This window comes from Actinomadura logoneensis (assembly GCF_003428695.1).
Classification (GTDB): domain Bacteria; phylum Actinomycetota; class Actinomycetes; order Streptosporangiales; family Streptosporangiaceae; genus Spirillospora; species Spirillospora logoneensis.
Window position 1 is genome coordinate 1 of record NZ_QURH01000114.1, and the last position, 47,444, is coordinate 47,444.

Annotated in this window: 50 protein-coding genes; 28 read left to right on the forward strand and 22 right to left on the reverse strand. The window is 72.9% G+C overall.

From position 1 onward, the window contains the following. Nucleotides 1-139: 139 nt before the first annotated feature. Both DZF91_RS05955 and DZF91_RS05960 read left to right on the forward strand, forming a co-directional pair. A complete protein-coding gene (locus tag DZF91_RS05955) occupies nt 140-499 on the forward strand; it encodes a DUF2516 family protein (RefSeq protein ID WP_235834110.1) in 360 nt (119 codons plus the stop codon). Nucleotides 500-723: 224 nt separating this feature from the next. Next, nucleotides 724-1,596: an oxygenase MpaB family protein gene (locus tag DZF91_RS05960; RefSeq protein ID WP_117356484.1), complete on the forward strand. Its 873-nt coding sequence runs from the start codon at nt 724-726 to the stop codon at nt 1,594-1,596. Between the two features lie 9 nt (nt 1,597-1,605). Here the strand turns inward: DZF91_RS05960 and DZF91_RS05965 are convergent, their stop codons facing one another. Further along, nucleotides 1,606-2,547 (reverse strand): cytochrome d ubiquinol oxidase subunit II, encoded by a 942-nt coding sequence (locus DZF91_RS05965; RefSeq protein ID WP_117356485.1) that lies wholly within the window; start codon nt 2,545-2,547, stop codon nt 1,606-1,608. Between the two features lie 221 nt (nt 2,548-2,768). On the opposite strand from DZF91_RS05965, the gene DZF91_RS05970 reads away from it, so the two are divergent. Further along, on the forward strand, nt 2,769-3,149 hold the full coding sequence (locus DZF91_RS05970) for a BlaI/MecI/CopY family transcriptional regulator (RefSeq protein WP_117356486.1): 381 nt from the start codon (nt 2,769-2,771) through the stop codon (nt 3,147-3,149). Beyond that, nucleotides 3,146-4,057, forward strand: a complete 912-nt coding sequence (locus tag DZF91_RS05975) for a M56 family metallopeptidase (protein WP_117356487.1) — start codon at nt 3,146-3,148, stop codon at nt 4,055-4,057. The genes DZF91_RS05970 and DZF91_RS05975 overlap by 4 nt, the downstream gene beginning before the upstream one ends. Here the strand turns inward: DZF91_RS05975 and DZF91_RS39490 are convergent. Beyond that, nucleotides 4,054-4,218 (reverse strand): hypothetical protein, encoded by a 165-nt coding sequence (locus DZF91_RS39490; RefSeq protein ID WP_158587861.1) that lies wholly within the window; start codon nt 4,216-4,218, stop codon nt 4,054-4,056. The two genes, DZF91_RS05975 and DZF91_RS39490, sit on opposite strands and share 4 nt — an antisense overlap. Here DZF91_RS39490 and DZF91_RS05980 point away from each other — a divergent pair. Continuing rightward, entirely contained in the window at nt 4,211-5,371 is a 1,161-nt protein-coding gene (locus tag DZF91_RS05980; RefSeq protein ID WP_117356488.1) for a type III PLP-dependent enzyme, read from the forward strand. The two genes, DZF91_RS39490 and DZF91_RS05980, sit on opposite strands and share 8 nt — an antisense overlap. On the opposite strand, the gene DZF91_RS05985 is transcribed toward DZF91_RS05980, so the two are convergent. From DZF91_RS05985 to DZF91_RS05995, 3 genes are all read right to left on the reverse strand, one after another. Beyond that, nucleotides 5,347-5,574, reverse strand: a complete 228-nt coding sequence (locus tag DZF91_RS05985) for a pyridoxamine 5'-phosphate oxidase family protein (protein WP_199486440.1) — start codon at nt 5,572-5,574, stop codon at nt 5,347-5,349. The genes DZF91_RS05980 and DZF91_RS05985 overlap by 25 nt on opposite strands. 35 nt (nt 5,575-5,609) lie before the next feature. Beyond that, on the reverse strand, nt 5,610-7,046 hold the full coding sequence (locus tag DZF91_RS05990; RefSeq protein ID WP_235834111.1) for an MFS transporter: 1,437 nt from the start codon (nt 7,044-7,046) through the stop codon (nt 5,610-5,612). Between the two features lie 143 nt (nt 7,047-7,189). Continuing rightward, nucleotides 7,190-7,846 (reverse strand): CatB-related O-acetyltransferase, encoded by a 657-nt coding sequence (locus DZF91_RS05995; RefSeq protein ID WP_117356489.1) that lies wholly within the window; start codon nt 7,844-7,846, stop codon nt 7,190-7,192. 43 nt (nt 7,847-7,889) lie between these two features. On the opposite strand from DZF91_RS05995, the gene DZF91_RS06000 reads away from it, so the two are divergent. Further along, nucleotides 7,890-8,579: a TetR/AcrR family transcriptional regulator gene (locus DZF91_RS06000; protein WP_117356490.1), complete on the forward strand. Its 690-nt coding sequence runs from the start codon at nt 7,890-7,892 to the stop codon at nt 8,577-8,579. A 64-nt stretch (nt 8,580-8,643) separates the two neighbouring features. On the opposite strand, the gene DZF91_RS06005 is transcribed toward DZF91_RS06000, so the two are convergent. Then, on the reverse strand, nt 8,644-9,132 hold the full coding sequence (locus DZF91_RS06005; protein WP_117356491.1) for a MarR family winged helix-turn-helix transcriptional regulator: 489 nt from the start codon (nt 9,130-9,132) through the stop codon (nt 8,644-8,646). A gap of 238 nt (nt 9,133-9,370) precedes the next feature. On the opposite strand from DZF91_RS06005, the gene trpS reads away from it, so the two are divergent. After that, nucleotides 9,371-10,396, forward strand: coding sequence for a tryptophan--tRNA ligase (gene trpS / locus DZF91_RS06010; RefSeq protein ID WP_117356492.1), 1,026 nt, complete (start codon nt 9,371-9,373; stop codon nt 10,394-10,396). 58 nt (nt 10,397-10,454) lie between these two features. Here trpS and DZF91_RS06015 read toward each other — a convergent pair whose 3' ends face one another. The 3 genes from DZF91_RS06015 to DZF91_RS06025 all read right to left on the reverse strand — a co-directional run bounded on the left by DZF91_RS06015 (nt 10,455) and on the right by DZF91_RS06025 (nt 12,751). Continuing rightward, complete coding sequence (locus DZF91_RS06015; protein ID WP_117356524.1) at nt 10,455-11,084, reverse strand: TetR/AcrR family transcriptional regulator; 630 nt, start codon at nt 11,082-11,084, stop codon at nt 10,455-10,457. Beyond that, the gene (locus tag DZF91_RS06020; protein ID WP_117356493.1) at nt 11,084-11,926 is read right to left on the reverse strand and encodes a class I SAM-dependent methyltransferase; all 843 of its coding nucleotides are present in this window, start codon (nt 11,924-11,926) and stop codon (nt 11,084-11,086) included. The genes DZF91_RS06015 and DZF91_RS06020 overlap by 1 nt, the downstream gene beginning before the upstream one ends. A 186-nt stretch (nt 11,927-12,112) precedes the next feature. Continuing rightward, nucleotides 12,113-12,751 carry a TetR/AcrR family transcriptional regulator gene (locus tag DZF91_RS06025; RefSeq protein ID WP_235834112.1) on the reverse strand — a complete coding sequence of 213 codons (639 nt, stop codon included), beginning with the start codon at nt 12,749-12,751 and terminating at the stop codon, nt 12,113-12,115. A 37-nt stretch (nt 12,752-12,788) separates the two neighbouring features. Between DZF91_RS06025 and DZF91_RS06030 the strand changes: the two genes are divergently transcribed. After that, on the forward strand, nt 12,789-13,115 hold the full coding sequence (locus tag DZF91_RS06030) for a rhodanese-like domain-containing protein (RefSeq protein ID WP_117356495.1): 327 nt from the start codon (nt 12,789-12,791) through the stop codon (nt 13,113-13,115). Between the two features lie 234 nt (nt 13,116-13,349). On the opposite strand, the gene DZF91_RS06035 is transcribed toward DZF91_RS06030, so the two are convergent. Further along, nucleotides 13,350-13,805, reverse strand: a complete 456-nt coding sequence (locus tag DZF91_RS06035; protein WP_235834113.1) for a winged helix-turn-helix transcriptional regulator — start codon at nt 13,803-13,805, stop codon at nt 13,350-13,352. A 120-nt stretch (nt 13,806-13,925) separates the two neighbouring features. Here DZF91_RS06035 and DZF91_RS06040 point away from each other — a divergent pair, with 120 nt between their 5' ends. The 3 genes from DZF91_RS06040 (at nt 13,926) to DZF91_RS06045 (ending at nt 16,712) form a co-directional block, all read left to right on the forward strand. Beyond that, entirely contained in the window at nt 13,926-15,353 is a 1,428-nt protein-coding gene (locus DZF91_RS06040; protein ID WP_117356497.1) for an MFS transporter, read from the forward strand. Nucleotides 15,354-15,466: 113 nt separating this feature from the next. Beyond that, a complete protein-coding gene (locus tag DZF91_RS39495; RefSeq protein ID WP_158587862.1) occupies nt 15,467-15,613 on the forward strand; it encodes a hypothetical protein in 147 nt (48 codons plus the stop codon). A 1-nt stretch (nt 15,614) separates the two neighbouring features. Next, nucleotides 15,615-16,712 carry a winged helix DNA-binding domain-containing protein gene (locus DZF91_RS06045; RefSeq protein WP_117356498.1) on the forward strand — a complete coding sequence of 366 codons (1,098 nt, stop codon included), beginning with the start codon at nt 15,615-15,617 and terminating at the stop codon, nt 16,710-16,712. Between the two features lie 81 nt (nt 16,713-16,793). Here the strand turns inward: DZF91_RS06045 and DZF91_RS06050 are convergent, their stop codons facing one another. From DZF91_RS06050 to DZF91_RS06060, 3 genes are all read right to left on the reverse strand, one after another. Continuing rightward, nucleotides 16,794-17,174, reverse strand: a complete 381-nt coding sequence (locus DZF91_RS06050) for an MmcQ/YjbR family DNA-binding protein (protein WP_117356499.1) — start codon at nt 17,172-17,174, stop codon at nt 16,794-16,796. 52 nt (nt 17,175-17,226) lie between these two features. Then, nucleotides 17,227-17,838, reverse strand: a complete 612-nt coding sequence (locus DZF91_RS06055; RefSeq protein ID WP_235834114.1) for a MarR family winged helix-turn-helix transcriptional regulator — start codon at nt 17,836-17,838, stop codon at nt 17,227-17,229. Between the two features lie 171 nt (nt 17,839-18,009). Then, on the reverse strand, nt 18,010-18,843 hold the full coding sequence (locus DZF91_RS06060) for an NAD-dependent epimerase/dehydratase family protein (RefSeq protein WP_117356500.1): 834 nt from the start codon (nt 18,841-18,843) through the stop codon (nt 18,010-18,012). 357 nt (nt 18,844-19,200) lie between these two features. Here DZF91_RS06060 and DZF91_RS06065 point away from each other — a divergent pair, with 357 nt between their 5' ends. Further along, a complete protein-coding gene (locus tag DZF91_RS06065; RefSeq protein WP_117356501.1) occupies nt 19,201-19,719 on the forward strand; it encodes an O-acetyl-ADP-ribose deacetylase in 519 nt (172 codons plus the stop codon). Nucleotides 19,720-19,956: 237 nt separating this feature from the next. On the opposite strand, the gene DZF91_RS06070 is transcribed toward DZF91_RS06065, so the two are convergent. Both DZF91_RS06070 and DZF91_RS42900 read right to left on the reverse strand, forming a co-directional pair. Continuing rightward, the gene (locus DZF91_RS06070) at nt 19,957-20,418 is read right to left on the reverse strand and encodes a universal stress protein (protein ID WP_117356502.1); all 462 of its coding nucleotides are present in this window, start codon (nt 20,416-20,418) and stop codon (nt 19,957-19,959) included. An 83-nt stretch (nt 20,419-20,501) separates the two neighbouring features. Next, nucleotides 20,502-23,057, reverse strand: a complete 2,556-nt coding sequence (locus tag DZF91_RS42900) for a TIGR03084 family metal-binding protein (protein WP_147341014.1) — start codon at nt 23,055-23,057, stop codon at nt 20,502-20,504. Nucleotides 23,058-23,186: 129 nt separating this feature from the next. On the opposite strand from DZF91_RS42900, the gene DZF91_RS06080 reads away from it, so the two are divergent. Next, complete coding sequence (locus tag DZF91_RS06080; RefSeq protein WP_235834115.1) at nt 23,187-23,966, forward strand: class I SAM-dependent methyltransferase; 780 nt, start codon at nt 23,187-23,189, stop codon at nt 23,964-23,966. 30 nt (nt 23,967-23,996) lie between these two features. Here DZF91_RS06080 and DZF91_RS06085 read toward each other — a convergent pair whose 3' ends face one another. Continuing rightward, a complete protein-coding gene (locus tag DZF91_RS06085) occupies nt 23,997-24,758 on the reverse strand; it encodes an SDR family NAD(P)-dependent oxidoreductase (protein ID WP_117356505.1) in 762 nt (253 codons plus the stop codon). A 109-nt stretch (nt 24,759-24,867) separates the two neighbouring features. Here DZF91_RS06085 and mshA point away from each other — a divergent pair, with 109 nt between their 5' ends. The 3 genes from mshA (at nt 24,868) to DZF91_RS06100 (ending at nt 27,629) form a co-directional block, all read left to right on the forward strand. Further along, nucleotides 24,868-26,178 carry a D-inositol-3-phosphate glycosyltransferase gene (gene mshA / locus DZF91_RS06090; RefSeq protein ID WP_235834116.1) on the forward strand — a complete coding sequence of 437 codons (1,311 nt, stop codon included), beginning with the start codon at nt 24,868-24,870 and terminating at the stop codon, nt 26,176-26,178. Nucleotides 26,179-26,261: 83 nt separating this feature from the next. Beyond that, entirely contained in the window at nt 26,262-26,735 is a 474-nt protein-coding gene (locus tag DZF91_RS06095; protein WP_117356526.1) for a type III secretion system chaperone family protein, read from the forward strand. Nucleotides 26,736-26,870: 135 nt separating this feature from the next. Next, the gene (locus DZF91_RS06100) at nt 26,871-27,629 is read left to right on the forward strand and encodes a phosphoglyceromutase (RefSeq protein ID WP_117356507.1); all 759 of its coding nucleotides are present in this window, start codon (nt 26,871-26,873) and stop codon (nt 27,627-27,629) included. 114 nt (nt 27,630-27,743) lie between these two features. On the opposite strand, the gene phoU is transcribed toward DZF91_RS06100, so the two are convergent. Further along, nucleotides 27,744-28,406, reverse strand: coding sequence for a phosphate signaling complex protein PhoU (gene phoU / locus DZF91_RS06105; protein WP_117356508.1), 663 nt, complete (start codon nt 28,404-28,406; stop codon nt 27,744-27,746). Between the two features lie 292 nt (nt 28,407-28,698). Here phoU and DZF91_RS06110 point away from each other — a divergent pair, with 292 nt between their 5' ends. Then, nucleotides 28,699-29,997 (forward strand): sensor histidine kinase, encoded by a 1,299-nt coding sequence (locus DZF91_RS06110; RefSeq protein ID WP_117356509.1) that lies wholly within the window; start codon nt 28,699-28,701, stop codon nt 29,995-29,997. 40 nt (nt 29,998-30,037) lie between these two features. Next, on the forward strand, nt 30,038-30,721 hold the full coding sequence (locus DZF91_RS06115) for a response regulator transcription factor (RefSeq protein ID WP_117356510.1): 684 nt from the start codon (nt 30,038-30,040) through the stop codon (nt 30,719-30,721). A gap of 494 nt (nt 30,722-31,215) precedes the next feature. On the opposite strand, the gene DZF91_RS06120 is transcribed toward DZF91_RS06115, so the two are convergent. After that, nucleotides 31,216-32,181 (reverse strand): hypothetical protein, encoded by a 966-nt coding sequence (locus tag DZF91_RS06120; RefSeq protein ID WP_147341015.1) that lies wholly within the window; start codon nt 32,179-32,181, stop codon nt 31,216-31,218. 420 nt (nt 32,182-32,601) lie between these two features. Continuing rightward, nucleotides 32,602-33,369 (reverse strand): hypothetical protein, encoded by a 768-nt coding sequence (locus tag DZF91_RS06125; RefSeq protein ID WP_117356512.1) that lies wholly within the window; start codon nt 33,367-33,369, stop codon nt 32,602-32,604. A 422-nt stretch (nt 33,370-33,791) separates the two neighbouring features. Between DZF91_RS06125 and DZF91_RS06130 the strand changes: the two genes are divergently transcribed. Both DZF91_RS06130 and ispF read left to right on the forward strand, forming a co-directional pair. Next, nucleotides 33,792-34,274 (forward strand): CarD family transcriptional regulator, encoded by a 483-nt coding sequence (locus DZF91_RS06130; protein WP_026414839.1) that lies wholly within the window; start codon nt 33,792-33,794, stop codon nt 34,272-34,274. A gap of 25 nt (nt 34,275-34,299) precedes the next feature. After that, on the forward strand, nt 34,300-34,779 hold the full coding sequence (gene ispF, locus DZF91_RS06135; protein WP_199486442.1) for a 2-C-methyl-D-erythritol 2,4-cyclodiphosphate synthase: 480 nt from the start codon (nt 34,300-34,302) through the stop codon (nt 34,777-34,779). A 615-nt stretch (nt 34,780-35,394) separates the two neighbouring features. Here the strand turns inward: ispF and fahA are convergent. Beyond that, on the reverse strand, nt 35,395-36,606 hold the full coding sequence (gene fahA, locus DZF91_RS06140; RefSeq protein ID WP_199486443.1) for a fumarylacetoacetase: 1,212 nt from the start codon (nt 36,604-36,606) through the stop codon (nt 35,395-35,397). Nucleotides 36,607-36,813: 207 nt separating this feature from the next. Then, nucleotides 36,814-37,620, reverse strand: a complete 807-nt coding sequence (locus DZF91_RS06145) for a hypothetical protein (protein ID WP_147341016.1) — start codon at nt 37,618-37,620, stop codon at nt 36,814-36,816. A 716-nt stretch (nt 37,621-38,336) separates the two neighbouring features. Here DZF91_RS06145 and DZF91_RS39500 point away from each other — a divergent pair. Beyond that, complete coding sequence (locus DZF91_RS39500) at nt 38,337-38,480, forward strand: hypothetical protein (RefSeq protein ID WP_158587863.1); 144 nt, start codon at nt 38,337-38,339, stop codon at nt 38,478-38,480. A gap of 205 nt (nt 38,481-38,685) precedes the next feature. After that, nucleotides 38,686-38,838, forward strand: a complete 153-nt coding sequence (locus DZF91_RS40980) for a hypothetical protein (protein WP_199486444.1) — start codon at nt 38,686-38,688, stop codon at nt 38,836-38,838. Nucleotides 38,839-39,058: 220 nt separating this feature from the next. Here DZF91_RS40980 and DZF91_RS06155 read toward each other — a convergent pair whose 3' ends face one another. Continuing rightward, nucleotides 39,059-40,564 (reverse strand): hypothetical protein, encoded by a 1,506-nt coding sequence (locus DZF91_RS06155; RefSeq protein WP_117356516.1) that lies wholly within the window; start codon nt 40,562-40,564, stop codon nt 39,059-39,061. A gap of 142 nt (nt 40,565-40,706) precedes the next feature. On the opposite strand from DZF91_RS06155, the gene DZF91_RS06160 reads away from it, so the two are divergent. The 6 genes from DZF91_RS06160 to DZF91_RS06185 all read left to right on the forward strand — a co-directional run bounded on the left by DZF91_RS06160 (nt 40,707) and on the right by DZF91_RS06185 (nt 47,278). Next, complete coding sequence (locus tag DZF91_RS06160) at nt 40,707-41,897, forward strand: homogentisate 1,2-dioxygenase (RefSeq protein ID WP_117356517.1); 1,191 nt, start codon at nt 40,707-40,709, stop codon at nt 41,895-41,897. A gap of 109 nt (nt 41,898-42,006) precedes the next feature. After that, on the forward strand, nt 42,007-42,762 hold the full coding sequence (locus tag DZF91_RS06165) for a DUF6585 family protein (RefSeq protein ID WP_117356518.1): 756 nt from the start codon (nt 42,007-42,009) through the stop codon (nt 42,760-42,762). A gap of 110 nt (nt 42,763-42,872) precedes the next feature. After that, the gene (locus tag DZF91_RS06170) at nt 42,873-43,262 is read left to right on the forward strand and encodes a PPOX class F420-dependent oxidoreductase (protein WP_117356519.1); all 390 of its coding nucleotides are present in this window, start codon (nt 42,873-42,875) and stop codon (nt 43,260-43,262) included. Between the two features lie 232 nt (nt 43,263-43,494). Then, nucleotides 43,495-44,889: a cysteine--tRNA ligase gene (gene cysS, locus DZF91_RS06175; RefSeq protein ID WP_117356520.1), complete on the forward strand. Its 1,395-nt coding sequence runs from the start codon at nt 43,495-43,497 to the stop codon at nt 44,887-44,889. A gap of 461 nt (nt 44,890-45,350) precedes the next feature. Next, on the forward strand, nt 45,351-46,289 hold the full coding sequence (rlmB, locus tag DZF91_RS06180; RefSeq protein ID WP_117356521.1) for a 23S rRNA (guanosine(2251)-2'-O)-methyltransferase RlmB: 939 nt from the start codon (nt 45,351-45,353) through the stop codon (nt 46,287-46,289). Nucleotides 46,290-46,330: 41 nt separating this feature from the next. Continuing rightward, on the forward strand, nt 46,331-47,278 hold the full coding sequence (locus DZF91_RS06185; protein ID WP_268915921.1) for an aldo/keto reductase: 948 nt from the start codon (nt 46,331-46,333) through the stop codon (nt 47,276-47,278). Nucleotides 47,279-47,444: the final 166 nt, after the last annotated feature.

Here is a 47,444-nt window from a genome sequence, read left to right on the forward strand (position 1 = left end):
CCCGGCCGGGAACACCCGGCCGGGCCCCTTCGTCGTTCCGGGTACCGGCTGGACAGGCCGCATAGGGTGGGAGGACCATCCGCCGAACACGTGGCGTCCGCGCGGCGCCACCCGGGACAGACAGGAGCGTCGATCGTCGGTGACCGGCTTCGGTGTGCTCGACTACTTCTTCTGGATCTTGCTGCTCATCGCGTTCGTGATGGAGGCGTGGGCGCTGGTCGACGCCTTGACCGTGCCGACGAACGCGTACGCGGCGGCGAGCAAGCAGAGCAAGAAGCTCTGGATGATCATCCTGATCGTCGCGGCCGTGGTGGGGCTCGCGGCGGCCGTCCTGCCGCTCCAGGGCTCCTCGCCGGTCGCGGTGCTGTTCGGCATCCTGCCGGTGGCCGCGTTCATCGCCGCCGCCGTCTACCTCGCCGACGTCCGGCCCGCGGTCAAGCCGTTCAAGGGCCGTGGCGGCGGCCGGGGCTCCAACATGGGCCCGTACGGCCCCTGGTAGACCGGCCGTACGCCTCCGTCCCGCTTCCCCCGCCTGGCCGCGGACGCGTCCGTCCCCGGCCAGGCTCCGGCTCCGGCCTGAGCGGGGCGGCGGACGGCGACGGTTGCAAGTAAGTCCTTACTTGAGGCAGGCTGGTCCGGACCGACGACCGCCCGCGCGCGGCCGAGGCCGTGCGCCCGCCGCGCACCGGTGCCCTGTGCCCGCCCGCGCGAAGTGAGGCTCCCGTGAGCAGTGCCGCCGCCGTCCCGCCCCCTGCCGCCGCCCCCTCCGAAACCTCCGCCGACGAGGCGGTGCCGCGGGTCGTCCGCGAACTGGTCAGCGGGCCGTCCCTGGTCGCGGGCGGCGCGAACGTGATCATGCAGCTGTCCCGGCTGCCGGTCGGGCTCGGCGTGGTGGAGAGCACCGTCGAGTCCGGACGGATCGACCGGCATCCCGTCAAGCGCACGCGCACGACGCTGACCTACCTGGTGGTCGCGATGCTGGGCACCGCCGAGGAGCGCGCCTGGATGCGCGAGCAGGTGAACCGGCAGCACCGGCAGGTGCGCAGCGAGCCCGGCGCGCCCGTCCGGTACAACGCGTTCGACCGCGAACTCCAGCTGTGGGTCGCCGCCTGCATCTACTGGGGCATGGAGGACGTCTACCGGCGCTTCTACGGCGAGCCGTCCGAGGCCGCCGTCGCCGCGTTCTACCGGCACGGACGCCGGTTCGCCACGACGCTCCAGGTGCCGGACGACATGTGGCCGGCGGACCGCGAGGCGTTCGAGAAGTACTGGCGGGACGGCCTCACCAGGATCGACAGCACCCCCGAGACCCGCGCCTACCTGCGCGGACTCGCCAAGGCGGGGTTCCTGCCGGGTCCGGTCCGCCGCCTGGTGGGCCCGGCGAACCGGCTGCTGACCGTCGGGTTCCTGCCGCCGGAGTTCCGCGCGGAGATGGGCTTCGCCTGGACGCCCCGGGACCAGCGGGCGTTCGACGCGGCCGTCCGCATGATCGCGTTCGCCAACCGGACGATGCCGAGGCCGCTGCGCGAGTTCCCGTTCAACGCCTACCTGTGGGACTTCCGCCGCCGGATGCGCACCGGCCGTTCCTTCGTCTGAAGCCCGGACTCAGGCCCGGCGCGCCCGGTGCGCCATGCCATGGGCGCGACCGTGTCCGTAGGAGTGGCCGCGGGAGCCGCGCCGCACGTACAGCCAGGCCACCGCCGGGACGAGGACGACCGCGCCCACGGCGAGCACCGCGAACGCCGCGTCCAGCGCGCCGTTGCGGGCGACCGACCCGGCCAGGTCGAGGTCGGCCATGGACGCCCCGCCCCACAGCACGCTGACGACCGCGAGCGCGCTGGTCAGCCGGACGGCCAGGTGCCGCCGCCGCAGGACCAGCACCAGCGAGAGCAGCCCGGCGGCGGCCGACACCAGGATCAGCGGCGACCGGACGCCGAACACCACCGCGCCGGGCAGGGCGAACAGCCCGGTCGCGACGCCGGAGACCACCGCGTAGCCCTGGAAGTGCAGCGGCACGTCCTGGTCCTCGCCGAACCGGCGCGCGTCCCAGATCAGGCGGACGGCGGCGAGGTAGGCGCAGAGCATGGTGGTCAGCGCGCCGCCGTAGACGCCGGAGACGCTCATCCAGCTCGGCGCGCCGGTGGAGACGGCCGCCGCGACGGCGCCCAGGCAGAACGGGGTGAGCTGCGACACCGGGCCGAGCAGCGGCTCCAGCCGCGGCGGGCCGGACGACGCCCTGGTCAGGCCTTGGACGGTGGCGCGGGCGACGAGGCCGGCGGCGGCCAGCGCGAGCGGGACCCGGTACGCGGCCAGCAGGTCCGCGAGGATCGACGGGAACGCCGCCCAGGCCATCAGCAGGCCGGCGGCGAGCCAGGCGTGGTCGGCGCCCCGGAACGGCCCGGTGGCGCGCTCGATCACCCTCCGGTCGCCGGGCCGGTCGCGGGACAGCAGGTGCCACAGTCCCGCGCCGAGGTCGGCGCCGCCGAACAGCAGGTAGGCCGAGAGGGCTGCCAGGATCAGTCCGAAGGCGATGTCGGCGTGCGTCATCGGGTGCTCACCACCAGGGGGTCGGCGGTCGGGGCGCGGACGGCCGCGCCCGGACCGCGAGGCGAACGGGGGGCGGCCGGGCGCCCGGGAGCAGGGGCGCGCCGGCCGTGAGCCCGGGGGTGCTCACATCGACCGAATGTAGTACTACGCCGTGTAGTACGCGTTGTGGTAGTACTACCCCGCGTGGTGATCTTTTTCACCCGTCGCCTACAGTGGAGTGCGTGAAGGGTCTGGGAGAGCTTGAACGCACCGTCATGGAGGTCTGCTGGGCGCGCGAGGAGGCGGGCGTGGCCCCCGCCACCGCCCGCGACGTGAGCCGCGCGCTGGCCGACCAGCGCGACCTGGCGCACACCACGGTCATGACCGTGCTGGACCGCCTGGCCAAGAAGGGATTCCTTGATCGTGAGCGGGACGGCCGCGCGTGGCGGTACCGTCCTGTTGCGAGCAGGGAGGGATACGTGACCGAGCTCATGCTGGGCGCGCTCAACGAGACCGGCGACCGCGACGCGGCGCTGGCCCACTTCGTCCGGTCGGTCACGCAGGACGAGATCGACATCATCCGCCAGGCGCTCGCCGACGTCACCCAGGAGCCACCCGCATGATCGGCACGGCCCTGCTCGCGGCGGTCGCGCTCGCGACCGTTCTCGGCGCGCACGGGCTGTCGAAGGCCCGGTGGACGTGGCACACCCCGCGGATCGCGATCGGGCTGTGGCAGGCGCTCGGTCTCGGCTGGGGCATCGCCACGATCGGCGCGCTGCTGAGCGTGGCCCTGCTCCCGTACCGGCGCGGCATCGTGCACGGGGTACCCCGCATGGCGGGCGACAGCGCCGCGCGGCTCGACGCCGTGCACATGGCGGCGCTGCTGGCCGCCGTCGCGCTGACCTTCGTGCTGCTCACCATGCTCGCCACCGCGGTGTTCCGCGTGGTGCGGGCCCGCCGCCGGCACCGCGCGCTGCTCGCGCTGGTCGCCCGCGGCGACTCCGCCGCCCCCGACGCGCTGGTCCTGGACCACCCGGGAGCGGCGGCCTACTGCGTTCCGGGCGTCCGCTCGTCCAAGGTCGTCGTGAGCGCCGGGACGCTGGCGCTGCTCGACGACAAGGAACTGGCGGCCGTTCTCGCGCACGAGCGCGCGCACGCGCGCGAGCGGCACGACCTGGTGCTGCTGCCGTTCTACTCGCTGCGCCAGGTGTTCCCGCAGATCGGGCTCGTCGGGCGATGTCTGGACGCCGTCGAGCTGCTGATCGAGATGGCCGCCGACGACCGCGCCCGCCGTCACCGCCCCGCCAAGGAGCTGGCGACGGCGCTGCTGCGGTTCGCCGCCGCCCGTCCGGGGCCCGCCCCGTCCGGCACGCTCGGCGTCGCCGCCGCGGACGACATCCCGGTCCTCGCCCGGGTGAACCGGCTGCTCCGGCCCGAGCCGCAGCCCCGCCGCATCCGGCTGGCCGCGATGGCCGCCATCCCCATGGCGATCGTCCTCCCGATCGTCCTCTGGACGCTGCCGCCCTTCTAGCCGCCGCGCCCCTTCACGAACCCGCTGACGCCGCCGGTCCCGGACTCGATCTCCGGACCGGCGTCCGCCGTTTCCTGGGCCGCCGCGGCGACGGTCGGCCGGATCTTGCGGCACCGCCCGGCGATCAGGCTTCCGGCGGGTGAGAATGGCGGCGTGCTCACCGACCGCCTGCGGGAGTGGACGGCCACGTCGCCCCGACTGCCCGCGTTCGTGTACGACCTGGACGTCCTGGACGCGCACGCGCGGCGCATCCGGGACGCCGTGCCGATCGAGATCCTCTACGCCGCGAAGGCGAATCCGGACGCCCCGATCCTGCGGACGCTCGCCCCGCACGTGGACGGGTTCGAGGTGGCGTCCGGGGGCGAGCTGCGGCACGTCCGGAGCGTCCTCCCGGAGGCGCGGCTCGCGTTCGGCGGCCCCGGCAAGACCGACGCCGAGCTCGACCTCCCCGCCGACCGGATCCACGTGGAGTCGCCGTACGAGCTGGCCCGGCTGGCCGCCAAGGGCCGCCCGGCCGACGTCCTGCTGCGCGCGAACCTGGCGGGGGACCGGACGGGCGTGGCGCTCGCGATGTCCGGCCCGTTCGGCATGGACCCCGACGTGATCGAGGAGTGCCGCGAGATCCTCGCGTCCGCGCCCTGGCTGCGGCTGCGCGGCGTCCACGCCCACCTCGCGTCGGGGCTGGACGCCCCGGAGCTCGTCGTCCAGTCGCGGGAGATCCTGGACTGGGCGCGGCCGTGGGCGGAGAAGGCGGAGATCGAGGACCCGGAGTTCAACCTGGGCGGCGGCATGGCCGTGGACTACGCCGCACCGGGCGCGACGTTCGACTGGGAGGCCTACGGGCGGAAGATCGCGGCGCTCGCCCGCCCGGGGGAGACGCTGCGGATCGAGCCCGGCCGGGCGGTCACCGCCTACTGCGGCTGGTACGTCACGGACGTCCTGGACGTGAAGCCCGCGCACGGCCGCTGGTACGCCGTCCTGCGCGGCGGCACCATGCACCTGCGCACGCCGGTGACCAAGCAGCACGACCAGCCGTTCACCGTCCTGCGGAACCCGGCGGGAGGCTCCGGCGCGCGGCGGCCGTCCGCGCACGACGCCGAGATCACCCTGGTGGGGCAGCTCTGCACGCCCAAGGACGTCTTCGCGCGGGACGTCTCCGTCGCCGGGATCGGCGTCGGGGACGTCGTGGCCTTCGGGATGGCGGGCGCCTACGGCTGGAACATCTCGCACCGCGACTTCCTCATGCACGACCCGCCGGGGTTCCACTACCTGGCGGGCGACCCGCGCGGCTATCCCCCGAGCGAGGTGCCGTAGAGGCGGTCGACGCGCAGCCGGATGACGACGCGGCGGTCCTTGGCCATCTGCTCGAGGAACGCCGCCTCGTCGGCCGGGTCCGGGAAGCCGCCCATCATGGCGAGCAGTTCGCGCGTGACCGCGTCGCCGGCCTCGGCGGCGACCTCCGACAGCTCGGCCTTCCCCTCCGCGACGGCGAACGCCATGTGGTCGTCGCTGGACACGTAGAGCGCCGCGCGGGGGTCGTTCCGCAGAGGGGTCAGGCGGAGGGGAGCTGGGCCGGGGCGGCCGTGGGCGTCGCGTCCGCGTCCGCCGGCGAGGCGGACGGGATGCGGCGCAGGACGGCCAGCGAGAGCACGATCCCGGCGGTCAGCAGGCCCGCGCCCACCCAGAACGCCACGTGGTAGCCCTGCGTCAGGGCCTCCCGCGACGGTCCGTCGGTGTTCGCGGCGGCGACGGCGGCCAGGGCGGCGACGCCGAGCGCCGCGCCGATCTGCTGCGTGGTGTTGAAGACGCCCGAGACGACCCCGGCGTCCTCCGGCTTCGCGCCGGACATCCCGAGCCCGGTCAGCGACGGCATCACGAGCCCGAAGCCGCCCGACAGCAGCATGAGCGGCAGCAGGTCCGTCGCGAAGTGGCCGTCCACCGGGACGCGGGTGAGCAGCAGCCGCGCGGCCAGCAGCAGGACGAGCCCGGTGACCAGGACCGTCCGCGCGCCGAACCGGTCGATCAGCCGGGCGGCGACGAAGAGCGACACGACGGCGATCGCCACCGCGGCCGGGAGCATCGCGAGCCCGGTCTCGGACGCGTTGTAGCGGAGCACGTTCTGCATGTAGAGGGCGACCATGACCTGGAAGCTGAACAGCGCGGCCAGGACGACGAGCTGGATGAGGTTCGCGCCCCACACGTTCCGGTCGCGCAGCACGCGCAGCGGCATCAGCGGCACGGCGGCGGTGGCCTGCCGGACGACGAACCCGGCGAGGAGCGCGAGGGCGCCGGCGCCGAGCGCGAGCGTGCGCGCCCCCCAGCCGTGCTGCTCGGTCTGGACGATCGTGTAGACGGCGAGCATGCTCCCGGCCGTCACCAGCAGCCCGCCGAGCACGTCCGCGCCCGCCGCGAGCCCGACGCCGCGGTCGGACGGCAGGCACCGCAGCGCCGCGACCGCCGTGACCAGGCCGAGCGGCAGGTTGATCAGGAAGATCCAGTGCCAGTTCAGCGCGTCGGTGAGGACGCCGCCGAGCACCTGGCCCAGGGACGCGCCGACCGCGCCGGTGAACGCGAACGCCGACAGCGCGCGGGTCCGCGCCGCGGCCTCGCTGAACAGCGTGGTGATCATGCCGAGCGCGACGGCCGAGGTGAGCGCGCCGCCGACGCCCTGGACGAACCGGGCGGCGATCAGCGCGGCCGGGGTGGTGGCGGCCCCGCAGACCGCCGAGGCGATCGTGAAGACCGCGATCCCGGTGACGAAGACCGCGCGCCGCCCGAGCAGGTCGCCGAGCCGGCCCGCGAGCAGCAGCAACCCGCCGAACGCGATCACATAGCCGTTGACGACCCAGGTCAGCCCGGCGTCGCCGAGCCCGAGGCCGCGCTGCATCGCCGGCAGCGCCACCGTGACGATCGACCCGTCCAGGATGATCATCAGGGGCCCGGCGCACAGCACGGCCAGCGCCAGGGCCCGCGATCGAACGCTCTCCACAGTCTTTCCCTCCGCAGCGGTCCGGAGCCCGGCGAACGCCCGGCCCGGCCGCGCCTCCACGGCGCGACGGGAGAGACGGTAACAGATAGTTCCGTTGCGGACTATATGCTTCCGATCTAGATGTTCTGTTGTGGATGGAATCCTCAGGGACGGGCCGGGGTGGCGGCCTCCAGGTCGGCGACGGTGCCGGACATGATCGTCCGGAGGTGGGCGGTGATGTGCTCGACCGGCCAGTCCCACCAGGCCACCCTCAGGAGGCGGGCGACGTCCTCGGGGGAGAAGCGGGTCCGGATGAGGCGTGCCGGATTGCCGCCGACGATGCCGTAGTCCGGGACGTCCGACGTGACCACCGCGCCGGACGCCACGATCGCGCCGTGCCCGATCCGGACGCCCGGCATGACCGTCGCGCCGTTGCCGAGCCAGACGTCGTTGCCGACGACGGTGTCGCCCCGGTTCGGCAGGCCGGTGATCAGGTCGAAGTGCTCCGCCCACGCGCCGCCCATGGTCGGGAAGGGGAAGGTGGACGGCCCGTCCATGCGGTGGTTCGCGCCGTTCATGATGAACCGCACGCCGGTCGCCAGCGCGCAGAACCTGCCGATGACCAGCCGCTCCGGCCCGTAGTGGTACAGGACGTTGCGGGTCTCGAAGGCCGTCGGGTCGTCCGGGTCGTCGTAGTAGGAGTACTCGCCGACCTCGATCAGCGGGGACGTGACCAGCGGCCGGAGCAGGACGACCCGCGGGTGCCCGGGCATCGGGTGCAGGACGTCCGGGTCGGTGGGAGGGGGGTGCGGGGTGGCCATGGGCGCTCCATTAATGCGACAAGTGATGCATTAGGATGCTGGCATGGCCACGTCTCCCGAGCAAACCACCGCCGCCGGACGCGCTCCCGAGGACAGTGGTGGAGAGGGCGCCGCCGCGCCGCGGCGCCGTCCCGGTGGACGGACGGGCCGCGTCCGGCGGCAGGTGCTCGACGCGGTCCAGGCCGAACTCGCCGAGCGCGGCTACGACGAGCTGACGATCGACGGCGTCGCGGCCCGCGCGGGCGTGCACCGCGCCACGGTGTACCGGCGGTGGCGCGACGTCGGCGGCCTGCTGGCGGACGTCTTCGCCGCCGCGGGCGACGACGACTGGCGGCCCGCCGACACCGGCTCGCTGCAGGGCGACCTCACGGCCCTGAACGAGGAGAGCCAGACGGCGCTGACCGCGCGTCCGCCGTTGGTCTCGGCGCTGATCGCCGCGTCCTTCCGGTCGGAGGAGGCCGCGCGCGGCGTCCAGGCGCTCTGGGAGGACCGCTACCTCCGCTGCGAGGTGATCGTCGCGCGGGCCGTCGAGCGCGGCGAGCTCCCGCCCGGGACGGACGCGCGCCGGCTCCTCGTCGCCGCGACCGCGCCGGTCTACCACGAGCTCGTCCTGCTCCGGACGCCCCCGGACCCGGACCTGCCCGCCCGCGCCGCGCGGACGGCCGTCCTCGCCGCGTCCGCCGGAGCCTTCGTCTCCGACCCGGAAGACGACGCCTGGCGAAGGTGCAGGTAGCGGGCGTGCCGACCGGCCCTCCGGGAAGCCGGGGGCCGGACGCTGCGCATTTTGCGGCGCGGGGTCAGAGGGTGCGTTCGCGGGTGCGGCGGGCGGTGGTGGCCGCGACGGGCTCGGCGAGCAGGCCGTCCGCCAGCCGGTGCAGGGCGCGGAGGAAGACCTCGCGCTCGTCCTCGGGCAGCGCGTCGAGGACCTCGGCGTGCACCGAGTCCACGATCCGCTGGCTCCGCGCGGCCGTCTTCGCGCCCTCCTCGGTGACCGCGATGACACGTGCCCGGCGGTCCTTGGAGGACGGGCGGCGCTCGGCGAGGCCCGCGCGCTCCAGGGCGTCCACGGTGACGACCATGGTGGTCTTGTCCATGTCGCCGATCTCGGCGAGCTGGTTCTGCGTGCGCTCCTCCTCCAGCGCGTGGACGAGGACGCAGTGCATGCGCGGCGTCAGCCCGATCTCGCCGAGCGCGGCCGACATGCGGGTCCTGAGGACGTGCCCGTTGTGGTCGAACAGGTACGAGACGTCGTTGCCGACACCGGAGGAGGGCGCGAGAGAGGTCATGCCCCCAGTGTAGTTCCGTTGCGGATTATCTGTCCCGGTGTAAAACGCGCGGCTGGGCGGCGGTCGCGGGACCGGGGTACAGTGGGGCCATGCTTCGCACCGTATGCCTGGGCTGGTGGCCGTCCTCGGACGGCTGACCAGGCATACGCGCAGGCCGTCCGCACACCGGGCGGCCTTCCTCCTTTCCGGGCGGTCGCCCTGAGACCCCGATCTCGGCACCGACCCGAAGGAGCAGGGCATGACCCTCACCTCCCCCGAACTCTCCGAGCTCGTCGCCCGGGACGCGGCGCGGCACCGCGTCCTCACCGGTGACCGCCCGACCGGCCCCCTCCACCTCGGCCACTACTTCGGCACGCTGCAGAACCGCGTCCGACTGCAGCGCGCGGGCGTCGAGGTCTTCGTGATCATCCCCGACTACCAGGTGCTCACCGACCGGGACGTCGCCGAGCGCCTGGAGGAGCACGTCCTCGGGCTGGTCGCCGACTACCTCGCCGTCGGGATCGACCCCGCCACCGCCACGGTCTTCACGCACTCGGCCGTCCCGGCGCTCAACCAGCTCTTCCTGCCGTTCCTGTCGCTGGTGTCGGTGCCGGAGCTCAGCCGCAACCCGACCGTCAAGGACGAGATCCGGCACTCCCGGCAGGACGCGGTGAGCGGGCTGATGTTCACCTACCCCGTCCACCAGGCCGCCGACATCCTGTTCTGCAAGGCCGACCTCGTGCCCGTCGGCCGCGACCAGGTCCCGCACCTGGAGGTCACCCGAACGGTCGCGCGCCGCTTCAACGAGCGCTACGGCGAGGTCTTCCCGGTGCCCGAGTGCCTGCTGTCGGACGCCCCGCTGCTGCTCGGCACCGACGGGCAGAAGATGAGCAAGTCGCGCGGCAACGCGATCGCGCTGTCCGCGTCGGCCGACGACATCGCGCGCCTGGTGAAGCGGGCCAAGACCGACGCCGACCGGCACATCGCCTACGCGCCCGAGACCCGTCCCGAGGTCTCGAACCTGGTCCTGCTCGCCGCGCTCGCCCAGGGCCGGACGCCGCAGGAGGTCGCGGCCGAGATCGGCGACCGCGGCGCGGCCGAGCTCAAGCGCGTCGTCACCGAGTCGGTCGACGCGTTCCTGCGTCCGATCCGGGAGCGGCGCGCCGAGTTCGCCGCCGACCCCGGGCAGCTCCGGGCCGTCCTCGCCGCGGGCAACGCGCGCGCGAACGAGATCGCCGACGCGACGCTCGCCGAGGTCCGGACGGCCATGGCGATGAGCTACTAGACGCCGCAGCCGACCGGATCACCAGGCCCGCGTCACGCGTACGGCGCGGGTCCAGTGGTCAGGCGGTGCCGGGCGCGGTGAGGGCGGGGAGGACGGCCCTCACCAGGTCGTCCAACCAGGTGCGGGACGGCGCGTCCGGCGTGGCCGGTATCCCGCGCAGCAGGTAGTTCAGGACCGTCTCGTGGCAGACCCCGACCATCATCGCCGCGACGGCCTCCACCGGGGCGGACGCCGCGACGCGGCCCAGGTCGCGTTCGGCGCGGAGCCAGCCGAGCAGGCGGTCGCGCCAGCTGTCGCCCGGCTCGTGCGTGGCGGCCAGGCGGGCCAGGAAGTCGGGCCGTCCGAGCAGGCCGGACAGCGCGGGCATGACCGCCCGGTGGAAGGCCAGGCCGTACTCGAAATGGCCGCGCACGCCGGCCGCGAGGGTGCCCTCGCCCGGCACGGGCAGGGCGGGCAGGTCGCGCTCGATCGTGCGGACCCGCGCCCACCAGCCCTCCGTGAGCAGTTCGTCCTTGTCGGCGAAGTGGTTGTAGAGGACGCCGTCGGCGACCCCGGCGGCGCGGGCGATCGCGCGGACCGTGAGGTCAGCCATGCCGCGCTCGGCGATCAGGCGTTCGGCCGTGGCCACCAGGTGGTCGCGCAGGCTGCGGTCGCCGTCCCGCACCGCCGCCGCTGTTCTCGGGGACATCACCGGCCATCGTAGTGCGCGGTCACCAGCCACGCCGTGCCGCGCGTCCGCACCCCCTCCGGCCCCTCGAAGCGGGCCATCTCGCGCCGCACGGCCTGCTTCGCCGCCGCCACGGCGTCGGGCCCGGCCTGCCCGAACGCGTGCACGATCGGCCCCCAGCCGCAGAAGAAGTCTGCGGCGTCCGCCGCGTCCCGGCCCCAGTGCTGCGGCGCCTCGACCCGCCGGATGCCGATCCCCGTGTAGCCGGCCTCGGCCAGGACGCCCTCGGTGTGCCGCGGGTCGGCGAACGAGGTCGGCCCGGTGCCGTCCGGGCCGGTCGGGGGCTGGCCGGTCCCGAGCGCGGCCATGACGGCGGCGAGGATCGTCCCGGCGTCCGTTCCGGCCAGGGACGTCATGCAGGCGAACGCGAGCCGTCCGCCGGGGCGCAGGGCGCGGCCGATGTTGGCGAACGCGGCGACCGGGTCGGCGAAGAACATCACCCCGAACCGGCTCAGCACGAGGTCGGCGGACGCCGGTTCGAACGGGTGGACCTGCGCGTCCGCCCGCACGAACCGCACGTTCGCGACGCCCTCGGCCTCGGCGCGCTCGCGGGCCCGGGCGAGCATCGGCTCCGAGAGGTCCACGCCGAGCGCGCTCGCGGCGCGTCCCGCCGCGAGCCGGGTGAGCTGACCGTTGCCGCAGCCGATGTCGAGGACGTCGTCGTCCGCCCGGACGTGCTCCAGCAGGTGCTCGTTGATGCCGGCGTTCATCCGGTCGTAGCGGTCGTAGTGCGCGGCCCAGTGGGCGCCCTCGCCGCCGTTCCACGCCTCGGCCTGGGCGGTGTTCACGATCTGTCCGGTCATGCCGTCCTCCTTATGAACGCGTGTTCATGAACGTAGGTTCATAACGTGGCGCGCGTCAAGGTCGGGAGTGCGCCGCTGCGCCTCCGCGTGGGCATGGGTGATCGCCGGCCGGCGTTTCCCGCGTCCGAGAGGGTGGTCGCTCTCGGCCCGGGTGCCTGTCGCCTGACCAGGGCCTTCAGGTGGTCGCTACGCTCCTGTGCCGCTCCCGCCGGACGCAACCGCGCGGGCGAGGCGGACGAGAGCGGCACGGAGACGCTCCTCGCCCAGGTCGGGGAGCAGGGCGGACGCGTGCTCGGCACTGAGGGCGGCGAGGAGCCCGTGCGCGGCGGCCTCAGGGTCCGGGTCGCCGTCCAGCAGCAGCGCCAGGTGCAGGTGCCAGAACCGGTACGCGCCGATCCGGTACCGGGCTCCCGGGGACGCGGTCTCCGACATCCGCACGAGGGCCAGGTGTTTCAGCAGGTAGTCGAGGTAGGCGAGGACGAACGCCTCGATGCGCTCGCCGGGCGCCGCCCCCGGGCCGAGCGGCGGCGGGCCGCTCAGGATCGCCTCCTGCAACTCGCGCTCCCTGGCGTCCAGCAGCGCGACGGCCAGGCCGGACTTGTCGCCGAAGCGCCGAAACAGCGTCCCCTTGCCGACCCCGGCCGCCGTCGCGACCTGGTCCATGGACACGCCCTCCGGGCCGTGCTCGGCGAACAGCCGTTCCGCCGCCGCCAGCACGGCCGCGCGGTTGCGCGCCGCGTCCGCGCGCTCGCGTGGCGGCGGGGTGCGCAGCAGTTCCAACGGCGTTGCATAACCGGACCGTGGTCCGTTACTGTCCTCAGACACGAAACGGACTATAGTCCGATTCTTGAGAGGATGGGCAATGACCGCACTCATCACCCGCGACGAGCTCAAGCGCGCCGTCGACGCCGGGACGGTCACGATCGTGGACGCCCTCGGCGGCGAGTACTGGGCCAAGCAGCACCTTCCCGGGGCCGTACCGCTCGCGCCCGGCGAGGTGGACGCCGAGGCCGCGGGCCGCCTGCCCGACCGCGGCGCCGCGATCGTCACCTACTGCTCCAACGAGGCGTGCCCCAACAGCGGCCAGGTCGCCGACCGCCTCACCGCGCTCGGCTACACCAACGTCCGCAAGTACAAGGAGGGCATCGAGGACTGGACGGGGGCCGGGCTCCCCACCGAGTCCGCCTGACCATCCACCGCGCGCCCGCAGCGGGTCTCGGGGGCCGGGCGCGCACTCCACTCCGCGCGCGCCCGTCCCTGCCCGGGACGGGCGCGCGCCGCGTTCCGCGCCCTTGTTGGCGGGCGCGTACCGCGTTCCGCGCCCTCGTCCTCGGGGCGGGCGCGCACAGCGTTCCGCGCCCTCGTCCTCGGTTCCCGGGACGGGGGCGTACTGCGTTCTTGTCGCCCTTCTCGGTTCGCTTCGTCAGATCCGTTCGGCTGCCGCCGGCGTCGTCGCCGCGATCGCGGCCTCTTCGGCGACGCGCAGGTCGTAGGCGTCCCGGGCCGCCGCGATGGCGCCCTTGTGGGTCTCCGTCCAGTCGACCAGCGCCTTGATCGTCGAGTGCAGGCTCGCGCCCAGCGGCGTCAGGGAGTAGTCCACGCGCGGCGGGACGACGGGGTGGACGGTCCGGTGGACCAGCCCGTCCCGCTCCAGGTGCCGCAGGGTGCGGGTGAGCATCCGCTGGCTCACCCCGTGGACGGCGCGCCGCAGCTCGGAGAAGCGGAGGCTGCGCTCGTCCAGCAGCGCGATCACCAGCAGCGACCACTTGTCCGCCACCCGGTCGAGGATCTGACGCGTCTCGCAGTCCTCGCGCGAGTCCCAGTGCGAGATGTCGAAGCCCTGGTCAGAGGCGGTAACACCGCAGATACCGGGGGACATCGAAGTGCCTTCTTCCATGGTCGTCGATGGTGCCCGACGATGCTGTCGGTATCAAGAGGGAACCGACGGGCCCACCGGGAACCGCCGGTTCCACGCTGTCGGAAGAGGTGTCGGAACCGAATGAGTACTTCACGCCGTTGGGGCGCGCTCCTGGTGTTGTGCGGGGCGATCTTCCTCGAGGGGATCGACATGGCGATGCTGAACGTGGCGCTGCCCGCGATCCGCGCCGACCTGGGGCTGTCCACGGCCGCGCTGAGCGGCGTCGTCAGCGCCTACGTGCTCGGGTACGGCGGGTTCATGCTGCTCGGCGGGCGCGCCGCGGACCTGTTCGGCCGCCGCCGGATGTTCCTGTCCTGGCTGGTGGTGTTCGCGGTGTTCTCCGGGCTCGGCGGCCTGGCGACCGAGGGCTGGATGCTGCTGACCGCGCGGTTCGTCACCGGCGTCGCGGCGGCCTTCCTCGCGCCCGCCGGACTGTCGCTGGTCACCTCCACGTTCGCGGAGGGGCCGGAGCGGAACCGCGCGCTGTCGGTGTACGCGGCGACGGCCGCGGGCGGGTTCACGCTCGGGCTCGTCGTGGGCGGCCTGCTCACCCCGCTCGGCTGGCGCTGGGTGTTCTTCGCGCCGGTCATCCTGTCGCTGCTCGTGCTGGCCGCCGCGGTCCCGCTGGTCCGGGACGACGCGGAGAACGAGCGCGGGCGGCTGGACGTCCCGGGCGCGCTGCTCGTCACGGCCGCGATGTCCGCGCTGGTGTACGGCGTCGTCCGGCTGGAGCGCCCCTCGGACGGGCCGGCGCTGACCGTGGCCCTGCTCGCCGCCGGGATCGTTCTGCTCACCGCCTTCGTCGTGGTCGAGCGGCGCGTCCGGGAACCCCTCGTGCGGCTGGGCGCGCTGCGCTCCGGCCCGCTCGTCCGCGCGAACCTGACCGCGCTGCTGTTCGTCGGCGCGTTCGGCGGCTTCCAGTTGCTGATGACCCTGTACCTGCAGGAGATCCGGGACTGGACGCCGACGCAGACGGGCCTCGCCATGCTGGTCGTGGGCCTGGACCTCGTCCTCGCGCCCACCCTCACGCCCCGCCTGGTCGCCCGCTTCGGCGTCCCGGCGGTCGCCGCCACCGCGCTGCTGCTGTCCGCCGCCTGCTACGCGGTCTTCCTCCGCGCGGGCCTGGACTGGAGCTACGCCATGATGCTCCCCGGCCTCGTCCTGCTCGGCCTCGCCTTCACCCTCGGCTACGGCCCCCTGACCATGGCCGCCACCGAGGGCGTGGAGGAGTCGGAGCAGGGCCTGGCGAGCGGCCTGCTCTACACGTCCATGCAGTTCGGCATGGCCCTCGGCGTCTCCATCGTCACCGCGGTGAACGTCGCGGCCCTCTCCGGAGAGGGCGCCGCGTCCCGGCTCTCCGCCGTCCACACCGCCATGACCGTCCCGCTGGCCGCCGCACTGGTGGGAGCCGTGGTGATGGCCCTCGGCGTGCGCCGCCGCCCCACTCGTCCGCAGGAGCCCGCCTCCGCCTCGGCCGCGTCCGCCGAGCCCGCCCGCGCCGAGGCCTGAGCACGGCGCGACCGTCGAGCCTGTGGGCAGGGGGCCGTAGGCGGAAAGCGGAGCCGAGTCCGGGGCGGGAAAACGGAGCCGAGAATGTCGGCAGGGCGTGGCAGGATGCCGGAATGATCGAGATTGGACCGCTTCATCCGGACGAGCGGGACGCGCCCCGGCTGTACTGGACGACCCAGGAGCACAACGCGACCGCGCGCGCCCTGTACGACAAGGTGGCCCGGTTCAACGGGTTCCTCCGCCACGACCGCGCGCTCTGACATGCCCGCCAGACTGGGACGGCGCGAACTGAACCGGGCGCTGCTCGCCCGGCAGCTCCTGCTCCGCAGGCAGCGCATGGGCGTGCTGGAGACCATCGAGCACCTGGCCGGGATGCAGGCGCAGGCCCCGAACCCGCCCTACCTCGGCCTCTGGACGCGCCTGGAGGAGTTCGACTTCGACGAGCCGGGGCGGCTGCTGCACGAGCGGAAGGCCGTCCGCATGGTGCTCATGCGCGGCACGCTCCACCTGGTCAGCGCGCGCGACGCGCTGGCGTTCCGGCCGCTCACCCAGGCCGTCCTGGACGGCTACCTGCGCAGCCAGAGCAGGCTGCACCACCTGGACGGGGTCGACCTCGGGCCGGTGCGCGAGACCGTCCGCGAGCTGCTGGCCGCCGAGCCGAGGACGGACAAGCAGGTCCGGGAGGTCCTGGCCGAACGGTTCCCCGGGCACGACCCGCAGGACCTCAACTGGGCGGCGCGCTGCATGCTGCCGCTCGTCCAGGTCCCTCCGCGCGGGGTCTGGGGCTCGTCCGGCCTGGCCCGGCACACCGTGCTGGACGCGTGGCTCGGCGCGCCGGCGGCCGAGCCCGACCCCGACGCGCTCGTGCTGCGCTACCTCACCGCCTTCGGTCCTGCGAGCGTCGCCGACGCGCAGCACTGGTCGGGACTCACCGGGCTCGGCGAGGTCTTCGCGCGGCTCGCGCCGCGCCTGCTCACCTTCGAGGACGAGAACGGACGGGTGCTGTACGACCTGCCCGACGCGCCGCGTCCGGACGCGGGCACGCCCGCGCCCGTCCGGTTCGTCCCGGAGTTCGACAACCTCACGCTGTCGCACGCGGACCGGGCCCGGATCGTCACCGACGAGCACCGCAGGCGGCTGTTCACCGTGAACGGGATCATCCGCGCCGCCGTGCTCGTGGACGGCTTCGTCCAGGGCATGTGGAAGGCCGAGGTCAAGCGTGGCTCGGCGACGCTGCGGATCGAGGAGTTCGAGCCCTTCCCGGACGCGGCGCGCGAGGAGCTGACGGCCGAAGGTCTGCGGCTGCTGGCCGACGCCTACCCGAAGACCACCGACCGCGCCGTCCTGTTCACCTCGTGACCGGACGCGCCGCCCCAGCCGGGGGCGGTGCTTCCGGTCAGGCCGGGAGACGCGCCGCCCCTGCCGCGGGCGGTGCGCCGGTCAGGCCGGGAGTTGTGCGACCAGGCGTTTCGGAGCCAGCAGGCGGTAGCTCTCGGTGACCAGCTCGGTGATCTCCTCCCAGTCGACGTCGGGGAGGTCGAGCCGGACGGCGACCCATCCGTGCTGCCCCATGTAGGGCGCGCGGTAGAAGCGCTCGGGATCGGACCCGACCAGCGCCTCCTGCTCGTCCAGCGTGACCTTCACCCACAGGGCCACGCGGTCGTCGCCGTGGTGGTTGTCGATGTACCAGGCGAACGTCTTCTTCCGCGCCCGGTAGACGATGTGGGGGCCGTGGCCGGACGGCTCCGACGTGGCCTCCGGCAGGCCGGTGCAGATCTCGGTGAGCCGGGCCTTGCGGCGCTCGGTCTCCTTCTCGTCCATCCCGTCATCATGGAGGACGGCACCGACAGTTCGGCCGCTCGTTCCAGCGGGCCTAGCAGTCCGCGCCGTCGCCGCTCGTGGGGCAGAGGGACGCGGTGTCGTCGCAGAGGTCGGCGTCGTCGCCGAGGCGGGTCCCGGCGGCGGGCACGGGCGGCTCGGCGTCGGTGGGGCAGACGGGCGCGTCGGGGCAGACCGGGGCGTCCGGGTCGAGTCCGGCGAGCAGGGTCGTGAGGATGTCCTCGAAGGATGCGCGCTGCTCCGGCGTGAGCCGGTCGAACACCAGGCGGCGGACCTCGCCGACGTGGCCGGGCGCGGCCTTCTCGACGACCGCCATGCCCTCGTCCGTCAGCGAGGCGATGATCGCCCGCCGGTCCTCGGGGTGCCGGGCGCGGACCACCCAGCCGTTGGCCTGGAGCTTGTTGACGGCGTGCGAGAGCCGGCTCGGGGACGCGCGGACCACCGTGGCCAGCTCGGTCATGGTGAGCGAACGCCCCGGCGCCTCCGAGAGCATCGCCAGGATCAGGTAGTAGCTGAAGGGGAGGCCCTCGTCCCGGTGCAGCTGGCGTTCCATCGACTCCGACAGCAGCCGGGAGAACGCGACGAAGGCGCGCCAGGTCCGCTGCTCCGCCTCGTCGAGCCACCGGACGTCCGTCATGTCGACCATAACGGACATCATACTTGAAGTTTCAATGATCCATCCCGTCCGCTCCCGGGGAATCCCAGGGAGGCGAACGGACGGGACGACACGGACGCCCGCGGGGTCGACGGGCCTGCCGCCTCACCCCGCGAGCCGGACGAGCCGGACGGTTCAGTCCAGCTCGGCGAGTCGGACGGGTCAGTCCAGCTCGGCGAAACCGTCGCGCCAGGACTCCAGGCGCGGCTTCCAGCCCAGCTCGCGCGCCCGCGCGTTCGACACCGGGCGGCCCAGCGCGGCGGCGTGCCGCGCGGTCGGCGGCGGCGGAGCGCCGAGCGCCGCGCTGTAGACCGGCAGCCACTCGGCGGCCCTGGCGGGCTCGTCGTCCACGACGTTCACCGGGCCCGCAGGCCAGTCCAGCGCGGCGACCGCCGCCGAGGCGGCGTCGTCCACGTGGACGAAGCAGGTCCAGGCCGGGGTGAGCGAGAGGGCGCCCGCGTGGACGCGCTCGGCGATCGCGCCGCCCGGCGCGTACCAGGTGCCGGGGCCGTAGAACGCGCCGTAGCGCAGCACGACGCCGTGCGGCATCTCGCCGACCATCTCCTCCAGCGCCGCGACGGCCTGGTGCGGCGGGAGCGTCGAGTCGAGCTCGTCGTCCTCGGTGGCCGGTTCGGCGCCGGGCTGGTAGATCCACGCGATCGACTGGGCGATCATCCGCTCCACGCCCGCGGCGCGCGCCGCGTCCACCAGGTTGCGCGTGCCCGCGATCCGGAGCCGGGAGTTGGCCTCGAAGTCCTCCGCGGACAGGTCGGTGAGCTGGTGGATCACCACGTCCGGGGAGTGCTCGGCGAGCGTCCGGTTCAGGGCTTCGGCGTCCAGCACGTCCACGACGGCCGGCGTCGCCTGCTGGTCGGCGACGGACTGCGCGCGCTCCGGGCTGCGGGTCGTTCCGACGACCTCGTGACCGGACTGGACCAGCAGCGGGACCAGCCGCCGCCCGACCACGCCGGTCGCGCCCGCGACGAGAATCTTCAAGGGGGGCACCTCCACGACTTTCACACCATTGTGGTCGCTGTAGCGGCAGGATAGTGCCGCCTGTGACGACGTTTTCTCCGGCGGTTCGCTCGTTCGTGACCCGGCCGCCACCACGGCACAGCGCTCGCGCGCATGATCCGCCGCCGTTTAATCGGTACTTTCGGGTATTCCATGAAACCCGATCGGGCCGTCCCGCGCTCGCCGTTCGGCCCCTCCCGGCGCGGATTTCACGTTCCGGCACCGGTTTAACGCTCCGACCCCCTGAGCAGGGTTCCCGACGGGATCAGAGGACGGCCCGCCCGGCCGGCACGGCGGTCGCCCGGGCGCCGGAACGCCGTCAGGGGCGAAGGGGAAGCGATGAAGATCACTCTGGTGCGCGGCGACATCACCGAGGAGCACGTGGACGCGGTCGTGAACGCGGCCAACTCCTCGCTGCTCGGCGGGGGCGGCCTGGACGGCGCGATCCACCGCCGCGGCGGACCGGAGATCCTGGAGGCGTGCCGCAGGCTGCGGGCCTCGCACTACGCCGGCGGGCTGCCCACCGGCCAGGCGGTCGCCACGCCGGCCGGCCGCCTGCCCGCCCGCTGGGTCATCCACACCGTGGGTCCCGTCTACTCCGCCTCCGAGGACCGCTCGGCCCTGCTGGCGTCCTGCTTCCGCGAGTCGCTGCGCGTCGCGGACGAGCTGGAGGTCGCCTCGATCGCCTTCCCCGCCGTGTCCGCGGGGATCTACGGCTGGCCCGTGGAGGACGCCGCGCGCGTCGCCGTGAACACCGTCGCGGCCACTCCGACGAAGGTGGAGGACGTCCGGTTCGTTCTGTTCACCGAGGACGCCTACACCGCCTTCGAGAAGGCTCTGAAATCACTGGGCGGATAGTGCTCTCGGGCGTGTCGGACAGGCGCTGCTGTCCCGTCGGGCAGGCTCATGGCACCTCCGGGTCATAGTCGCCGTCCATACGGCCCGGAATGCCAGGAACCAATGCCTTCTACGTGAGTCTCGCCGCCAGCCGGATAGACGGGCGAACGGCGACAGATCAACTTCCAGCCCGGCGAACCCGCACATTTCCCACACCCTGTCGGCCAGAGTCCGCCTCGCGGCCCGCCCGCCGGCGGGTCAGTCCTTCTTCGGCGGCGGGACGACCAGGGCGGCGCGGTGCGTCTTGTGCAGCACGCGGGTGGAGACACTGCCGAGGATCACCGACCGGGCTCCGCCGAGGCCGCGCGAACCGGTCACGATCACGTCGGCGTCGAGCTCGTCCGCGACGTCCACGATGCCCGCCCAGATGGGGCCCGTGGTGCGCGCCGAGCGGGCCTCGACCTGCTCGAACCCGGCCTTCCGCGCGATCTCCGCACCGGCCAGGGCGAGCCGCCGCGCCTGCTCCTCCTCGGGCCACTCGTCGGTCTCGGTGTCCACGGCGAGCGCCCCGGCGGCGGCGAGCGGGGCCCAGTTGATCTGGCTGAGCAGGGGCTCCCAGACGGTCAGCACGACGACGGGCGCGGGACGGAGCGTGCGGGCGGCGAACTCGACGGCGGTCCGCGCGTCCTCGGAACCGTCGAAAGCGATCAGGATGGTCATGCTTCAGTCCTATCCCCTGACCAGCCAAAAGCAACACAAGGTGCCGAAGATCACCTGCCCGCGCGCCCCGGTTGCGCCCGAGGTCAGGCGCGTGGCGGACGGTCCGCGCCGGGCGGGCCGGCGAACGTCTGGACGATCTCCAGCCAGCGTTCGGCGTCCGCGCCGCGCGCGGTGACCGAGACGTCGGAGCGGTTGCGGCGGCGGGTCGCCAGCAGGCAGAAGTCGAGCGCGGGTGCGGACACGCGCTGGGCCGCGTCCTCCGGTCCCCACGTCCACGGCTCGCCGCCGTCCGGCGGGGTGATCTCGACGCGGAACTCCTCGGCGGGCGGGGTCAGGCCCCGGTTGTGGAAGGCGAAGTCGCGGGCCCGGACGGCGATGTGCGCGACGTGCCGCAGCCGGTGGGTGGGGGCCCGCTTCACGCCGAGCGCCTCCGCGACGTCCTCGCCGTGCGCCCAGGTCTCCATGATCCGCGCTGTCGCCATGGACCCGGCCGCCATCGGCGGACCGAACCACGGCAGCCGCGTCCCGGGCGGGAGCGCGGCGAGCGCCGTGCCCAGTTCCGCCATGCCCTTGCGCCAGCGGTCGCGCAGTTCGTCGGGGGCGAGCCGCGCGCCCTCTTCGGCGGCGCGGTCCACGTCCTCCATCCGGGGCAGGTTCGCCTGGAACGCCTCGGGGTCGGTGGCGGCACGCAGGGCGTGCTCCTCGGTCCAGGTCAGGTGGGCGATCTGGTGGGCGATCGTCCAGCCCTCGGCGGGTGTGGGGGTGGCCCACCCGGCGGCGTCGAGCGGTGCGATGAGCGCGTCGAGGGACGCGGCCTCGGCGGCCATGTCGGCGAGCAGCGCGTTGAGGTCCGGCATCCCGCCAGCATCACCCGCCGCACGCCCCGGAGGGAAGACCTGACCGAACAGGATTCGGGCGGCGGTGTAGTCGGCCTTGCCGTTGGGCAGGCGGAGCGACGCGTCCGTCCGGACGAACGCCTTGGGGATCTTGTAGCGGGCCAGGCGGCCGGCGCAGCCCGCCCGCAGCTCGGCGTCGGACGGGCCGCCCCCGGGCGCGGCCGGCCGCACGACCGCGACGACCTCGCTGCCCCAGCGCTCGCTCGGACGCCCGACGACCAGCGCGTCCGCCACTCCGGGCAGGGCGCGCAGCACGGCCTCGACCTCCTCGGCGAACACCTTCTCGCCGCCGGTGTTGATCGTGGTGGCCTCGCGTCCGTGCACGTGGACGGTGCCGTCGGGGAGGATCCGGGCGCGGTCCCCGGCGACGGACAACCGCGTGCCGTCCACGGTGACGAACGTGGCGGCGGTCCTGTCGGGATCGTTGAGGTAGCCGAGCGGGATCGTGCCGCCCTTGGCGAGCCAGCCGAGCTCGTCCTCGCCGGGCGCGAGCACGCGGGACCGGTCGGCGCTCAGCACGACCGCGCCCGGCGCCGCCGTGAACGGCCGGTCCTCGGCGCCCTGCCGCGTCACCTGGAAACCGGTCTCGGACGACCCGAGCACGTCCACGATCCGGACCCCGGGAAGCAGCTCCAGCAGGCGCCCCTTCACCTCGGGGCTGATGGCGGCGGCCGAGTTCAGCAACGACCGCAGCCCCGTGAGCCTCGTCCCCCCGCGGCGTTCCAGTTCCGCCAGGATCGGGCGTGCGAAGGCGTCGCCGACGAGAGGGATCCGGGTGATCTGCTCGCGCTCCGCGACGGTGAGCAGGTCGGCCGCGTCCAGGCCGTCCACGCGGGTGGGGAAGACGACGCATCCGCCCGCGCACCAGCCGCCGAGCGCCGACCACGTCCCGGCCCCGTGCATCAGCGGCGGCGCGACCAGCACCCGCGCACTCGACCGGACGGCCCGCGCGACCGCCTCGTCCAGATCGGTGATGGCGGTGTGGTCGCGGTGGCGCAGTCCCAGCGGACCTGTCATGAGGTCGCCGATCCGCCACAGCACGCCTTTGGGGAGGCCGGTCGTCCCACCCGTGTAGAGGATGTGCAGGTCGTCAGGGGAGGGGACGACCTCCAGCGGGTCTCCCGACGACGCCGCCAGGGCCGCCTCGTACGCGCGCGCGTTCGGCGGCTGCGGGGTTCCGGTCCCGTCGTCCACAGGGAGGAGCAGCGGTTGGAGACCGGTCCGCTCCAGGGCTTCAATGATCTGAGGGGCGTACCGGGCGTGGTAGATCACCGCGCGCGGACGGGCGTCCTCGAAGAGCCGTGCCAGCTCGTCGCCGGTGTAGCGGTAGTTGACGTTGAACGGCGCGACGCGTGCCATGTGCGCGCCGACCAGGCCCTCCAGGTACTCGGGGCCGTTGTGCAGGTAGAGGGCGAGGTGGTCATGCGGCGACTCCCAAGGCGCGGTCGCCCGGCCGTGCCGTCCGAGGCCGTCCGCGCGCAGGACGCGCGCGAGCCGGCGGCTCCGCTCGACCATCTCTCGCCATGTCCGCGAGCGCCGACCGTCCTCGCCGTGCCAGACGAGGCACTCCCGCTCGGGCACGGCCGCCGCGATCGCCTCGAGCAGGGAGGCCAGGTCGAGTTGGTCGTCCTCCACCGGCATCCGCACACCGACCTGACTACCCGTCCCCGGCCCGGGCGGCTCGGAGGCGGTCCCTGCTCCGGTGTTCGGGGTGGGCTCGTGCGCGGGATCGGGCGCGGGCATGTGGTCTCCCTCGGGCGCGGACGGGCGGGAGATCACCGTAACCGAACACTTACGACAACCGAATCCGGTTCGGTCATCGGGCGGGCGACAATCGACGTCGTGGCGCGCGCGACGAGACCCCAGGGGGAGGTGACCCGGGGCACGACCAACCCCAACCGGCTCCGCCGAGCGGACCGGTGGACGGCCGCCACCCAGGGACGCCTGCTGCGCGCCGTCCCCCGGCCGCTGGCCGTGGACCTCGGATACGGGGCGTCCCCGATCACCACGATCGAGTTCCACGCGCGGCTGCGCGCGGTCGCCCCCGCCGTCGAGGTCGTCGGCATCGAGATCGAGCCTGACCGCGTTGCCGCAGGTCAGGCCGTCCAGGCACGCTATCCCGGGCTGTCGTTCCGGCGCGGCGGGTTCGAGCTGCCCGTGGATCGTCCCCCGACGCTCGTGCGCGCGTTCAACGTGCTCCGCCAGTACGACGAGGACGCCGCCTGGCGGGCATGGGAGGACCTGACCGCGCGGCTCGACCCGGCCGGAGTGCTGGTCGAGGGCACCTGCGACGAGGTCGGGCGCCGCGCCGTCTGGGTGACGCTCGACCGCACCGGCCCTCGGACGATCACCTTCGCCGCCCACCTGCCGTCGCTGGACCGTCCGTCCGACCTCGCGCCCCGGCTGCCGAAGACGCTGATCCACCGCAACGTCGAGGGCGAGGCCGTGCACGCCCTGCTCGCCGATCTCGACCGGGCGTGGGCGGTCGCCGCGCCGCAGTCGGTGTTCGGCGCCCGCGCCCGCTGGATCGCCGCCGTCGAGCACCTGGCGGCGAGCCATCCGGTCTGCGCCACCCCTCCCTACGGCGGAAGGGGCCGCTGGCGGCTGGGTGAGCTCACCCTCCCCTGGGCGGCCGTCGCCCCACCCCGCTGACCGACGGCCCGCCTCAGAAGTCGCTCTCGCTCAGCTCTCGCGGTGGAGTTTGTGCGGGGCGGCCTGGACGCGGGGCTGGACGTCGATGCGGTCGATGTTGACGTGCGCGGGACGGGTGACGGCCCAGGCGACGCAGTCGGCGACGTCGGCCGCGACCAGGGGCTCCGGGACGCCCTCGTACGGCTTCCCGGCGCGCTCGCTGTCACCGCGGAACCGGACGAGGCTGAACTCCTCGGTCCTCACCAGGCCCGGCGCGATCTCGGTGATCCGGACGGGCCGGTCCACCAGCTCCAGCCGCATGACCTCGTTCACCGCGTAGGCGGCGTGCTTGGCGGCGTTGTAGCCGCCCCCGCCCTCGTAGGCGACGTGCGCGGCGAGCGAGGTGATGTTCACCACGTGTCCGGCGCCGGACTCGATCATCTTCGGCAGCAGCGCCTTGGTCACCCGGAGCAGTCCGAGGACGTTGGTGTCGTACATCGCCTGCCAGTCGGCCGGGTCGGCGTCGGCCACCGACTCCAGGCCGATCGCGCCGCCCGCGTTGTTCACCAGGACGTGGCAGGAGTCGAGCGCCGCCGCCATCGCGTCCACCGACTCCTGCGACGTCACGTCCAGGGTCACCGGGGCGACCCGGCCCGCGCCCGGCACCTGCTCGGTGATCTCCTTGACGAGGGCGTCGAGGCGGTCCCGGCGGCGCGCCGCCGCCACGACGTCGAACCCCTCGGCGGCCAGCCGCCGCGCCGTGGCCGCCCCGATTCCGCTGCTTGCTCCGGTCACTACCGCCGTCTTACGCATGCCGCACAGCTTCCCAGACGGCCCCGGGGACGGAGGTCACAGGGTCGCCGCCTCCCTGCGGGGAACAGTCGGACCGGTCGATAGGTTGCACTACCGGAGGTGGTGTCCGTTGTCGGGTCGTATCAACCGAGTTGCGACGATCAGTTTGCATACTTCGCCCCTGGACCAACCCGGCACGGGGGACGCGGGCGGCATGAACGTCTACGTCGTCGAGACCGCGAAGCGGCTGGCCGAGCGGGGTGTCGAGGTGGACATCTTCACCCGCGCGACGTCCCGCGCGCTGCCGCCGGTGACCGAGCTGGCCCCCGGCGTCCTGGTCCGGAACGTCGTCGCCGGGCCGTTCGAGGAGCTGGACAAGGGCGAGCTGCCCCGGCACCTGTGCGCATTCACCTCCGGAGTGCTGCGCACCGAGGCGTCCTATGAGCCGGGCCACTACGACCTGATCCACACCCATTACTGGCTTTCCGGCCAGGCCGGATGGGCCGCCAAGCAGCGCTGGGGCGTCCCGCTCGTGCACTCCATGCACACCATGGCCAAGGTCAAGAACGCCGCGCTCGCCGCCGGGGACACCCCCGAGCCCGCCCTCCGCGTCAACGGCGAGCAGCAGATCGTCGACACCGCCGACCACCTCGTCGCGAACACCGCCAAGGAGACCCGCGAGCTGACCGGGCTCTACGCCGCCGACCCGTCCCGCGTCGCCACCGTCAGCCCCGGCGTCGACCTCTCCACGTTCCGGCCCGAGTCGCCGGTCATCGCGCGCGGCACCGGCCTGCTCCCGCACCGGACCGGCCCCGCACGCCGCCGCCTCGGCCTGCCCCGCGACGCCTTCGTCCTGCTGTTCGTCGGCCGCATCCAGCCGCTCAAGGCCCCTGACGTGCTGCTCCGCGCCGTCGCCATCATGCTGCGGCACGACCCGGCCCTGCGTTCCAAGCTGGTCGTCGCGGTCGTCGGCGGACCGTCCGGCGCGGGCCGCTGCCGTCCCGAGGAGCTGCAGCGGCTCGCCGCCGAGCTCGGCATCGCCGACGTCGTCCGGTTCGAACCTCCGTGTCCCCAGCGCGAGCTCGCCGACTGGTACCGGGCCGCGGACGTGACCGTCGTGCCGTCCCACAACGAGTCGTTCGGGCTCGTCGCCGTCGAGTCCCAGGCGTGCGGGACGCCCGTCGTCGCCGCCGCGGTCGGCGGGCTGCTGACCGCCGTCCGGGACGGTGAGTCCGGCGTCCTCGTCCAGGGGCACGACCCCGCCGACTACGCGTCGGTGCTGCGCCGCCTGTACGCCGAACCCGGCACCCACCTGCGGCTCGCCCGCGGCGCCGTCCGGCACGCGCAGTCGTTCGGCTGGGACGCGACCGTGGACCGCCTGCTCGAGGTGTATACCGGTGCGACGACCCGTGAGGCGATGGTGAAGGAGATGGCCCGGTGAGCCACGGCGAACGAGACGACGTCCCGGCGACCCCCGCGGACCCGGACGGCCCCGTCCGGAGCGCCGCGGACGATCCGGTCAAGGTGATCGAGGAGACGCTGCGGTCCGCCGAGCTGGAGTACAGCGTCCCGCGCGACGGCGCGTTCTTCGTCAAGCTCCCCGGGCAGCACAAGCTCGCCACGATGACCTGGCTGATCGTCGGCGACCACAGCCTGCACGTCGAGGCGTTCTTCTGCCGCCAGCCGGACGAGAACCACGCCGAGTTCTACCGCTTCCTGCTGGAGCGCAACGGCCGCATGTACGGCATGTCGTTCGCCTTGGACGAGGTCGGCGACGTCTACATCGTGGGCCGCGTCGCCCTGCAGTCGGTCACCCCGGACGAGATCGACCGGCTTCTGGGCTGCGTCCTCACCTACTCCGACGAGAACTTCGACAAGGCACTGGAGCGCGGGTTCAAGACATCGATCCAGAAGGAATGGGACTGGCGGGTCAAGCGCGGTGAGTCGCTGGCCAACCTGCGGGCCTTCGCCTCCTTCGCCGATCCGGACAACCGCTGACCGACGTCCACCCGGTTCCGTATGGAACCGCGGCGACGCCCCTGCTGACCTGCCCGCCTCCGGTGCCCGGAGTCACGTCGGCGGGCTCCGGCCTCGTGCAGGACCGCGCGGACACGCCCGCTAGGCTCTGGTGCCATGGCGACCCTGGTTTTGCTGCGGCACGGCGAGAGTGTGTGGAACGCGGAGAACCTGTTCACCGGCTGGGTGGACGTGGACCTCTCCGCGAAGGGCGAGAGTGAGGCGACGCGCGGCGGCGACCTGCTGCTCGACGCCGACATCACCCCCGACGTGGTGCACACCTCGCTGCTGAAGCGGGCCATCCGCACGGCCAACATCGCGCTGGACGTCGCGGACCTGCTGTGGATCCCGGTCCGCCGGTCCTGGCGGCTGAACGAGCGGCACTACGGCGCGCTGCAGGGCAAGAACAAGGCCCAGACGCGCGAGGAGTACGGCGAGGACCAGTTCATGATCTGGCGCCGCTCCTACGACACCCCGCCGCCGCCCATCAAGGACGACGACCCGCTGTCCCAGGTCAACGACCTGCGCTACGCGTCCCTGCCGTCCGAGCTGATCCCGCGCACCGAGTGCCTCGCGGACGTCGTGGACCGCCTGCTGCCCTACTGGTACGACTCGATCGTCCCGGACCTGGCCAACGGCGGCACGGTCATGGTCACCGCGCACGGCAACTCGCTGCGCGCCCTGGTCAAGCACCTGGACGGCGTCTCCGACGAGGACATCGTCGGCCTCAACATCCCCACCGGCATCCCGCTGGTCTACGAACTGGACGACGACTTCGCCCCGCTCAAGCGCGGCGGCGAGTACCTCGACCCGGCCGCCGCCAAGGCCGCCATCGAGGCCGTCAAGAACCAGGGCGCGACCAAGAAGAAGAAGTAGCGCCCGCGCCCGGCACAGGCGTCCGCCGGCGAAGCGTGGCGTAGCGCCCGAGCGCGAGAAACGGCGAAGCCCGCCGCGTCCCTTCCGGAAGGGACGCGGCGGGCTTCTCTATGCTCAGCTCGCGTCGATGATCTCCTGCGGACGCTGGCCCGTGACCAGGTACACGACGTTCTCCGCGACGTGGACGGCGTGGTCGGCGAACCGCTCGAAGTACCGCCCGGCCAGGGTGATGTCCACGGCCGGCTCGACGCCGTGCTTCCACTTCGGGGACAGCAGGATGTCGAACAGGCGGCGGTGCAGCCGGTCCATCGCGTCGTCGTCGGCGTCCAGCTCCAGACCCATCTCGACGTCCCGCGACGCGATCACCGAGCCCGCCTTGGCGATCAGCCGCTCGGCGATCTGCCCCATCTCCAGGACGGTCGACTGCAGCTCCGGCGGGACGGCCGACTCGGGGTGCCGTCGGCGGGCGGTCTTGGCGATGTGCACGGCGAGGTCGCCCATGCGCTCCAGGTCGCTGCTCATCCGCAGCGTGGTGACCAGCGTTCGGAGGTCGCCGGCGACCGGCTGCTGCCGGGCCATCAGGTCGAACACCGTCTCCTCGATCTCGGCGTCGATCTTGTTGACCAGCTCGTCGGCGGTGATGACCTCCTCGGCCAGCCGCAGGTCGGCGTCCAGCAGCGCGGTCACCGCGCGGGACATCGCCGACCTGACCAGCCGCGTCATCTCGACCAGCTTGGCGGAGAGGGAGTCGAGTTCCTCGTGGTAGACGTCGCGCAATTGAAGATCCTCGGGTTTCGGGGAGGGCCGGACCGTGGGGACCGGCCGGTCGTGCGTGGCGGCACCGCCCGGGCGGCTCCGCTCCGGCGGTACTTCTGGCGGTGCCCGCGTGGCGGGACCGCCGTGGCGGTGTCGTCGGCGGACCGGGGGGACGGGACGTACTCGCCCACGCCACACCCTGCCCGACCACCGTGAACCGATGTGGATAGGGAGGTGAACATTGGGCTAACGGCTCCCTCCCCGGCGCCCCCGTGGTGTGGGGCGGCCCTGTCGGCCACCTACGATCCAAGATGTGGAGGTCGAGGTTGTCGCAGGTCTGACCGGGCTCGCCGGGCTCGCGATCGGACTCGCGACGGGATTGGCGGTACGGGTGAGCGAGCGTGCCCAGCGGACCGTGCCTCCGGCGCAGCCCCAGGGTGGGCTGCCGCCGGGGATAGCGTCGGTGCTGAGCGTCCTGAGATCGTCGGCCGTCGTCGTGGACGCCGAGGACAGGGTGCTGCGCGCCAGCTCGGCCGCCCGCGCGTTCGGCCTGGTCAGCGACGACCGGCTGGTCGTGGACGAGCTGCTGGCGATGGCCCGGCTGGTCCGCCGCGACGGGGAGATCCGGGAGACCGAGATCCAGGTCGGTCCGTCCCGGTCCCGCTCGCGCGCCGAGGGCCGCTGGTTCGCCGTCCGGGTCGCGCCGCTCGGCTCCCACGGCCTGGTGCTCGTCCTCGCCGAGGACCTCACCGAGATGCGCCGCGTGGAGGCCATCCGCCGCGACTTCGTCGCCAACGTCAGCCACGAGCTGAAGACCCCGGTCGGCGCGCTGTCGCTGCTCGCCGAGACCGTGGACGCCGCCGCCGACGACCCCGAGGCCGTCCGCCGGTTCGCCGGGCGGATGCAGCACGAGTCGGTCCGGCTCACCAACCTCGTCCAGGACCTGATGACCCTCTCCCGCATCCAGGGCGAGGAGCCGCTGGACGACCTGCACCCGGTCGAGCTGGACACGGTGATCGAGGAGTCGCTGGACCGCTCGCAGATCCGCGCCGCCTCCAAGGAGATCGAGCTGATCGCGGGCGGCCGGCACGGCTTCCGCGTCCGCGGCGACGAGGAGCTCCTGGTCACCGCGCTGCGCAACCTGATCGACAACGCCGTCGCCTACAGCCCGGAGAAGACCCGCGTCGTGGTCGCGACCCGGCAGACCGACGACCAGCACGTCGAGATCACCGTCACCGACCAGGGCATCGGCATCCCCGACGGCGACCTGGAGCGGATCTTCGAGCGCTTCTACCGGGTCGACCCCGCGCGCTCCCGGCAGACCGGCGGCACCGGCCTCGGCCTGGCGATCGTCAAGCACGTCACCAGCAAGCACGGCGGCGAGGTCACGGTCTGGAGCAAGGAGGGCTCCGGCTCCACCTTCACGCTCCGGCTGCCCCTGCTGAACCCCTCCTACCCGCCGGTCACCTCCGGCGTCGAGACCCCCAGTGACGTCCCGGGCGACCCCGGCGACGCGAGCGGCGGACCGGACGCGCCACGTCCGGACGCGAGCGCTCTGTCGGCCGCCCACGGCCGCACTTCCCACCCGACCCCCGAGGACCGGACGCGATGAGATCCGCGCTCGGGCCCAGAACCGCCCGGGAGGCAGAACAGTGACCCGTGTGCTCGTCGTGGAAGACGAGGAGTCCTTCAGCGACGCCCTGTCGTACACGCTGCGCAAGGAGGGCTTCGAGGTCGCCGTCGCGGCCACCGGCCCGGACGCGCTGGACATCTTCGAGCGCAACGGCGCCGACCTCGTCCTGCTCGACCTGATGCTGCCGGGGCTGCCCGGCACGGAGGTGTGCCGGGAGCTGCGCGCCAAGTCGAACGTCCCGGTCATCATGCTCACGGCCAAGGACAGCGAGGTCGACAAGGTCGTCGGCCTCGAACTCGGCGCGGACGACTACGTCACCAAGCCGTTCTCCACCCGCGAGCTGATCGCCCGGATGCGTGCCGTCCTGCGCCGCCAGGGCGACGCCGGTGAGGAGCTCGCCCCCGCCGTCCTCGAGGCGGGCCCGGTCCGCATGGACGTCGAGCGGCACGTCGTGAGCGTCAACAGCGGCTCGGTCCAGCTCCCGCTCAAGGAGTTCGAGCTCCTGGAGGTCCTGCTCCGCAACGCGGGCCGCGTCCTGACCCGCATGCAGCTCATCGACCGCGTCTGGGGCGCCGACTACGTCGGCGACACCAAGACCCTCGACGTCCACATCAAGCGCCTCCGCGCCAAGATCGAGGACACCCCGTCCACGCCGCGCCACATCGTCACCGTCCGCGGCCTGGGCTACAAGTTCGAGCCCTAGCAGACCCGCTGTGACCTGCATGTTCTCTCTCGGCCTCGGCTGTGAGGGCACATGCAGGGCACATGCTCGGTGTGCCCCGTCGCGTCGTAGGGTCCGCTGGACCGCCAATCCCCAGCCCGTTGCCGTAGAAGCAAGTTGGAGCCCTAGCCAAGGCCGTGCGACCGGTGAGGGCACATCCGGGCCACGCGGCTTTACCTGCAACGGCCAGCCGGAGCGCCGCTGTGCGGCATGAGTTGTGCCGGAAGGGCTTGGAGGAACGCCAGAGGCCGCCGACACCAGCGTCGGCGGCCTCTGGCGTTCCGGCTCACGCCGTCCGGGGCGCGCGGGCAGCTCGCAGCCCTTGGAGGCGGCGCAGTCCGTCAGGTCGGGGGACGCCCTTGCAGCCAGGCTTCGGCACGTGCCCGGCCAAGGCTCTCCTTGGTTGGGCGGGAATGCGAAACGGCCCGTGTCGCGTCCTCAGGACGCGACACGGGCCGTTCTCGTTGGCGCTCGGGTCAGGCGGCCGGGGTCTCGGTGGTGTGCGGCTCACCGGACTTGGTGGGGTGGGCCGAACCCGTCGGCTCGGTGTCCGGGGTCGCCGGGGTGCTCGGCACACCGCTCGGCCCGCCGCTGCCGGTCGGCGCGGTCGGAACCGGGGTGAACGGGACGCCCTGCGAAACCGGGACGTAGGTGCTGAACTCGTTCTGCCGCGGGATCACCGGGACGGCGAGCGTGATGGAGCCCGCCTTCTCGAACTGCAGCGTGACCTGGATGGTCTCGCCGCCCACCAGCTGCTTGTTCGACTGGGGCAGGATCACCAGCGGGCCCTTGGCGCCGGTCGCCGGAGCGGTCTCGCCGGTCGGCGGCGTGGTCGGCGACTCGCCGGCCGGGCTGCTCGGCGTGCCCGACGCGGGAGCGCTCGGAGCGCCGGAGGCCGGGGCGCTCGGCGAACCGGAGGCCGGGGTGCTCGGGGTGCCGGTCGTCGGCGTGGTCGGGGTGGCCGTGGACGGCTTGGCGCCGGGCTTGCCCGGCTTCGCGCCGGCCGGCTTGCCCGACGGGGTGGCCTGCGGCGCCTGGGCCGTCCCGAGCAGCGACACCGCGGAGCCCATGCCGCGCTCCTTGGCCGCGGGCAGCGCCACGCCGTCGGCGGCGATCTTGGCCTGGCCGAACTCCGGCGCGCTGACCGAGACGAGCCGGTCCGCGCGGCCCGGGACCTGGTTGATCAGCGTCGCGTACAGCGGCACCGACGAACCGGCGGCCAGCGCCTTCTCCGGCTCGGGGCCGAGCAGGAACATGTTGCGGATGTCGACCTGCGCCCTGGCCGGGTCGGTCTTGGGCACCGAGGCGTTGACGCCCTCGGTCAGCTGCGTCGGCGCCGCGGTCTGAGGCTCCTCGCCGGCACCGCAGCCGGCGAGCACCGGCGCCATGGCGACGGCGCCCGCGAAGGCGAGCGCGACCACTCGACGGCTGTTTCGGATCACGGCGACGATCTCCTCGGAAAAAAGGGGGTTGCAGGCGGTCGGGGGTTCGGCGTGTGCGAACGCCGAAGGGCAGCCTAGCGAGACGGCGGGGGTGATACGGAGCCGGGGGTCCCGTTCCCGTCCGATGTCAGAGATCGTCCGCCGATCGTCCGAGCCGTCCCATCATGCCCGCCGCCGGTACTAGCGGCGGACGCGACCGCCGGCGCCCGGAAGGCCCCGCCCGCCAAGGCGTGAGGCAAATCGCAGTAGCCCGCCGCCCGCTGTCCTGGCCGTCCCGGGGCGGCGCGACCTGGTGCCCGTCATGTGCGCGGGGGCGGGGCCTGGAGACCCGTCATGTGCGCCGGCCGGCGGAGCCTGGGGGCCCGCCATGTGCGCCGGGAGGCGGGGCCTGGCCAGATCGGCGGGGCCTGGTTCGAGGGGTCAGGTGCCCTGGCCGGTGGTGGCGGCGATGAGGGTGCTCAGCTCCGGTCCCGGCTGCGGGGACGTGCGGATCTCGGAGACCACCCCGTCGTTGCCGACGAACACGGCGGTGAGGCCCGTGGCGGGACGTCCGTCCGGGCTGGTGGCGTAGTGGCCGGCCAGGACGCCCTTCGCGTCGTCCAGGACGATGGGATCGCCGTCGTGGGCGCTGCCGGCGAGCGCGCGCAGGGACTTGATCGTCTCCGTGGGGGACGCCGTGGAGCCGCGCCGGTCGGCGACGAGCCACAGGCCGGCGTTGAGCTCCCTGGTGCGCTTGGCGAGGTCGGCGACCAGGGCCGCGCACGAGCACTTGGGCGGGACGACCGCGACCACGCCGGGCCGCAGGTCGCTCAGCGGCTTGGTCTTGCTGCTCGGCGGCACGGTGACCACGCCGTCCGGGAGGAAGCCGCCCTTCCGGCCGACGGGGGCGGACGGGTGCGGGGCGAGCGCGGCGCGGGTGGGGCGCGGTTCGGGGCGGGTGCCGAGCGAGGTCATCAGCACCCCGCTGACCAGCGCGATCAGCAGCGCGCCGGTGATGATCGGGATCGCCACGCCGAAGCGGGCGAACGGCCGGACGAGGCGGTCGATCCGGGCGCGGCGCCGCAGCCGGCGCCGCTCGCGGTGGTAGGCGATGACGTCGCGGTCCAGGTCGCGGGCGTCGTCGGGCACGACGACGTCGACGTGGGGGAGTCCGTAGTCGTCGTGCTCGGGGTCGCCGTCTGGCCTCACACCGCACCTCTCCCGTTTCCCGTGTCCGCCGGACCGTCTCCGACCGCTGCGCCCCTTTCGCTCTTTTTCTGACGCTTTGTACCCGCACCGCCCGGCATGTTCACCTCCCAGTATGGGCCGCGGGACGCCGCCTGACAGGGGGGAGAGGCGGAACTGCTCGTCAGGATCGGCAATTGCCCCGCGACCGGCTTCGAGACCCATTCGTGATCATGCCCGGACGTGCGGTGACAAGGGGTGATGTGCTCCCGGCCGCGACCCGGCCCGGGCGTTCCGCGACTGTGGTAAACGTGCCCGGGAGGCACTATCAAGTCGCTTTGTCAAGGTCCCAATTAGGGGGTTGACCTGCGGATTTGTCGAGAAGGTCGGTGCGGTCACCCCGAGTTCCGTGCTACGCTGGTTCTAGCGGAAGGGGTACTTGTCACATGACTTTCCAGGTCGGCGACACCGTCGTCTACCCCCACCATGGGGCTGCTCGGATCGAGGCCATCGAGACTCGCACCATCAAGGGTGAGGAAAGGACCTACCTGGTCCTGAAGGTCGACAAGGGCGACCTGACAGTTCAGGTTCCGGTCGAGAACGTCGAGGACGTGGGCGTCCGTGACGTCGTCGGCCAGGAAGGCCTGGAGAAGGTGTTCGAGGTGCTTCGCGCACCCTACACCGAAGAGCCCACCAACTGGTCGCGCCGCTACAAGGCCAACCTGGAGAAGCTCGCCTCCGGCGACGTCAACAAGGTCGCCGAGGTCGTCCGCGACCTGTGGCGCCGGGACAAGGAGCGGGGCCTGTCGGCCGGCGAGAAGCGCATGCTCGCCAAGGCCCGCCAGATCCTGGTGAGCGAGCTCGCGCTCGCCGAGAAGACCAACGAGGACAAGGCGGAGGCCCTCCTCGACGAGGTGCTGGCCAGCTGATCAGGTGAGTCACCAGCTTCCACGGGTGGGCGTCGGAACCGACGTCCACCCGTTCGCTTCCCACGCCGACCGTCCCCTCTGGGTGGCGGGCCTCGAATGGCCCGGCGAGGGTCCCGGCCTCGAAGGCCACTCCGACGGCGACGTCGCCGCCCATGCCATCTGCGACGCCCTGCTGTCCGCCTGCTCGCTGGGCGACCTCGGCAAGGTCTTCGGGACGGCCGACCCCCGGTGGTCCGGCGCGTCCGGCGCCACGCTGCTGCGCGAGACGGCCCGCCTGGTGGACGAGGCGGGCTGGCTGATCGGCAACGTCGCGGTCCAGGTCATCGGCAACCGCCCCAAGATCGGCAAGCGCCGCGACGAGGCCGCCAAGATCCTGTCGGAGGCCCTGAACGGCGCGTCCGTCAGCCTCTCCGCCACCACCACGGACGGTCTGGGCCTGACCGGCCGCGGCGAGGGCCTGGCCGCCCTGGCCAACGCCTTGGTCTTCCCCAAGCACGCGGCCTGACCCTCACAGAGCTGCACCAACTCCAGCGACCCCGTACGGCCACTCCGGCCGCCGCGACCTCGCCCCGAATGTTCAGCGCCCCAGCCGACGCGACTCCGCCTCGAACGTTCAGCGTCCCGGCCGACGTGACTGGGTCCCGAGCGTTCAGCGTCCCGGCCGACGTGACTGGGTCCCGAGCGTTCAGCGCCGTGGCCGACGTGACTGGGCGGCCATGGGTGTTCAGCGCCCCAGGCGGCGCGACTGGGTCCCGAGTGTTCAGCGCCGTAGCCGACGTGACTGGGCTGCCCCAAGTGTTCAGCGCCCCGGATGGCGCGACTGCGCCCCGAATGTCCAGCGCCCCGGGCGGTGCGATGCTCCCCGAACGTTCAGCCCACCAGCCGATCCGACTGGGGCGCGAGCGTTCAGCGCGCGAGATTCGTGCCCCGACACTGCTTCCTTGCACCTCCCCGGCAGCTTCCGACCCACCCGAACCCAACGGCTCGCAGGTCTTGGCGGGCCGTGGTCCGCCACCCCCACCGCCTCGAGTCGCGCGACGCCCGGCCGAAGTTATCCACAACCTGTGGGTAACTTCGCCCGGCGATACCCCTACGGCGCAGACTCGACCGCATGAGACGTTCAGCAGTTGGCGGGGCTGATGGTTCCCGTCACTTCGCCGAGATCGATCGTGGTGCCGTTCGCGCCCGGCGCGGTCGCCCGGATGGTGACGGTGTCGCCGTCCTCGAGGAACATGCGCTTCGAGCCGTCCGGCAGCTCCAGCGGCTCCGCGCCGTTCCACGTGAGTTCAAGCAGGCAGCCGCGCTCCTCCTTGCGGGGGCCCGAGACGGTCCCGGAGGCGAAGAGGTCTCCGGTGCGCAGGGGCGCGCCGTTCACCGTCGCATGGGCGAGCTGCTGCGGCGGCGTCCAGTACATGCCGTCGAAGCGCGGACGGGAGACGGCCTGGCCGTTGACCAGGATCTCCAGCCGCAGGTCGAGTCCCCACGGCTCGTCCACTCGCAGATAGGGCAGCGGCGCCGGATCCTGTGCGGGCGGCGTGACCCGCGCCGCTTCGAGCGCCTCGACCGGCACGACCCAGGGCGAGACCGACGTGGCGAACGACTTGCTGAGGAACGGCCCGAGCGGTTGGGCCTCCCACGCCTGGATGTCCCGCGCGCTCCAGTCGTTCACCAGGACGAACCCGAAGACGTGATCGCGGAACGCGCGCGGCGTGACGGGCCGTCCCGGCGTCGAGGGGACTCCGGCGACGAATCCGACCTCCGCCTCGATGTCGAGCTTCAGGCACGGCCCGTACGACGGGGCGGCATCGGTGGGCGCGACCTTGCGCTGTCCACACGGCCGCACGATCGGCGTCCCGGACGCGTACACCGTGCCCGCCCGCCCGTGGTAGCCGACGGGAAGGTGCTTCCAGTTCGGCATCAGCGGCTCACCCTGCGGCCGGAAGATCCGTCCGACGTTGGTCGCGTGGTGCTCGGACGAGTAGAAGTCGACGTAGTCGGCGACCTCGAACGGCCGCAGCAGCTCCACGTCCGCGACCGGCACCAGGTGCGGCGACACGGCCTCTCGCTGCGACGCGTCCGTGAGCAGTTCCCGCAGCCTGGCCCGGTTGGTCGTCCAGGCCGCCCGGCCCGCCGCCATGAACGGGTTGAGCGACCCGGTGCCGAACCACCCGCGGTCTTCGACCAAGCCGTCGGCGGCGAGCCCGGCCAGGTCCAGCACCAGGTCTCCGATCGCGACCCCGACCCGCGCGTCCGCCCCGTCCCGCCGGAAGACCCCGTAGGGCAGGTTCTCGATGCCAAAGCCGCTGTCCTGGTCGACCTCAACCCAAGTCATGCCATCCATCCTTCACCGCCCACCCGCCCCGACCAACCCCCACACCCGGCCTACTCTCCGCCTCCGACCCCGTCCGCTCCAGAGACGCCGGCCACCAGCCGGCCCCGCATTCGCAGGCGTCACCGGAGCACGCGCCGAATCCGACGCGGACCGGATGGCCAGAAGAGGAAGAAGAAGGTCGTGCGGGACGCGGGCAGGGGCCTTCGTTCACAGGAGGCCGAGGGCGGCGAGGTCCGAACGAGGGGTGTCGATGTCGCAGGAGCCGAACCCGGTGAACATCCGGCGAGCGGTCTCGCGCTGCTCGTCGGTCAGGGCCCGGATCCGCACGGTGACAGCCACCGGATTGACCATCTCCAGGTCCTCGACACTTCCGCCATCCGCCGCCGCCAGCAGGACGTTCAGGAAGCCGTGGTGGACGAACCCCGTCTCCGGATCTGTGTGCCGCACGGCATGGTGGAGGCCCGCCGTGCACTTGAACGGCAACCGGCGCTCGACGCAGGCACCCACGAACGCCGCGACCTCGGCGGGCGAAGGGAAGGCGTCGGCCGTCACCCCGCCGGTCCGGAGCTTCGCCCCGACCGTGGCTCCGGCCTCGTGGGCGGCGGCGATCCCGTCGATCACCATGTGCCACCCGGTCGTCCGCCGGACCTCCAGAAACGCCGGAACCTCCGTCGGCAGCGACGCGATCGTGACGGTCGCGGCCCGCGCCTGGTCGGCGTCCTCAGGGAGCGCGACCTCGATCCCGCGCAGCCGGACGCGCGGCTCGGCGGCCACGTCCTCCAACGCCTTCGGCAACCCGTCCATCCCGGTGTCCGCGATCACCACGAGATCGAGATGGTCGTCGGGCAGGAGGTGTGTCCGCAGCTCAGCGACCCGCGACGCCGGACACAGGAACCGTCCGATCACCGCGTCCCCGGCCGCCTCCCGATAGGCGGGCAGTGCTCTCTCCAACGGCTCCCGAGCAGGTGGGAACAGCGCCGCGTCGTCCACGAGACCAGCGAACAGTTGACCCATGCCCGAAGAGATACCCCGTGCCCCCGCCCTCATCCGACCATTCCGCCCTGTCCAGACACCAAAAGTGCCAACCAAGGACGACACCTGCCCCACTTGGCCGCGCCCCACCCCACCCCTCCCCGTGCCCTCGCTCCCGCGCGAATGCCACCCACAACCAACAACCCAGTCCAGAACCTCAAGCCACCCCGAGGTGCGAACGCCCCCACCACAGAACCCACCCCGGCGGACCAATCCGACGTCCAGACGGTCTCCGTCACCACCCTGCCCGTCAGAATGCGAAGTCGTTCCGCCTCGCCCAAGCGCCCACAGAAGGGAGCTCTTCTCTCACCGACGCCCGCCCCACCATGCGCCTCTGGCCCTCCGGCCACGCGCCATGTGTCGGCGCACGGGTCTACCAGACGACGCGGGGCACTGTCCGAACCCTGAGGATTGGACCTCCCATGCCGAGACACCGCAAAGCACGACCTCCGCCGTCTAGACGTGCGCCTCACCCATTCAAGCGCCGCCGCTGTGTCCGCGTAGCTCCGTGCCGCGGTGCCGCTGTGTCCGCGCTTGTCTGTGCCGCTGTGCTGCGGTCCCCGTGCACATCCGTGGTGCGCTGCCCGCGCATGTCCGTGCCGCTGTGCTGCGGTGCCCGTGCACGTTCTTGGTGCGTTGGCCGTGCATGTCCGTGGCGCGGTGCCCGCGCTTGTCTGTGCCGCTGTGCTGCGGTGCCCGTGCATGTTCGTGCCGCGGTGCCGCGGCGGCGCATGCTCGTGCCGCGCCGCCTGTGCACGTTCGTGCCGCGCCGCCTGTGCACGTTCGTGCCGCGCCGCCTGTGCACGTTCGTGCCGCGCCGCCCGTGCACGTTCGTGCCGTAGTGCCTGCGCATGTCCGTGTTGCTGTGCCGCGGTGCCAATCCAGGTCGGTGCCGCTGCTCTGGCGTGGGTTCGTGTCCGGGTGCCCGTGCATGTCCGTGCCGCGGTGCCCGCGCAGATCCGTGCTACTGCCACCGGACGTCCCGCACCTACCCAGCAAGCCCTGCCCCGCCTGCGCGACGGAGGACGGATTATCACCGTCGGCACCATGCTGACCCGGGGCGCGGCCATGCCCAGGGCGATCGACTACGCCATGTCCAAGGCCGCACTCGATGTCATGACCCTCGCCCTGGCCAAGCTATTGGCGCACGTCCGTGCTGCTGTGCCCCTGCACGTTTGTGCCGCCGTTCGGGCGTTCTGAAGCTTGGACGCCCGGCTGCCTAGACGGCGGCAGGCGCGATCTCCCGTCGGCTCGGCAGCGCGGGCCGCGCGTCCCTTTGATTCCGCGTCCCGCGCAGTTCGTGACGCAGTGCTGCTGTGCCAACGCACGCCGTGCCGGGGCGGAGTGGAGCTTACGGACGGCCACTCGGCCTGCTGGAGGTGGCCGCGGTCATCGTCTGGGCTGGCCGCTTTCAGAGTTGCTAGTCGGCGGGTGGGGTGGGGGAGCTTCGGAGGGTGCTCGATGGCGGGTGCCAGCCCCAAGGTGGGGTGTCCTCCGACTTGGCCTCGTTGTTGTCCGCGGGTGGCGTGTCCTCGGAGGTGGAGGAGTGTGAGGCGGGCTCGGTTTCCTGGTGAGGTGCGGTCGAGGCGGCGTTGTCTGGGGCCGTGGGCTCGGTTGGTGAGGGGTCTTCTTGCGTCAACGGGTCGACGGCTTGGGGCGAGGTCAGATCGTCTTCTTCCAGCGGGGTGGGGTCTTCCAGCCAGCGGATGTTCTCTCTGGCGGGCACGGTGTTGGCCTGCGCGGACTCGGGTTCCGTCGAGCCCGTGGTGTACTCCCTGGTTGTGGGAGTGCTGTCTTCGGCGGCCTGTTCCGGCGAGGTTTGTTCCGTTGGAGTTCGGGGGTGGGGCGCTTCCGAGGCTGCGGGTAGCCCGCGATGCGGTCCCTCGGCCGTATCGGGGGCCTCGGCCGTCTCTTGGTGACTGGGCGGGAGGGGCGCGTTCTGCTGGAGGCGCGGTTGGGAGGGCTCGGAGGCGGCCCGGGCTTCCTCCTCGAAGGTAGAGCGTGAGGGGTTTGCTGTGCCGGCTTCGGGTGAGGCGGAAGCCGGAGCGTTGGAACGCGGAGTCGCGTGCGGGTCTTCTGCCTGGGCTTTCTCTGGACGGATGGCCGAGGCCGGGGCAGCGAGAGCCTTCGAGGTCGTGTGATCTGTGGACGAGGTCGAAGGGACGCTCGCGTCCGTGGTCACTCTGCCGGTCAACGGCTCCGAGAGGATGGCCGGCTCGGATGAGAGGGCCATCGTGTCGTACGGGGCGAGCGGCCTGCCTGCGGGCTCGGTCGGCGGGGCGGGGACGCGTTCGGTGCGCCCGTCTTCGTCCTCGGGCTCCTCGGGCGCGGGGTCCGGCTGGTCCAGGTGGGACGCCGAGGGGGCGGGCTCGTCGGTTGAGGGTTCAGCCGAGGCGTCCTGGGGGTCGGTGTCGCGGGAGAAGAGGTGGTCCAGCGGGGACTCGTGCGGGACGGGATCCGCGGGCGTCGCATCCGAGACGGAGACCCGGGAAGGTCGCCTCAGCAGGCGGAGGGTGGTCAGCCACAGCCAGACGCCGATCAGGAGCATGACGTGCGGGGCCACGGCGACCGCGCCGCGCAGGGGCTTGGCCGGAAGGGACGCGTAGCCCCACACGGCGTGCTGTACGGCCGTCCAGGAGAGGCCCGCCAGCAGGACGAGCAGGAGCGTCCAGCGGATGGCGCGGCTCCACCAGCGGCCGTGCCGGGCTGCCAGGAGGGACAGGAGGGTGAGGACGAGGAGAGCGTCGGCGGCGGCCGGGTAGACGGGCGACCAGGCGCGGTCGACGCGGCCCGCCTCGGCGAGAGCGCGGAGGACGTCCCAGGTCAGGGCGCACGCGGCGGCCGTCAGCAGGATCACCAGGAGGGCGGCGCAGACGGTCAGGAGGCGGCGCGGGAGGCTGGACGGCGGGGACGTTTCGGTGGGCATCGCGGCTCGCGGTTCAGAGGACGGAACGGGCAGATCAACACTAATCAGGACCGGCCGGGCAGGCGGGGACCCGGTGGCTGCGTCCGGAACGTGTCGGGACGTACGGTGTTGGTGACGATGACGTCCCCAACTGGAGGCAGCGATGCCGTACTACCGGGTCGTGGGCGAGGTCCCGCGCAAGCGTCACGTGCAGTTCCGCCGCCCGGACGGCGGTCTCTACGCCGAGGAGCTCATGGGCGAGGAGGGCTTCTCGTCCGACTCCAGCCTGCTCTACCACCGGTACGCGCCCACCGCGATCATCAAGAGCGAGGGGCTGGACGACGCGTCCACGGCCGAGGGCATGGCCCCGAACCATCCGCTGCAGCCGCGCGGCTACCGCACCCAGGACCTCCCGGTCGGCGGTGACCTCGTGCTCGGACGGCAGGTCCTGTTCGGCAACCAGGACGTGCGGATGTCGTTCGTGGCCTCGTCCGGCGGTCCCAGCGAGTTGTACCGCAACTCCGTGGGGGCGGAGGTCGTCTACATCCAGACCGGCCAGGCGACGTTCGAGTCGACCTACGGGGCGCTGGACGTCACCGAAGGCGACTATGTGGTGATTCCGACCGGGACCATCCACCGCTGGGTGCCCAAGGAGGGGGAGACGGTCCGCGCGCTCGTCATCGAGGCGTCCGGCCATGTGCGTCCGCCCCGCCGGTACCTCTCGCAGTTCGGGCAGTTCCTGGAGCACGCGCCGTACAGTGAGCGCGACCTGCGCGCCCCCACCGAACCGCTGCGGCGGGAGGGCGGCGAGGTGCCGGTCATCGTGCGGACGCGCGGCGGCCTGTCCCGGCTGACGTACCTGCACCACCCGTTCGACGTGGTCGGGTGGGACGGCTGCCTGTACCCGTACGTGTTCAGCATCCACGACTTCGAGCCGATCGTGAAGCGGACGCACGCGCCGCCGCCCGTCCACCAGACGTTCGAGGGGCCGAACTTCGTGATCTGCTCCTTCTGCCCGCGTCCGCTGGACTTCCACGAGGAGGCCGTGCCGATCCCGTACAACCATCACAACGTGGACTCCGACGAGATGATGTTCTACGTCGGCGGCGACTACACCGCCCGGAAGGGATCGGGCATCGGCATCGGCTCGATCTCGCTGCACCCCGCCGGATTCACGCACGGGCCGCAGCCGGGCGCGGTGGAGGCGGTGATCGACGCGGTCAGGCAGGGGCACGACCGGGCCACCGAGCTGGCCGTCATGATCGACACCTTCCGTCCCCTGGATCTCGGCCCGGCCGCCCGCCGCTGCGAGGACCCCGAGTACGCCTGGACCTGGGCCCGCACCGCCACCTGACCCGGGCGGACGGGCGGGCCCGGACGGCGGTGACGGGGCCGTGGCGGTTGGTGGTGATTTCCTTCGCTTCCATCGGGGTAATCGGTAGTTTGTGCCATTTCCTCGTCCGGTGCTGGAGCGGGCGGCCGCGCACGGGCTCGGCGTGCCGGTCCGGGTGTTCGACGCCCGGACCGGCCGCCGGCGCGCCGTCGGCTGGCTGGTCCTGCTCGGCCTCGCCGTCCTCGTCCTCGCGCCCGCGGCGGCGCTCTACCTCAGGTCCGGACGGTTCTGGATCGGCCTGCTCGCCGCGTCCCTCGCCGTCGCGTACCTGGCGCTGGCCGTGCGCATCGCATTGCGTGCCGGGCTGCGGGAGCGCATGCCGGTCGTCTACCTGTTCGGGGGCGGGCTCGTCTACGCCGGGACGGGACGCGCGGTCGCCTACCACTGGGACGACCTGTCCGCCGTGACCGTCGCGGGCGTCCGCACCGGGGCGCGCGGCCGGACGCGCTGGCGCTTCACCGTCACCGCCGAGGGCGGCCGGGACCTGCCCCTCGACGACCGGCTGCCCGACGTGCGGCGGCTCGGCGAGGTCGTCGTCGCGGAGGTGACGGCCCGCGTCGTCCCGCGGCTGGCGGCGGCCGTGCGCGGTGGCGAGACGGTCCGGCTCGGAACGTTCGAGGTCGGCCCGGAGGGCGTCGCCAAGGACGGCCAGCAGGTGCCGTGGCCCGCCGTCCGCCACGTGAGCATGATGAACGGGCTGGTCCGCGTGGAGACGATCGACGGTGGACGGGAGCTGACCGCGCTCGCGGCGCAGACGCCCAACGCCGTGGCGCTGGTCGAACTCTGCGCGCGCCTGGCCGCCGTCCGCGACCGCCCCGTCCACTGAGGACCATGCTCCCCGAGCACCGACCGGCGTCCGTAGGACGGCCGGGGACGCGGCGGAAGATCGCGCGCATGCGAGGATGCGCTGAGTAGTCGATCTTCTGGAGGTGTCGTATGGCGGAGAAGGCGCTCAACGACAAGGCGCGTGAGCTGTTCGACGGGAAGAACTTCGTGACGGTGGCGACGCTCAACGCGGACGGCGCGCCGCAGGCCAGCCCGGTCTGGGCCAAGGTGGACGGCGACACGATCGTGTTCTCCACGGTCAAGGGACGCCGCAAGCACTCCAACCTCGTCCGCGACCCGCGCGTCAACCTGACGACGTACGACCTGTCCAACCCGTACGAGTACGTCGAGGTCCGCGGCACCGCCACCATCGAGGACGACCCGGACGCCGCGCTCATCGAGGAGCTGTCCCAGAAGTACACCGGCGGCCCGTGGCGGGCGCAGGGCCCGGAGGAGCGCGTGATCGTCCGCGTGACCCCGTCGTACGTCCACACCCGCTGACCGGCCCCGGACGTCCATCCGTCCACCCCGGAGGCCCGGCCTTCATCCCGGAGGCCGGGTCCTCCGACCGTGAGGCAGACACTCCCGCGCGGGAAGCAGCGGCCTTCGCGTGGAGGGCGGGAGCGTTCTCATGGAAGGCCAGGCCTTCGCGGTGCGGGGGGAATCGGGGGGACGGCGGACGAAAGGACGTTTGAGTCCACCCTGCTCCCGGACGATCCAATAACCTGGGGGCGTGAGCCTGCGCCTTTACGACACCAGCACCCGTACCGTCCGCGCGTTCGAGCCGCTCCGAGAGGGCCGCGTGGGGATGTACGTGTGTGGCGCCACGCCGCAGGCCGCCCCGCACATCGGGCACCTGCGCTCGGGCGTCATCTACGACGTCCTGCTGCGCTGGCTGCGGGCGTCCGGCTACGAGGTGACCTTCGTCCGGAACGTCACCGACATCGACGACAAGATCCTCGACGTCGCCGCGAAGACCGGCACGCCGTGGTTCGCGGTCGCCGAGGGCAACCAGCGGATCTTCGGCCGGGGCTACGACCTGCTCGGCTGCCTGCCGCCGACGATCGAGCCGCGCGCCACCGGGCACGTTCCGGAGATGATCAAGCTGATCCGGCGGCTGATCGACAACGGGCACGCCTACGCGTCCGAGGGCGACGTCTACTTCGACGTGAACTCCTGGGCCGACCGGTACGGCGAGCTGTCGAACCAGCGCCTGGAGAACATGCGGTCGGCCGGTGACACGCCGAACGAGGACGCCAAGCGCGACCCGCGCGACTTCGCGCTCTGGAAGGGCGCCAAGCCGGGCGAGCCCGCGTGGGAGACGCCGTGGGGCGAGGGCCGTCCGGGCTGGCACCTGGAGTGCTCGGCGATGGCGACGATGTACCTCGGCGCGACGTTCGACATCCACGGCGGCGGCGTCGACCTGATCTTCCCGCACCACGAGAACGAGATCGCCCAGTCCAAGGGGGCGGGCGACGGGTTCGCGCGGTACTGGCTGCACAACGGCCTGCTGACCGTGGACGGCGAGAAGATGAGCAAGTCGGTCGGCAACGTCGTGCTGCTGCCCGACCTGCTCGACCGCGCGCGCCCCGTCGAGGTGCGGTACTACCTCGCGTCCGCCCACTACCGGTCGCTGATGGACTACACCGACTCCTCGCTCGCCGAGGCGGTCAGCGCCTACCAGCGGATCGAGGGGTTCGTGAAGCGCGCCGCCGAGGTCGCCGGTCCCGGCGAGCCCGGCGCGCTGCCGGACGCGTTCGTCCAGGCCATGGACGACGACCTGGGCGTCCCGCAGGCGCTCGCGGCCGTGCACGAGACCGTCCGCGAGGGCAACAGCGCGCTCGCGGCCGAGGACAAGGACGCCGTCCGCCGCCACCTGGCCGCGGTCCGCGCCATGACCGGCGTCCTCGGCCTCGACCCGCTGGCCCAGGAGGGCGACGGCGCGACCGGCGACGACCTGGCCCCGATCGTGGACGCCCTGGTCAAGGTGGCACTGGAGCAGCGGCAGGAGGCCCGCAGGCGCAAGGACTACGCCGCCGCCGACGCCATCCGCGACCGGCTCACCGAGGCGGGCGTCCTCGTCGAGGACACCCCCCACGGCCCCCGCTGGGACCTCCGCCGCGACTGACCCCACCCCGGCCCCGCGCCCCCACGCCACGCCCGAGCCGACCCGGCAACCGCCCCTCGCGGTCGGTCGCCTTTCGGGGCCGGTCGCCTTTCGGGGCCGGCCGCCTTTCGGGGTCGGCCGCACCCAGCGACTGACCTCGCGGTCGGCCGCATAGAACGGCTGCCCTTCGTGATCGGCTGCCCTTCGTGATCGGCGGCAGTTCGCGGTCGGGTGGGGCGAGGTCCGCGTCACCGCGATCGGGGGTCGTCGCGTGCGCCTTGCCGCCTCCTCCGGCCGAGCCCGGAGAGGCCCGCCTCCTGCTCGAAGGGCGGGGTGGCGTGGGCAGGGGCGGACGGCACCTAAAATCAGAGGTTTGAGGGCGCGCGCGGAAAATCAGGGGCGCGTCCGAGATCTGAGCCGCCCGACGCCACGAGGGCGTGCAACCGCAAAGCCGCAACCGTCGCGAAGGGCGTAAAACGATCATGCCGAAGCGCAAGGGCAAGGGCCCCACCCCCAAGGCCGAGGACCGGCACTGGCACGGCAAGCGCCAGAAGGCCCGGGCCGTCAAGAGCTCCCGTCGCACCGGGACCGAGACGCTCGGTCCGGGCGGGGCACGGGCCGCCCGCAAGACGGCGGCCGACGCCGCCAAGGCCGGGACGCCCACGGGCCGTCCGGCCGGGGCGCGCCGGGCGACCGGTGAGACCCCGGAGCTGGTCACCGGCCGCAACCCGGTGGTCGAGGCGCTGCGCGCCAAGGTCCCCGGCTCGGCGCTGTACGTGACCGACGCGCGCGACGACCGCATCCGCGAGGCGATCCAGATGGCCGCCGACCGGGGCATCCCGCTGCTGGAGGCCGGGCGCGGCGAGCTCGACCGGCTCACCGACGGGGCCGTCCACCAGGGCATCGCGCTCCAGGTCAAGCCGTACCGCTACGCCCACCCGGACGACCTGCTCCGCGGCGCCCGCCCGCTGATCGTGGCGCTGGACGGCATCACCGACCCGCGCAACCTCGGCGCGATCGTCCGCAGCGCCGCCGCGTTCGGCGCGTCCGGTGTGGTCGTGCCGGAGCGGCGTGCGGCCGGGGTCACGGCGGGCGCGTGGAAGACCTCCGCCGGGACGCTCGCGAGCCTGCCGGTCGCGCAGACCACCAACCTCGCCCGGCAGCTGAAGGCGTACCAGAAGGCGGGCTGCTTCGTCGCCGGGCTGGACGCCGCCGGCACCACCCCGATCGGCGAGCTGGAGATCGCGAACGGGCCGTTCGTGCTGGTCGTGGGCTCGGAGGGCAAGGGGCTCGGCCGCCTGGTCGCCGAGACCTGCGACATGCTCGTCACGATCCCGATGCCGGGTCAGGCGGAGTCGCTGAACGCGGGCGTCGCGGCCGGTGTCGCGCTCTACGAGGTGTCGCGCCGCCGCTCGTCCTGAGTAACGTCACCTTCGGTACCAAATACGGAACCGGAGGAATTGTGGACAAGCGTGATATCGGTGAGTTGTCGGTCGGTGCGGTCGGTCTCGGCTGCATGGGGATGACCCACGCCTACACCGTGGGGGAGCGGGACGACGCCGAGTCGGTCCGGGTGGTCCACCGGGCGGTCGAGCTCGGCGCGACGCTGATCGACACCTCCGACGTGTACGGCCCGTTCACCAACGAGGAACTGGTCGGGCGGGCGCTGAAGGGCCGCCGCGACGAGGTCGTCCTCGCCACCAAGGTGGGGCTGCGCATCCCGCCGGGCGAGGACACCCGCGCCATGTACCGGGACGGCCGTCCGGAGCACATCCGGGCCGCCGTCCGGGAGTCGCTGCGCCGCCTGGACACCGACCGCATCGACCTCTACTACCTGCACCGGGTGGACGACGACGTCCCGCTCGAGGAGAGCTGGGGCGCGCTCGCCGAACTGGTCGAGCAGGGACTGGTCCGGAAACTCGGAATCTCGGACGTCAGGCCCGAGCAGATCGCGGCGGCGCACGCGATCCACCCGGTGACCGCCGTCCAGAACGAGCTGTCGCTGTGGACGCGCGACGACGAGGTGGTCGCCTGGACGGCCGAGCACGGCGTCGGGTTCGTCCCCTACTCCCCGCTCGGCCGCGGCTTCCTGACCGGCACGTACACGTCGGCGGCGGACTTCGGCGAGGACGACTTCCGGGCCCGCCTGCCGCGCTTCGCCGACGAGGCGCTGAAGGCGAACCTGGCGATCGTCGACCGGGTCCGCGCCGTCGCCGACCGGCACGGCGCGACGCCCGGCCAGGTCGCGATCGCCTGGACGCTCGCCCAGGGCGACCACGTCGTGCCGATCCCCGGGACCAAGCGGCTCACCAGGCTGGAGGAGAACTGCGGCGCGGCCGACCTGGCCCTGTCCGAGGCCGACCTGGCCGAGCTCGCCGAGGTCCCGCCGCCCGTCGGCACCCGCTACTGACCAAGGACTCCGCCGCCGGCCGCGCCCCGCCCGTGACCCCGGCCACGCGGCGGCCGGTCGAGCTTGCCTCCGGCCCCCGTTCCCCGGCCGGGCCCCCGTTCTCCGGCCCGGCCCCTGTTCTCCGGCCCGGCCGTCCGGACACCGCCTGGCCCGGCCGTCCGGAGAC

Excerpts from the sequence above, each read along its gene's own strand:
- DZF91_RS06050 (WP_117356499.1), bottom strand. The coding sequence starts at position 17,174 with ATGGACGAGAAGGAGACCGAGCGCCGCAAGGCCCGGCTCACCGAGATC.
- DZF91_RS39495 (WP_158587862.1), top strand. The coding sequence starts at position 15,467 with ATGATCGAGATTGGACCGCTTCATCCGGACGAGCGGGACGCGCCCCGG.
- DZF91_RS06065 (WP_117356501.1), top strand. The coding sequence starts at position 19,201 with ATGAAGATCACTCTGGTGCGCGGCGACATCACCGAGGAGCACGTGGAC.
- DZF91_RS06055 (WP_235834114.1), bottom strand. The coding sequence starts at position 17,838 with ATGGTCGACATGACGGACGTCCGGTGGCTCGACGAGGCGGAGCAGCGG.
- DZF91_RS05965 (WP_117356485.1), bottom strand. The coding sequence starts at position 2,547 with ATGACGCACGCCGACATCGCCTTCGGACTGATCCTGGCAGCCCTCTCG.
- DZF91_RS06155 (WP_117356516.1), bottom strand. The coding sequence starts at position 40,564 with ATGCCCACCGAAACGTCCCCGCCGTCCAGCCTCCCGCGCCGCCTCCTG.
- DZF91_RS06005 (WP_117356491.1), bottom strand. The coding sequence starts at position 9,132 with ATGACCTCTCTCGCGCCCTCCTCCGGTGTCGGCAACGACGTCTCGTAC.
- DZF91_RS06035 (WP_235834113.1), bottom strand. The coding sequence starts at position 13,805 with ATGTCCCCCGGTATCTGCGGTGTTACCGCCTCTGACCAGGGCTTCGAC.
- DZF91_RS42900 (WP_147341014.1), bottom strand. The coding sequence starts at position 23,057 with ATGCCCGCGCCCGATCCCGCGCACGAGCCCACCCCGAACACCGGAGCA.
- DZF91_RS06130 (WP_026414839.1), top strand. The coding sequence starts at position 33,792 with ATGACTTTCCAGGTCGGCGACACCGTCGTCTACCCCCACCATGGGGCT.
- DZF91_RS06170 (WP_117356519.1), top strand. The coding sequence starts at position 42,873 with ATGGCGGAGAAGGCGCTCAACGACAAGGCGCGTGAGCTGTTCGACGGG.
- fahA (WP_199486443.1), bottom strand. The coding sequence starts at position 36,606 with ATGACTTGGGTTGAGGTCGACCAGGACAGCGGCTTTGGCATCGAGAAC.
- DZF91_RS06000 (WP_117356490.1), top strand. The coding sequence starts at position 7,890 with ATGGCCACGTCTCCCGAGCAAACCACCGCCGCCGGACGCGCTCCCGAG.
- DZF91_RS05975 (WP_117356487.1), top strand. The coding sequence starts at position 3,146 with ATGATCGGCACGGCCCTGCTCGCGGCGGTCGCGCTCGCGACCGTTCTC.
- trpS (WP_117356492.1), top strand. The coding sequence starts at position 9,371 with ATGACCCTCACCTCCCCCGAACTCTCCGAGCTCGTCGCCCGGGACGCG.
- DZF91_RS06020 (WP_117356493.1), bottom strand. The coding sequence starts at position 11,926 with ATGACCGGACAGATCGTGAACACCGCCCAGGCCGAGGCGTGGAACGGC.
- DZF91_RS06160 (WP_117356517.1), top strand. The coding sequence starts at position 40,707 with ATGCCGTACTACCGGGTCGTGGGCGAGGTCCCGCGCAAGCGTCACGTG.
- DZF91_RS06045 (WP_117356498.1), top strand. The coding sequence starts at position 15,615 with ATGCCCGCCAGACTGGGACGGCGCGAACTGAACCGGGCGCTGCTCGCC.
- DZF91_RS06040 (WP_117356497.1), top strand. The coding sequence starts at position 13,926 with ATGAGTACTTCACGCCGTTGGGGCGCGCTCCTGGTGTTGTGCGGGGCG.
- DZF91_RS06085 (WP_117356505.1), bottom strand. The coding sequence starts at position 24,758 with ATGCGTAAGACGGCGGTAGTGACCGGAGCAAGCAGCGGAATCGGGGCG.
- DZF91_RS06030 (WP_117356495.1), top strand. The coding sequence starts at position 12,789 with ATGACCGCACTCATCACCCGCGACGAGCTCAAGCGCGCCGTCGACGCC.
- rlmB (WP_117356521.1), top strand. The coding sequence starts at position 45,351 with ATGCCGAAGCGCAAGGGCAAGGGCCCCACCCCCAAGGCCGAGGACCGG.
- DZF91_RS06145 (WP_147341016.1), bottom strand. The coding sequence starts at position 37,620 with ATGGGTCAACTGTTCGCTGGTCTCGTGGACGACGCGGCGCTGTTCCCA.
- DZF91_RS06070 (WP_117356502.1), bottom strand. The coding sequence starts at position 20,418 with ATGACCATCCTGATCGCTTTCGACGGTTCCGAGGACGCGCGGACCGCC.
- DZF91_RS06100 (WP_117356507.1), top strand. The coding sequence starts at position 26,871 with ATGGCGACCCTGGTTTTGCTGCGGCACGGCGAGAGTGTGTGGAACGCG.
- DZF91_RS06015 (WP_117356524.1), bottom strand. The coding sequence starts at position 11,084 with ATGTCCCCGAGAACAGCGGCGGCGGTGCGGGACGGCGACCGCAGCCTG.
- DZF91_RS40980 (WP_199486444.1), top strand. The coding sequence starts at position 38,686 with ATGCTGACCCGGGGCGCGGCCATGCCCAGGGCGATCGACTACGCCATG.
- DZF91_RS05995 (WP_117356489.1), bottom strand. The coding sequence starts at position 7,846 with ATGGCCACCCCGCACCCCCCTCCCACCGACCCGGACGTCCTGCACCCG.